Origin of the sequence: Fictibacillus phosphorivorans (assembly GCF_001619875.1) — a bacterium.
GTDB lineage: Bacteria > Bacillota > Bacilli > Bacillales > Fictibacillaceae > Fictibacillus > Fictibacillus phosphorivorans_B.
The window spans coordinates 346029-402531 of the sequence record NZ_LRFC01000001.1 but is presented as its reverse complement, the minus strand read 5'-3'; the positions used below and the strand labels follow the sequence as shown (position 1 = coordinate 402531).

At 39.8% G+C, this 56503-nt stretch carries 64 protein-coding genes (2 of these 64 only partly in view); 21 read left to right on the top strand and 43 right to left on the bottom strand.

Annotated elements, in window-relative coordinates:
- Positions 1–197, bottom strand: partial view of a ZIP family metal transporter gene (locus AWM68_RS01995; protein ID WP_066236408.1) — the beginning only. 553 nt of this gene lie to the left of the window's left edge; the window shows 197 of its 750 coding nt (coding positions 1–197); the start codon lies at positions 195–197; its stop codon lies off the left edge, out of view.
- A gap of 187 nt (positions 198–384) precedes the next feature.
- Here AWM68_RS01995 and AWM68_RS01990 point away from each other — a divergent pair, with 187 nt between their 5' ends.
- Complete coding sequence (locus tag AWM68_RS01990; RefSeq protein WP_066236407.1) at positions 385–1170, top strand: lipase family protein; 786 nt, start codon at positions 385–387, stop codon at positions 1168–1170.
- 264 nt (positions 1171–1434) lie between these two features.
- On the top strand, positions 1435–2055 hold the full coding sequence (locus AWM68_RS01985) for a cell wall hydrolase (protein ID WP_156488274.1): 621 nt from the start codon (positions 1435–1437) through the stop codon (positions 2053–2055).
- Between the two features lie 285 nt (positions 2056–2340).
- On the opposite strand, the gene AWM68_RS01980 is transcribed toward AWM68_RS01985, so the two are convergent.
- Complete coding sequence (locus AWM68_RS01980; protein WP_066236406.1) at positions 2341–3252, bottom strand: hypothetical protein; 912 nt, start codon at positions 3250–3252, stop codon at positions 2341–2343.
- A gap of 209 nt (positions 3253–3461) precedes the next feature.
- On the opposite strand from AWM68_RS01980, the gene AWM68_RS01975 reads away from it, so the two are divergent.
- The 4 genes from AWM68_RS01975 to AWM68_RS01960 all read left to right on the top strand — a co-directional run bounded on the left by AWM68_RS01975 (position 3462) and on the right by AWM68_RS01960 (position 6391).
- Positions 3462–3887 (top strand): DMT family transporter, encoded by a 426-nt coding sequence (locus AWM68_RS01975; protein WP_066236405.1) that lies wholly within the window; start codon positions 3462–3464, stop codon positions 3885–3887.
- Between the two features lie 27 nt (positions 3888–3914).
- Entirely contained in the window at positions 3915–4616 is a 702-nt protein-coding gene (locus AWM68_RS01970) for a Crp/Fnr family transcriptional regulator (RefSeq protein WP_066236404.1), read from the top strand.
- 15 nt (positions 4617–4631) lie between these two features.
- Positions 4632–5132, top strand: coding sequence for a DMT family transporter (locus tag AWM68_RS01965; protein WP_066236403.1), 501 nt, complete (start codon positions 4632–4634; stop codon positions 5130–5132).
- 200 nt (positions 5133–5332) lie between these two features.
- Positions 5333–6391 carry a M14 family zinc carboxypeptidase gene (locus tag AWM68_RS01960; RefSeq protein ID WP_066237427.1) on the top strand — a complete coding sequence of 353 codons (1059 nt, stop codon included), beginning with the start codon at positions 5333–5335 and terminating at the stop codon, positions 6389–6391.
- Between the two features lie 139 nt (positions 6392–6530).
- Here AWM68_RS01960 and AWM68_RS01955 read toward each other — a convergent pair whose 3' ends face one another.
- Positions 6531–7190: a C40 family peptidase gene (locus AWM68_RS01955; protein WP_066236402.1), complete on the bottom strand. Its 660-nt coding sequence runs from the start codon at positions 7188–7190 to the stop codon at positions 6531–6533.
- A gap of 239 nt (positions 7191–7429) precedes the next feature.
- On the opposite strand from AWM68_RS01955, the gene AWM68_RS01950 reads away from it, so the two are divergent.
- Together AWM68_RS01950 and AWM68_RS01945 are read left to right on the top strand one after the other, a co-directional pair.
- Positions 7430–7723 (top strand): hypothetical protein, encoded by a 294-nt coding sequence (locus AWM68_RS01950; RefSeq protein WP_066236401.1) that lies wholly within the window; start codon positions 7430–7432, stop codon positions 7721–7723.
- 69 nt (positions 7724–7792) lie between these two features.
- Positions 7793–8629, top strand: a complete 837-nt coding sequence (locus tag AWM68_RS01945; RefSeq protein ID WP_066236400.1) for an oxidoreductase — start codon at positions 7793–7795, stop codon at positions 8627–8629.
- A 4-nt stretch (positions 8630–8633) separates the two neighbouring features.
- Here AWM68_RS01945 and AWM68_RS01940 read toward each other — a convergent pair whose 3' ends face one another.
- Positions 8634–9104 (bottom strand): DinB family protein, encoded by a 471-nt coding sequence (locus AWM68_RS01940; protein WP_066236399.1) that lies wholly within the window; start codon positions 9102–9104, stop codon positions 8634–8636.
- Between the two features lie 174 nt (positions 9105–9278).
- Between AWM68_RS01940 and AWM68_RS01935 the strand changes: the two genes are divergently transcribed.
- The 3 genes from AWM68_RS01935 to AWM68_RS01925 are packed head-to-tail and all read left to right on the top strand — an operon-like array spanning position 9279 to position 10913.
- Positions 9279–9674, top strand: a complete 396-nt coding sequence (locus AWM68_RS01935; protein WP_066236398.1) for a hypothetical protein — start codon at positions 9279–9281, stop codon at positions 9672–9674.
- A gap of 1 nt (position 9675) precedes the next feature.
- Positions 9676–10080: a hypothetical protein gene (locus AWM68_RS01930; protein ID WP_066236397.1), complete on the top strand. Its 405-nt coding sequence runs from the start codon at positions 9676–9678 to the stop codon at positions 10078–10080.
- Positions 10081–10121: 41 nt separating this feature from the next.
- Positions 10122–10913, top strand: coding sequence for a TIGR00266 family protein (locus tag AWM68_RS01925; protein ID WP_066236396.1), 792 nt, complete (start codon positions 10122–10124; stop codon positions 10911–10913).
- Positions 10914–11099: 186 nt separating this feature from the next.
- Here the strand turns inward: AWM68_RS01925 and AWM68_RS01920 are convergent, their stop codons facing one another.
- Positions 11100–12119 carry a S66 family peptidase gene (locus AWM68_RS01920; protein ID WP_066236395.1) on the bottom strand — a complete coding sequence of 340 codons (1020 nt, stop codon included), beginning with the start codon at positions 12117–12119 and terminating at the stop codon, positions 11100–11102.
- A gap of 243 nt (positions 12120–12362) precedes the next feature.
- Between AWM68_RS01920 and AWM68_RS21820 the strand changes: the two genes are divergently transcribed.
- From AWM68_RS21820 to AWM68_RS01905, 3 genes are all read left to right on the top strand, one after another.
- On the top strand, positions 12363–12677 hold the full coding sequence (locus AWM68_RS21820; protein WP_231868349.1) for a hypothetical protein: 315 nt from the start codon (positions 12363–12365) through the stop codon (positions 12675–12677).
- Positions 12678–12938: 261 nt separating this feature from the next.
- Positions 12939–13928 carry an ABC transporter permease subunit gene (locus tag AWM68_RS01910; RefSeq protein WP_082820525.1) on the top strand — a complete coding sequence of 330 codons (990 nt, stop codon included), beginning with the start codon at positions 12939–12941 and terminating at the stop codon, positions 13926–13928.
- The gene (locus AWM68_RS01905) at positions 13921–14937 is read left to right on the top strand and encodes an ABC transporter permease subunit (protein ID WP_066236393.1); all 1017 of its coding nucleotides are present in this window, start codon (positions 13921–13923) and stop codon (positions 14935–14937) included. The genes AWM68_RS01910 and AWM68_RS01905 overlap by 8 nt, the downstream gene beginning before the upstream one ends.
- A 115-nt stretch (positions 14938–15052) precedes the next feature.
- Here AWM68_RS01905 and AWM68_RS01900 read toward each other — a convergent pair whose 3' ends face one another.
- The 7 genes from AWM68_RS01900 to AWM68_RS01870 form a co-directional block, all read right to left on the bottom strand.
- Positions 15053–15469, bottom strand: coding sequence for a hypothetical protein (locus AWM68_RS01900; RefSeq protein WP_066236392.1), 417 nt, complete (start codon positions 15467–15469; stop codon positions 15053–15055).
- A gap of 147 nt (positions 15470–15616) precedes the next feature.
- A complete protein-coding gene (locus AWM68_RS01895) occupies positions 15617–15859 on the bottom strand; it encodes a hypothetical protein (protein ID WP_066236391.1) in 243 nt (80 codons plus the stop codon).
- 127 nt (positions 15860–15986) lie between these two features.
- Positions 15987–16439 carry a hypothetical protein gene (locus tag AWM68_RS01890; RefSeq protein ID WP_066236390.1) on the bottom strand — a complete coding sequence of 151 codons (453 nt, stop codon included), beginning with the start codon at positions 16437–16439 and terminating at the stop codon, positions 15987–15989.
- Between the two features lie 200 nt (positions 16440–16639).
- Positions 16640–17167: an AAA family ATPase gene (locus AWM68_RS01885; protein ID WP_066236389.1), complete on the bottom strand. Its 528-nt coding sequence runs from the start codon at positions 17165–17167 to the stop codon at positions 16640–16642.
- A gap of 454 nt (positions 17168–17621) precedes the next feature.
- On the bottom strand, positions 17622–18020 hold the full coding sequence (locus AWM68_RS01880) for a VOC family protein (RefSeq protein WP_066236388.1): 399 nt from the start codon (positions 18018–18020) through the stop codon (positions 17622–17624).
- Positions 18021–18115: 95 nt separating this feature from the next.
- Positions 18116–19435: an amino acid permease gene (locus AWM68_RS01875; RefSeq protein ID WP_066237422.1), complete on the bottom strand. Its 1320-nt coding sequence runs from the start codon at positions 19433–19435 to the stop codon at positions 18116–18118.
- Between the two features lie 330 nt (positions 19436–19765).
- On the bottom strand, positions 19766–20395 hold the full coding sequence (locus AWM68_RS01870) for a LysE family transporter (RefSeq protein WP_066236387.1): 630 nt from the start codon (positions 20393–20395) through the stop codon (positions 19766–19768).
- A 107-nt stretch (positions 20396–20502) separates the two neighbouring features.
- Between AWM68_RS01870 and AWM68_RS01865 the strand changes: the two genes are divergently transcribed.
- Positions 20503–20766 carry a hypothetical protein gene (locus AWM68_RS01865; protein WP_066236386.1) on the top strand — a complete coding sequence of 88 codons (264 nt, stop codon included), beginning with the start codon at positions 20503–20505 and terminating at the stop codon, positions 20764–20766.
- A gap of 46 nt (positions 20767–20812) precedes the next feature.
- Here the strand turns inward: AWM68_RS01865 and AWM68_RS01860 are convergent, their stop codons facing one another.
- Positions 20813–21040 carry a hypothetical protein gene (locus AWM68_RS01860; protein WP_066236385.1) on the bottom strand — a complete coding sequence of 76 codons (228 nt, stop codon included), beginning with the start codon at positions 21038–21040 and terminating at the stop codon, positions 20813–20815.
- Positions 21041–21321: 281 nt separating this feature from the next.
- Between AWM68_RS01860 and AWM68_RS21200 the strand changes: the two genes are divergently transcribed.
- A complete protein-coding gene (locus AWM68_RS21200; protein WP_156488273.1) occupies positions 21322–21495 on the top strand; it encodes a hypothetical protein in 174 nt (57 codons plus the stop codon).
- A 60-nt stretch (positions 21496–21555) separates the two neighbouring features.
- On the opposite strand, the gene AWM68_RS01855 is transcribed toward AWM68_RS21200, so the two are convergent.
- The 10 genes from AWM68_RS01855 to AWM68_RS01815 form a co-directional block, all read right to left on the bottom strand.
- Positions 21556–22011, bottom strand: a complete 456-nt coding sequence (locus tag AWM68_RS01855; RefSeq protein ID WP_066236384.1) for an SRPBCC family protein — start codon at positions 22009–22011, stop codon at positions 21556–21558.
- A 15-nt stretch (positions 22012–22026) separates the two neighbouring features.
- Positions 22027–22512, bottom strand: a complete 486-nt coding sequence (locus tag AWM68_RS01850; protein ID WP_066236383.1) for a DinB family protein — start codon at positions 22510–22512, stop codon at positions 22027–22029.
- Between the two features lie 74 nt (positions 22513–22586).
- The gene (locus AWM68_RS01845) at positions 22587–23600 is read right to left on the bottom strand and encodes a Gfo/Idh/MocA family oxidoreductase (protein WP_331710019.1); all 1014 of its coding nucleotides are present in this window, start codon (positions 23598–23600) and stop codon (positions 22587–22589) included.
- A gap of 356 nt (positions 23601–23956) precedes the next feature.
- Positions 23957–24796, bottom strand: coding sequence for a KPN_02809 family neutral zinc metallopeptidase (gene ypfJ, locus AWM68_RS01840; RefSeq protein WP_066236382.1), 840 nt, complete (start codon positions 24794–24796; stop codon positions 23957–23959).
- A gap of 111 nt (positions 24797–24907) precedes the next feature.
- The gene (locus AWM68_RS21195) at positions 24908–25063 is read right to left on the bottom strand and encodes a hypothetical protein (RefSeq protein ID WP_156488272.1); all 156 of its coding nucleotides are present in this window, start codon (positions 25061–25063) and stop codon (positions 24908–24910) included.
- A complete protein-coding gene (locus AWM68_RS01835) occupies positions 25064–26302 on the bottom strand; it encodes a Ger(x)C family spore germination protein (RefSeq protein WP_066236381.1) in 1239 nt (412 codons plus the stop codon).
- On the bottom strand, positions 26299–27387 hold the full coding sequence (locus AWM68_RS01830; protein WP_066236380.1) for a GerAB/ArcD/ProY family transporter: 1089 nt from the start codon (positions 27385–27387) through the stop codon (positions 26299–26301). Before AWM68_RS01830 ends, AWM68_RS01835 begins: the two co-directional genes overlap by 4 nt.
- Positions 27356–28933, bottom strand: coding sequence for a spore germination protein (locus AWM68_RS01825; RefSeq protein WP_066236379.1), 1578 nt, complete (start codon positions 28931–28933; stop codon positions 27356–27358). Before AWM68_RS01825 ends, AWM68_RS01830 begins: the two co-directional genes overlap by 32 nt.
- A 112-nt stretch (positions 28934–29045) precedes the next feature.
- Positions 29046–30290, bottom strand: coding sequence for an erythromycin esterase family protein (locus tag AWM68_RS01820; protein ID WP_066236378.1), 1245 nt, complete (start codon positions 30288–30290; stop codon positions 29046–29048).
- A gap of 147 nt (positions 30291–30437) precedes the next feature.
- Positions 30438–30932 carry a GNAT family N-acetyltransferase gene (locus AWM68_RS01815; RefSeq protein ID WP_066236377.1) on the bottom strand — a complete coding sequence of 165 codons (495 nt, stop codon included), beginning with the start codon at positions 30930–30932 and terminating at the stop codon, positions 30438–30440.
- 188 nt (positions 30933–31120) lie between these two features.
- Between AWM68_RS01815 and AWM68_RS01810 the strand changes: the two genes are divergently transcribed.
- Positions 31121–31666, top strand: a complete 546-nt coding sequence (locus AWM68_RS01810; RefSeq protein WP_066236376.1) for a hypothetical protein — start codon at positions 31121–31123, stop codon at positions 31664–31666.
- Positions 31667–31765: 99 nt separating this feature from the next.
- Here AWM68_RS01810 and AWM68_RS01805 read toward each other — a convergent pair whose 3' ends face one another.
- The 7 genes from AWM68_RS01805 to AWM68_RS01770 form a co-directional block, all read right to left on the bottom strand.
- On the bottom strand, positions 31766–32350 hold the full coding sequence (locus AWM68_RS01805) for a TetR family transcriptional regulator (protein WP_066236375.1): 585 nt from the start codon (positions 32348–32350) through the stop codon (positions 31766–31768).
- Positions 32351–32353: 3 nt separating this feature from the next.
- Positions 32354–33343, bottom strand: coding sequence for an aldo/keto reductase (locus AWM68_RS01800; protein WP_066236374.1), 990 nt, complete (start codon positions 33341–33343; stop codon positions 32354–32356).
- A gap of 132 nt (positions 33344–33475) precedes the next feature.
- Positions 33476–34744, bottom strand: coding sequence for an aminopeptidase P family protein (locus AWM68_RS01795; protein ID WP_066236373.1), 1269 nt, complete (start codon positions 34742–34744; stop codon positions 33476–33478).
- Positions 34745–34849: 105 nt separating this feature from the next.
- Positions 34850–35329, bottom strand: coding sequence for an NUDIX domain-containing protein (locus tag AWM68_RS01790; protein ID WP_066236372.1), 480 nt, complete (start codon positions 35327–35329; stop codon positions 34850–34852).
- 272 nt (positions 35330–35601) lie between these two features.
- Complete coding sequence (gene pepT / locus AWM68_RS01780) at positions 35602–36834, bottom strand: peptidase T (RefSeq protein ID WP_066236370.1); 1233 nt, start codon at positions 36832–36834, stop codon at positions 35602–35604.
- A gap of 350 nt (positions 36835–37184) precedes the next feature.
- Positions 37185–37607: a DUF1801 domain-containing protein gene (locus AWM68_RS01775; protein WP_066236369.1), complete on the bottom strand. Its 423-nt coding sequence runs from the start codon at positions 37605–37607 to the stop codon at positions 37185–37187.
- Between the two features lie 137 nt (positions 37608–37744).
- Positions 37745–38287, bottom strand: coding sequence for a hypothetical protein (locus AWM68_RS01770; RefSeq protein WP_066236368.1), 543 nt, complete (start codon positions 38285–38287; stop codon positions 37745–37747).
- A 189-nt stretch (positions 38288–38476) separates the two neighbouring features.
- Between AWM68_RS01770 and AWM68_RS01765 the strand changes: the two genes are divergently transcribed.
- Entirely contained in the window at positions 38477–39601 is a 1125-nt protein-coding gene (locus AWM68_RS01765) for a glycosyltransferase family 4 protein (RefSeq protein ID WP_066236367.1), read from the top strand.
- On the top strand, positions 39598–40773 hold the full coding sequence (locus AWM68_RS01760) for a glycosyltransferase family 4 protein (RefSeq protein ID WP_066236366.1): 1176 nt from the start codon (positions 39598–39600) through the stop codon (positions 40771–40773). The genes AWM68_RS01765 and AWM68_RS01760 overlap by 4 nt, the downstream gene beginning before the upstream one ends.
- On the opposite strand, the gene AWM68_RS01755 is transcribed toward AWM68_RS01760, so the two are convergent.
- Genes AWM68_RS01755 through AWM68_RS01745 form a run of 3 tightly spaced genes read right to left on the bottom strand, consistent with a single transcriptional unit; the run spans position 40770 to position 44002 of the window.
- Complete coding sequence (locus tag AWM68_RS01755; RefSeq protein ID WP_066236365.1) at positions 40770–41915, bottom strand: glycosyltransferase; 1146 nt, start codon at positions 41913–41915, stop codon at positions 40770–40772. The genes AWM68_RS01760 and AWM68_RS01755 overlap by 4 nt on opposite strands.
- A 34-nt stretch (positions 41916–41949) precedes the next feature.
- Positions 41950–42636, bottom strand: coding sequence for a glycosyltransferase (locus AWM68_RS01750; RefSeq protein WP_066236364.1), 687 nt, complete (start codon positions 42634–42636; stop codon positions 41950–41952).
- 13 nt (positions 42637–42649) lie between these two features.
- Positions 42650–44002, bottom strand: coding sequence for a sugar phosphate nucleotidyltransferase (locus AWM68_RS01745; protein WP_066236363.1), 1353 nt, complete (start codon positions 44000–44002; stop codon positions 42650–42652).
- 184 nt (positions 44003–44186) lie between these two features.
- Here AWM68_RS01745 and AWM68_RS01740 point away from each other — a divergent pair, with 184 nt between their 5' ends.
- On the top strand, positions 44187–45167 hold the full coding sequence (locus tag AWM68_RS01740) for a D-2-hydroxyacid dehydrogenase family protein (RefSeq protein WP_066236362.1): 981 nt from the start codon (positions 44187–44189) through the stop codon (positions 45165–45167).
- A gap of 21 nt (positions 45168–45188) precedes the next feature.
- Here the strand turns inward: AWM68_RS01740 and AWM68_RS01735 are convergent, their stop codons facing one another.
- Positions 45189–45758: a nitroreductase family protein gene (locus AWM68_RS01735; RefSeq protein WP_066236361.1), complete on the bottom strand. Its 570-nt coding sequence runs from the start codon at positions 45756–45758 to the stop codon at positions 45189–45191.
- 174 nt (positions 45759–45932) lie between these two features.
- Here AWM68_RS01735 and AWM68_RS01730 point away from each other — a divergent pair, with 174 nt between their 5' ends.
- Complete coding sequence (locus AWM68_RS01730) at positions 45933–46247, top strand: MerR family transcriptional regulator (protein WP_066236360.1); 315 nt, start codon at positions 45933–45935, stop codon at positions 46245–46247.
- A gap of 38 nt (positions 46248–46285) precedes the next feature.
- On the opposite strand, the gene AWM68_RS01725 is transcribed toward AWM68_RS01730, so the two are convergent.
- The 9 genes from AWM68_RS01725 to AWM68_RS01685 all read right to left on the bottom strand — a co-directional run.
- Complete coding sequence (locus tag AWM68_RS01725; protein WP_331710017.1) at positions 46286–46954, bottom strand: exonuclease domain-containing protein; 669 nt, start codon at positions 46952–46954, stop codon at positions 46286–46288.
- A gap of 56 nt (positions 46955–47010) precedes the next feature.
- Positions 47011–47976 carry a DUF294 nucleotidyltransferase-like domain-containing protein gene (locus AWM68_RS01720; protein WP_066236358.1) on the bottom strand — a complete coding sequence of 322 codons (966 nt, stop codon included), beginning with the start codon at positions 47974–47976 and terminating at the stop codon, positions 47011–47013.
- A 61-nt stretch (positions 47977–48037) separates the two neighbouring features.
- Positions 48038–49312: an ammonium transporter gene (locus tag AWM68_RS01715; RefSeq protein WP_066236357.1), complete on the bottom strand. Its 1275-nt coding sequence runs from the start codon at positions 49310–49312 to the stop codon at positions 48038–48040.
- A 192-nt stretch (positions 49313–49504) separates the two neighbouring features.
- On the bottom strand, positions 49505–50488 hold the full coding sequence (locus AWM68_RS01710; protein ID WP_066236356.1) for a phosphotransferase enzyme family protein: 984 nt from the start codon (positions 50486–50488) through the stop codon (positions 49505–49507).
- Between the two features lie 425 nt (positions 50489–50913).
- Entirely contained in the window at positions 50914–51897 is a 984-nt protein-coding gene (locus AWM68_RS01705; protein ID WP_066236355.1) for a bile acid:sodium symporter family protein, read from the bottom strand.
- A gap of 167 nt (positions 51898–52064) precedes the next feature.
- Positions 52065–52937: a hypothetical protein gene (locus AWM68_RS01700; RefSeq protein WP_066236354.1), complete on the bottom strand. Its 873-nt coding sequence runs from the start codon at positions 52935–52937 to the stop codon at positions 52065–52067.
- A 191-nt stretch (positions 52938–53128) separates the two neighbouring features.
- The gene (abc-f, locus tag AWM68_RS01695) at positions 53129–54871 is read right to left on the bottom strand and encodes a ribosomal protection-like ABC-F family protein (protein WP_066236353.1); all 1743 of its coding nucleotides are present in this window, start codon (positions 54869–54871) and stop codon (positions 53129–53131) included.
- A gap of 335 nt (positions 54872–55206) precedes the next feature.
- Positions 55207–55482: a hypothetical protein gene (locus tag AWM68_RS01690; protein ID WP_156488271.1), complete on the bottom strand. Its 276-nt coding sequence runs from the start codon at positions 55480–55482 to the stop codon at positions 55207–55209.
- A 76-nt stretch (positions 55483–55558) separates the two neighbouring features.
- Positions 55559–56503, bottom strand: the end of a protein-coding gene (locus AWM68_RS01685; protein ID WP_066236351.1) for a M14 family metallopeptidase. The gene runs 1449 nt beyond the window's last position; 945 of the gene's 2394 nt are visible here — the last part of the coding sequence; the start codon falls outside the window, past its right edge; its stop codon occupies positions 55559–55561.

Sequence of the window (56503 nt, the reverse complement as noted above, 5' to 3'; positions counted from 1 at the left end):
GATGGTTCAACTTTTTCCTGGTAATGAGTGAGATCTGGGATCAGATGCAGAAATACATAAGAAACCGCAACACCTCCAGCAAACGAGAGGAACTTGCTGCGCAGAGAATCACTCATAAAGCTGATGTACTTCGAGCTTAAATGTACGAGTGCAAACCCTATTACAAAAATTAAACTAAGCATTGTTTTCGTTAGCATGGAAAAACGTCCTCTCTTTAATCATGACAAACGTACATACTTCTATTATGTAACCATTTCCCCTGCTTGCTAAACAGCTATCCTCTCATCACCTGCAAAATGGGTCCATCCCAATAGTATACTTGTCTATACTTGTCCACATGGTCCCTCATATACTATTAAATCGGTGAATCAAGGAGTGATCTGTGTGAAAACAAATAAAGAAGTATTTCCTTTTGACGAGAAACTCGCTCTCTTTCTCGCTGTGATGACTTTTCAGGCGTATATGGTTTACGATTCGAGCGCTTTTATGCTGCCTCCCCATTTTCAATTACAGCATGTGATTACTTCTCGTTCAGGTGAGACGTTCGGTTTTATTGCAAATTCAAAGGATTCAGTGGTGGTAGCCTTTCGGGGAACGAAAACCATGGATAATGTGAGTTCTTATTTGGATGTTATCTTAACACCTTACCTCTATGTTAAAAGTAGTGGGAAGACCCACCGCGGAATTACCCGTATCTATGAATCTTTTAGAGATTCTCTTTTACAGGAAATCAAAAAACTTTATACAAAAGAAAAGAAACTGATTGTTACCGGCCATAGCCTTGGCGGCGGCATTGCTGCACTTTTCACGCTTGATGCTGCAGTGAACACGCCTTTTAAGAATCCGATTCTCTATAGTTTTGCAAGCTTACCAATTGCTGATGAAGCATTCACTAAAAAGTTCTATGAAGAAGTTAAAAACAGCATTCGCATTGTCAATGTTCATGATGCCATCTCCAACTGTATGACTCCTCTCTTTTTTAAGAAAAAGCCCCTTTTGAACCTTCCGATTGGACAAGAATTTCAATTGAACTTTAAAAATAATCGTTTTATCCAAAACCACAGAATTCTCTGTTATATTGATTTTCTAAGCAAACAATACCCAACAGCCTACAAAGAACTATGCTCGAAATATCCAGGGTTCTGCCCGGACACTTCGGTATGTGAATAACAAAATCTGTTTAACCGATGTGGTTGGGTAGGTTTGTTTTTTTTACTTGCTGACTTCGATTCGTATAGAAACAAACTTGTTATTTCCCCCGTTCTATTTCAATGAAACCCTATTTCAAAATAGTTGGTAGTTTTGTATCGTAAATTGTCAAAACTTCATACTTTCGATGTAAAACTTGATTCTATAAAGATAGAGCATGCGCTTCATGTCTAAATCACCCTTTATTGATAATATATAGAAATCATGATGTGAGAGGAGTTAGTGATGAGAGATATAATGAACAGATGTTTACTCTATTTTGTTGTTGTCGGTACTTTATTACTTCCAACAAACGTTCATGCACACGGCCTTTTAACGACTGGAAATCAGGGATCTGAGGTTTCCGCCCTGCAACAAAAGCTAAAGAAAATGGGTTTTTTCTACGGACCCGTTACAGGGTATTATGGCCCCATTACAAAACGAGCGGTTGCCGATTTTCAGTACAAAACGAACCTTGCCTCTGATGGTGTAGCGGGGCCTGCCACTTTTTTGATGCTAAACGACATCGAACAGATGGCCCGTGTTGTACATGGTGAAGCAAGAGGGGAATCCTACATAGGCAAAGTCGCGGTAGCTGCTGTTATCTTAAATCGTTTGGATGATCCAGCCTTTCCGAACCAAATAAGAAATGTCATTCATCAAACAAATGCCTTTACTGCCGTTCATGACGGTCAGTATGACTTACAGCCGAACAGCTATGCCTATCGTGCTGTGATGGATGCCATAAAAGGATGGGATCCAACATACGGGTCGGTTTATTACTATAATCCCCAACTGGCAACAAACACCTGGATTTTCTCAAGAACGTCTGTTAAGAAGATCGGAAATCATCTGTTTGCAAAATAAAGTGGGATATTTAAGACTCGTGAAGCTAATTGGACTTTCATGAGTCTTTTTTTGCGGGTAATCTAACGCACTATGTCGAAAAACGGATAAAAATTTTTATATACGTAATTATGAAAGTTATACACGGATTTATTGAGCATTACCTCTTATAAAAATGGAATTACCTCGTCATTATTTAGTGGTGTTCGTTCCATACGAACACTTCATTTTTTGTACACTTCAAATGGACATGCACATCAAAAAAAGGTGTGCCTCTATCTTCAGGCACACCCTTTTCTCATTATTTTATTGAAAAGTTTTACTTACATGCATGAATTCACGATAACCAGAACGCGTCAGATGATATTGATTATCTAAATAACCGTCTTTCACTAACGAGTCGAGTGTTTCTTCCGGTATGATGTCGATCACTTGGTCCATACGTTGGTTCAGGTCTTCGAGTGATGCGTTTTTGAGCGTGATCGGGTTCATCATACGGACGATTCCTTCAATTCTGGAATCGCGCTTTTGGAACAACTGCGGCGTTTTTTTGAACACATTTTGTATGCGATCTTTGAATTGGTTCAATTCTTGTTTCGTATTGAAACTTTCCGTTTCTTTTTCTCTAATTCTTTCGTTAAAATACTTCATCTCTTCGTTGCTTAATTGTGCTCGTGTGAAAAGCTCGTTGTAGATCTGCGTTTTATCCATCTCGATCTTCGCCAGCTCTTCTTCTTTTATGCGCTGTGTTTCCCAGATTTCTTCTGAGACCACTTCTTCTTCCGGTTCTTCTGCTTCCTCTACCACATCTTCTGCCTCGTCCACAATAGCTGCAGGCTTCTCCACTTTTTCTTCTTCAAAAAGCTCAAGTTGTTCAACAGGTTCAACGGCTTTTGTTTCCTCTACAGATACGGGTTGCGGCGGCTCTGCAGTGACAACCGTTTTAGACATATGCAACTCAATCATCTTCTCCAGCTTGTTGATCTTGCTAAAATAGATGAGTGAAAGGGCGATCGCGAACAGTGAGCAAAATACGGATATAAAATCGGAAAAGCGGAAAACAAATGGTGCAGTTGCGATTTTATAAAAAAGTAATAATGCAAATGCTCCAATAATGATAATCTTTAACCAGCTTTCACGGTTTTTAATTTCGTCGATACTTTGAGGATCTTGATTTTGGTTTTTATTTTTGTTTGAAAATGATTGTAGGCGTTTCATGGCATTTACCTCTTTCATAGAGATTTTCGTGCAGTTTTTTATTTTAACGCAAAATATGGAATGTGGGAAGAAAAAGCACGCATTCATCATGAAACTATCATCCTTCTAACATTTATATAAATAATTTTCCATCTGGGACATATGTCCTTCCCAACCTCTCTTCACTTATTCTTTAATAAATATAGAATTTGACGTTGGGAAGTGATGACATGAAAGGAATTCTGTTCGCGTTTTTGGCAGGAACGTTTATTACCTTACAAGGTGTTGCGAACGCACGGATCAGTCAAGACATTGGTTCCTGGCAAGCGGCTACCATTACGCAATTGACTGGTTTCATCGCAGCTCTTTTGATCGTGTTGATCGTAAAAGATAAAAAGTGGAAACAATTTAAACAAGTGCGTCCGATCTATTTGACGGGCGGATCATTTGCGGCTGTTGTCATTTACGGTAATATTTATGGCATCCATTCTATTGGTGTCACGTTAACGATTGCTGTCATATTGATCTCGCAGCTTTCGATCACCTTTTTGATCGATGGCAAAGGCTGGTTCGGTGTGATGAAGAAAGAAATGAAGCTTCCTCAATTTATCGGAATCGCAATGATGATTGCTGGTGTTGTCATATTAAAATTTTAGGTAGTAAGAATTGAGGTGAAGTGATAAATGAAAGAGCTGCATGATCCAGATCTGCTTGAGCATTATATCCAGACATACGAAATTGAGCCTATGTTAAATAAGGAACTTTTGCCTTATTTGACACTTTATCGCTATGATCATGGTGAGCTGATCTGTTCCCAGGGCGATCCTTATGAAAATTTGTTTCTGCTAGTGAAAGGCAAGCTGAAAATTTTCAACACCTCACCAGAAGGCAAGACGCTTATTCTATCGTTTAAAACACCGCTTGATGTTGTTGGCGATATTGAATATGTAAAGGTTACGGATTTTATCAACACGGTTGAAGCGGTCTCCGAGGTTCATATGATCGCGATACACCACCGCTGGTTAAAGAAATTCGCAAGCGACCACACACCGTTTTTGAAATTTTTATTAAAAATGATCACAGAAAAGTTTTACGTGAAATCCAGTTCATTGAGCTTTAACTTGCTTTACCCCGTTGAAGTGCGTTTTGCGAGCTATCTGTTATCTGTTTGCTTTGATGAGTCAGATGCTCTTTATAGCGGGAAGCTGAGCACGAGTCATTTAATGGATGCGGCAAACTTGATCGGAACGAGCTACCGGCATTTGAACCGCGTCATTCAGCACCTTTCATCAGAGGGATTGGTAGAACGGCACAAAGGTTTTATCGTTGTAAAGAATCGGGACGGCTTAAGCAAGCTTGCCAACCATAGAAATATTTACGAATAGAGAGGGATGTTAGTCATGCTTTTAGGGTTATTCTTTGCGGTTATTGCCGGCTTACTCGTTGGTCTGCAAAACATTTTCAATACACGGGTTAACGATCATGCAGGAACATGGTCAACCACTGCATTGGTGTTGGGCCTAGGGTTTCTTGCATCTATGACGCTTGGGCTTGTTTTTGAAGGAACAGAGCTTTTTGCTCTTCACAACATGAAAACATGGTTTTGGTTCAGCGGGTTGATTGGTGTAGGAGTTGTTGTCTGCTTGGTGCAAGGAACAAAGTTGCTCGGTCCGACGTTTGCTATTTCCATCGTTTTGACTTCACAGCTCGGATCGGCATTATTATGGGATTCAGCAGGCTGGTTCGGTTTAGAAAAAATCCCCTTTACCGCACAGCAGCTAGCTGGTGTGCTCGTGATCATCGGCGGTGTCATTGTGTTTAAGTTTGGCGGGGTTTCTAAGGAAAAACGAGAAGTTCGGAAAGTGAAAACACATATGAAACAACAAACAGCGGGGAGATAAGGAGTCTCCTCTTTTTATGGACAAAAAAGAACACTTCCTACTAATTACCTTCTTTCTTCGTCAAATTTCCATAACTTTCTCCCCATTCACCTTCTTAAAAATGGGTAGTCCCCTCTATTAAAAAGCTGTCAGGCGTACGGTACACTTTAATAGTAGAAATCTTTTGAAATATTCAAAATACGGGAGGCGTACCTTTGAAAATGAAAAAGAAAGTTCTGACTGTTACCTTGTCTGGTCTAATGGCTTTTGGCGCTTTAACTTCGGTATCTTTACCTGCACATGCTGTCGGTAATGGTCCTGGCGCAGGAAATGGATCCATTCAAACTTCCATCCTACATACGTATGAAGAGCTTGTTGATACTTTAAAAACATTAGATGCCAAGCAAGATGCTATGAAACTTGAAGTGATTGGTCAAACCGTAAAAGGTCGAGACATTTACATGGCAAAGTACATATCAAATCCGAGTAACCCTACCATTTTATTTTTGACTCAGCAGCATGGAAACGAACAACTGACAACGGAAGGTGCTTTGGAATTTATGAAGCATCTTGGCACAAATAAAACCAAAGGTCTGTTGGAAAACGTAAACGTGCTTGTTATTCCGATGCTGAACGCTGATGGAGCAATGGGAGATGTTAATTTCTCACTTGAAGATTACTTAGCTGACGGTGACCGCCACCTTACTCGCTATAATGCGAATGAGATCGACTTAAATCGTGAACATGATAAACCAACGAGTGAAATGGAACCAGAAGCTCGTGTCCTTCATGAAAATGTGCTTGCGAAGTATAACATTGATTACATGATTGATCTTCACCACCAGGGAACGTTAAGTGAGACGGACGGAAAGCTTGTTTCTGGTTCTATGCTGTATCCAACAAATGCAAACGTGAAGCCGGAAGTAGTTGAAAAGTCAAAACGCCTTGGCGCAGTAGTGTTCAATGCAATTCATAACACAGGCTGGGGACACATTGGTAAATATGATGGCGGATCTGGCGCAAACATTGGACGTAATGGTGCTGCTATCCGTTACGACATCTCCACTCTCCTTTTTGAAATGCGCGGAATGTCTGATCACTACCGTGAAGACTATGCGCTTGGGCAAAAGAGCAACGGCTATTTGATCAAGCAAACGATCGTCACGCTGGATGCAGCTGTACGTGCGATTGCGGATGACTCAATCGACACAGTCGATGCAAGTTTTTGGGATACACTGCCACAACAAACGAACCGTTCTGGAGAAGTTGACGACGAATAAACATGAAAAAACAGTTCTCTCGGGAACTGTTTTTTTGGTGGTTTCACCTATTATTCTCATATACGGTACGTGAAATTTTTTACATTAAAAAACACCTCAAAAATCGAGGTGTTTCGTAAAATCTATGGCATACCATCATTTATTCGTAGCTTTTCGCTCCAATATAATACTCTGACCAGTACGAACTGCTGAGTTCATCTGATGTCACGCCTTTTGATGAAGACGCATGCATGAACTGATCGTTTCCAATGTAAACTCCGGCATGGCTCGGTCCGTCGCCTTCTAGATCAAAGAAAACGATGTCGCCAACTGCTGGCTTATCCACTTTTGTTCCTTCTGCATAAATGCCATCCACTGTTCGAGGCAAGTCAATGTTTTCTGCTTCATCAAAGATATAATTTAAATATCCGCTGCAATCAAAGCCGTCAGGTGATTCCCCACCCCACTTATAAGGTGTGCCTTCGTATTTTTTTGCTACTTCTACAATGGACGAGTCACTTTGTTCGCCGCTTTGATCAACGCCGAGCGCTTTAAAGGTCTCATCCCCAGCGATGCCATCTACTGTAATCCCTTTATCTGCTTGCAAATTTTTTACTGCATCTGTTGTATAGTCACCATAATAATCGGTTGTTTTGCTATAAGAAAAGTATCCTTTTTCATCTAATGTTTGTTGGAGGTCTTGTACATCTGAATGCTGCATCCCAGGTTTGAGCGTCTGATCTCCGAGCGCGGCTTCACCCACTACTGGATTGAACGCCATAACCCCTGCAATTGCAAATCCTGCTACTGCCTTTTTCAAAATAACATCCCCTTTTCTGTACCTTAATTAATCTGACCTGTCCCATACTAACAGGTGGAGATGACAGAGAGATTGTAAGGCGGTTACAGCGCAATAACAATTTTTGGCGAAATGTATGATGAATTACATATTGTAATATTAGATAATTTTTTCCAGCACGTTGTGGACAAATAGAAGGAAAGATTGCCGGTTATTTGTATAGAGTATATAAAGGGCTAAAATGGTAAGGAGGCGTCTATTTGGAGTTCCCGTTCATCCATACTAACTTTTGGGATGCATTAATCGCTGTGCCTGCCATCATTGTTATGATAGAAATTTTGAAAATCTTCTTCCCCTCTCTCTCTGCTTGGATTCCAACGATCGCCAGCCTGCTCGGACTGATTATTTCTGTTTTTATCGCTCATCCTCATAGTCTTTGGACTGGGATCGTTATGGGGATCGGCTATGGCATTGCTGCAGTTGGTTCGTATGCTGGCTTTGCAGCGGTTTTCCACCACTATCGAGATCGAAGTCCGCACAACCCTTATAAATAGTTGAATGCTAGGTGACTTTTGTTTAAGTTTAATAGTATACGGACTTTTTGAAGAGATTAGGAGATTATCATGAAAAGAAAAACAGCAATTGTAACCGGCACTTCCAGCGGGTTTGGCATGCACTGTGCTGTGGAACTTGCGAGAGCCGGTTTTGATGTGGTCAGCACGATGCGGAATTTGGATCGTGCTGAGATTCTATTAAAACTAGCAGATGGTCATCATGTGGCAGACCGCATCCACCTTCACCCTCTTGATGTCACGTCAGCTGAATCGGTCTCCACATTTACAACTTACATAAAAAAGTTTCCTAGTATTGATGTTCTCGTGAACAACGCGGGGTTCGCACTTGGCGGTTTTTCAGAAGAACTGACCATTGACGAATACCGTTTGCAGTTTGAGACGAATGTGTTTGGTGTGATTGCAGTCACACAAGCTGTTCTTCCAATCATGCGTAAAAATCGTCGCGGCCGAATCATTAACATGAGCAGCATATCAGGCAAGTTCGGCTTCCCAGGGCTTTCATCCTATACCGCTTCAAAGCACGCATTGGAAGGATACAGTGAGAGCCTTCGTCTGGAACTGAAGCCGTTTGGTATTGACGTTGTTCTAGTCGAACCGGGTTCTTATCAAACGAATATCTGGTCGTCTATCGACAAATTGACGATCGACTCTGAATCTCCTTATCATTTTTATATGAAAGCACTATTAAGAGATATTGAATCAGGGAAAGGCAGTCATGGTGATCCGCTTGATGTGGCGAAACTTGTGACAAGGATTGCAACGTCCACAAAAACACCTAAACTACGCTATCCGATCGGTAGAGGTGTGAAGTTAAGTCTGTTTCTGAAAATGATTTTGCCGTGGAAGTGGCTTGAGAACGTCGTAATAAAAAAGCTGCTTAAATAAATGCTCAATCCCAGATTCGGACTCTTGACACACCTGCAGTTCTCAAATAATCCAATAACTGACCGGTGTGTACGGATTCATGATAAGCGACCCGTAGAAGCATGTCTCCAAGATTTCGTATGTATCCTGATTCAGAGCGGTCTATTTTTACCTGTAATAAGTCTTCTTCGGTAAATGACTGAACAGTATGTATAAAATCATTTCGATAAGGCTCTGCAAATGATAGTTCATCCATCACGGTAGTGTATGGTCTATTTTCAAATGGAGATTCGTAAACATTTAAGCTCCCTTTATTTTTAATGGCTAAGTGATAATAATGCTCACTATCTAATACATGCCTAATCATTTCTATACAATTCATAGCTTCAGCATCAGGCTTCCAAAGGAGTTTCTCTTGTGGAATTGAGTTCCAAAGCTTTATGCTTCTTCGTCTCACTTCATTAAAATTAAGAATAAGTAAATCTATTGATTTCATAATTGTTCCTCCTATATGAATGATATATTAATTATACACTTGCGTTCGTTTCAAAGATTGAATAAGTGCTTCAAATCTTCATAACGGTGAAAAAAGTTTAAAACCGCTGAAACCTATATTATCCATAACGCGTAATTCAATATGAATCATTCATTATGTTTGAAGGAGGCTGTTTTGAAAAATAAAATCCTCATCGTTTTTTCAGTGCTGTTATTATCGAGCTGCAGTTTTGGTGCAATGCACAACAAAAATTTAGAACAGTCTATTCATTCTGTGATGAAAGATGAGGGTAAACTGAATTTGAACAAGATTGCTGAATTTGAGTGGGACGAAGCGCACTTATTCCCTCCTTACACTTCTCAGTCAGAGATCAATAAGCAATTAGGCTTTACGTTTAAAGATCCGAGCGGCATGAAAAGCCGTGATGATATTTTTCTGCTGCTGTTTTTAGACAATCATAAGGTTGTTCAGTATGTTGAGGTGTCCAGGGAATACGGGGAACTTATTCCTAAGAATCACCAGCCGGTTACCCCTTCTTCCTCATCATTTAAAGTGAAACGGGTAAATTAAGATGAAAAGGTTATTAACAGGGATAGGATTCTTCGCATTATTATCAGGCTGTACCTCAGTTCAAACCACTTCTGAACTCACCATACAACAACTTGATGTTAAGGCTGCCGAAAAATCACTACAGCAATTTGTTAGATCAGCACAACAAGAAAACGGCATCTACCTGTACCAAGATGAAGAGAACAGCTTTTATTATGTGTTCCTAAACGGAGTAAATATGAAGGAAGTTGTTTCTGCTTTAACCTTTTCTGATGTTGAGGTTACAAGTGAAGACGACACATTGAACATCGCTTATAGTGAGGATTTTATCGAGGATATTAAAGATAAGAAATTAGCAAACCAGCTTTTGTATAAAATAAAGCTAAACCAGGACTATGAAACCCCTCAAACTTTTAAAAAATGGTGAGGAGTCTCATTTTCATAATATTACTATTGGGGGAAATGAACATGAATAATCATGAGATCGATTATAAAATTTATGGTGACGACATGCAGTTTGTTGAGGTGGAGCTTGATCCAAAAGAAACGGTGATCGCTGAAGCTGGTGCACTTATGATGATGGAGGACGGCATCGAGATGGAAACCATCTTCGGTGATGGCTCATCTGGAGGCGGCAACGGGTTGATGGGTAAACTGTTTAATGCTGGTAAACGTGTGCTGACGGGTGAAAGTCTATTTATGACCACATTCACGAACGAAGATCACGGGAAAAAGCACGTTTCTTTCGCTTCTCCTTATCCTGGTAAAATCATACCGATGGACTTGAGCGAGCTTGGCGGTAAAGTGATTTGTCAGAAGGATGCGTTTTTAGCTGCTGCTAAAGGTGTATCGGTTGGGATCGAATTTCAGCGTAAGATCGGTGCAGGTTTCTTCGGTGGTGAAGGCTTTATCATGCAAAAGCTTGAAGGCGATGGCATGGCATTCGTTCATGCAGGCGGAACGATTCATAAGAAAGAACTTGCTCCTGGAGAAGTGTTGCGTGTTGACACAGGCTGTTTAGTTGCTATGACAAGCGGTGTAAATTACAACATCGAGATGGTAAAGGGAGTAAAAACAGCATTATTTGGCGGTGAAGGATTATTCTTTGCTACATTACGAGGACCTGGAACAGTATGGATTCAGTCCCTTCCGTTCAGCCGTCTGGCAAGCCGCGTGTTCGCAGCCGCACCACATCGCGGGGGATCCAGTGATGAAGGCAGCATCGCTAAAGGCGTGTTCAACATGTTGAATGGTGATTGATTCTTTTTGAATAAAGTGAAATAAGCTGGCTCGAAATTGAGTCAGCTTATTTATATGCTTGCACATCGGCTTATAAAAGCAAGCTGACGTGTGATTGAAGAGTTTACTGTCCACTTTTTAAGATTTACTGTCCACTTTTCAGGATTTACTGTCCACTTTCTGCGAAATACTGTCCACTTCATCTATCTAAGCTTTAAAATGCTGCAACACAGTCCCTCGTCCATTCTCAACTTCTACCTTTGCATACGCTCCGTTGACAAACGTGATCTGCGGAGGCTGATGACCGCAATCTATATCATAAATGATCGGAACTCCAAGATCTTCTGTCATATCTTGATACACGTCTTCCACCGTATAGTCTCCAACAGGTTCGTTTGCTGCGCTTCTGCCGAACAAAATACCTGAACAATTTTCAAACCAGCCCGCTAGCTTCATGTGCACGAGCGTTCTTCTTAAGTCGGTCGTGTTCATCTCACAATTTTCGAGGAACCACAGAATGGGTTCATCACTATTCAAAAACTGTTTTCTAAACTGAGCCACATCACCAAAAGGCGTACCGATCAGATGCCGAATCACATCGATACAGCCTCCCAGTAAACGTCCTTCAACTTTCTCTTTTGCACCAGATACCGTCTTCCAGTTTGTTTTCTCTGTCAGATGAAACACACACGGTGTTGGTGCATCGTGCTGCCATTTCTTCTGATACTTTTCTGAGGAATGCTGAAGCACTGATTCACCCACTTTTGTTCTTAACACTTTCTCCCACATAGCCGTTGTCTCATCAGAATACTCGCCTCTTACATCCACAAAGTTCGTGCCGTTTGCTGTTGCGAGTCCTGTTTTTAATGTGAGAGCGAGCATTAAAACACTCGTGTCGGAATAGCCAAGAATCCACTTGTCTTGAATAGTAGTAAAATCGACATGCTCCATGATCTCGATTAGCAGTTCACCGCCCCATGGTGGGATGATGATGTCGATCTCATTATTACTTAACATTTTGTTTAGTTCGGCTGCGCGCACTTTTGCCGGTGCTGATTTTGCCTTTGACTGTGTCCAAACCGTATCTCCACAGGTCACTTCAAACCCTCTTTGCTCCATACGCTCACATGCTTGCTTGAACATGTTATGCAAAACGGGTGGCACACCTGAAGACGGAGCTGTTACGCCAATCTTTGCACTTTCTTTTAACATAGGGTATCTAATCATTTTGAGCCATCCTACTTTTAATTTTATCGTTCATTAAGATTCGACAAAGTAGGAAGAAACCCTTCACTCCATAATAAACAGCCTATTTCTTAACGATTTTACTATTTTGTACACCGAACAAGCTACTCATAAGGTACGTCCATCATATGCATATATCGAACAAACTGTTTTTAGAAAGGAGGAAATCAAATTATGAATAAATATCCTTATAACCACCAGCATTTTATTGAGGAGTCCCAGTATGTGGAGCGGCAGATGGAAGAAGATGAAGCAGGTCCTTTTGCTCCACCGCCGCAACAATTTGCGCAAAGTCAGATCCCTCAGCCGTTCTTCACTCAAACCTTTCAGCCGCCGCAGATTCGGGCACGATTATGCAGCTGTTTAGGAAGTTGGGGTCTTCTTGGCCTAAGACGTCAAGGCCAATTTGGGCGTGACTTCTGGTTTTTCCCTGTTGCGATTCGTCAAAACAGTGTAACAGGCTACATTTGGGTTTATGGCCGACGCCAGCGTGTACGTTATGCGTTTTCTCAAATCCGTAATTTCGTCTGTTTTGGTTGATAAGAAAAAACCGCTCTCCTTGGAGTTAACGGGTTCTCTTTTGGAGGAGAAAATTGTAATTCGCAAGCCTTTTAGCAGGTGAAATAGCACTATAATTGGATATGTAATTGACATTGAAAAAGACCAGATTTTTGTCTGGTCTTTTTCATATAGCATTATTCAATTAAAGCACCCGATAGTTGAATAAAGAATATGTGTTTGAATAGATTTATCCTAATCTCAACTTTGAACAGCCAAACATTAAGAGGACTTACATGAATTTTGGAGAATATTGTAAAAAACTCTTATTTATCTGAAATGGGGACTTATATGTTTATAAGATTTGGCTTTCAACTCGTGTTAACTTTTATAGGCATTTTATTAATTGTTTCGCTACCTTATTTATTTTTTAATATAGACAGACAACTAGCCGTATTATTATCAATTGATAAAGGGCTGATAAAGAATACTTGGTTTTTATATGATTCGATTGAAGTAAATTGGCTACGATATTTTGATCATATAAATGTTTTAATTCATCAGTTCTTTACATTTAGTAACCCACAATATTATGACCATGGAGAATATGTTCCGCTTTTCCCTGAACTTTGGAATTTATATGGAAGATCGTTGTTTATGTTAATTACAGCCTTATTTCTTGGACTAGGTATATCAATTGTTTGTACCTTTTTAATAATGAAACTCGGATCATTAGGAAGAAGATTATCACAAATGGGATTGTTCATTTTTGAAAGTCTCCCTGATATTTTTATCATATTGCTGCTTCAATACGGTGTTATTTTCATCTTTAAGAAAACGGGTATTTTGCTTTTTAATATTGCTGATTTTTATAATAATTCTGCTGCGGTGTTACCCGTTTTATGTTTAAGTGTTTTGCCCACAGTTTTTCTTACAAAGTATCTTTTACTATTTTTTCAGAATGAGGAGAAGGAATTATACGTGGATTTGGCTCTAGGAAAAGGGCTGTCTCGAAATTACGTTCTCCTTGTTCATATACTAAGAAATGCACTGATTTCGTTGTTTAATCACTTTAAAACTATTTTTTGGCTCACTTTGTCCAATTTGTTCGTATTGGAGATTTTATTTAACATTAAAGGTGTTATGAAATTCATTACAACATTCAGTCCTATGACACCTGATATAACCGTTTATGTACTACTATTCTTTTTTATTCCTTATGTGTTGTTTTTTATTGTTTTTGAATTTTCTTTAAAACAACTGGGACTTAGGGGAGGAAGTGATCGTGTTTAAACGAGTATTTTTAAATCCTTTTTTTCTTTCGGGATTCCTTTTTTTAACACTGGTTTTCATCGGAAGTTTTGTTTACACCTACTGGTTCGCAGAATCAATTCAATACAGCAGATATTTATATAATAGTGAAGGACTTATCATTGATATGGCACCATTTCCCCCTTCTTTGGACTTCCCAATTGGTACAGATAAAGATGGAAAACAGATGATTTTTATTCTATTAGAAGGTGCGAAATTTACTATTGGAATTGCACTTGGTCTTGCGTTTATACGAATTTTAGCAGGGACAATTATGGGCGTTATCTTTTATCTACTCCCTAATAAGCTATTAATGGGTATAAAGAGTTTAGTTGACAGCTACCATTATGCACCTGTTGTCATTTTTGCTTTCTTACTTTTGTCTCCAGCATACATTGCTTTCAACTGGGCATATGACTTTGATGAGTTGTTTTATTACACGTTATTTGTACTCGCTTTTTTGGGTGTACCTATATTGGCACTTTATGTAGCAGAAGAAATCAGGGGTGTATACAATTTAGAATTTATTAAAAATGCTTCCCTATTGGGTGGTAGTAAGTGTCATATCCTATGGAAACACGTAAAACCCTATCTTATTCCTAAGCTGTGCCTATTATTTGTTCAACAAATTTCTCAACTTTTAAATCTACTGGCACACTTAGCAATGCTACAAATATTCTTTGGTGGTACGAAATTCATATTAATGGAACAAGAAAATACCAAGGGACCTGAAGGTTCAAAAGTGATTGAAGCGTTCTCTAACAACAATGAATGGGCGGGGCTTTTAGGAAAAAGCTGGGCTTCATTTATTACATTTCCTTGGATTGTTTTTGGTTCTGTAATAGCTATTGCATTAACAGTTTTAGCAACTAACTTAATGGCAGAAGGTATAAGAAGAGTTACAGGTTTAGAGCCTGTTAAGATAAAGAAAAACAAACAGATCCCTAGTGAACAAATGAGTAATAAAATTTCATTTGAAAAGTTAAGTTAATACTCATCATATTAAAAAGAACATCATCAAAACGATCAGATTTATTTCTGGTCGTTTTTTAATCCTCTGTTAAAGCACCCGATTGTTGAACAACCATACCCAGGTAAATCTTGTACTAGCTTTTTTCTGTTAATATTTCATATAGATCTTTTGATTCTTGTTCATTTAACTCAACGTATTTTCCGCTGTCTGTAACAATCTCGATTTTCTTTCCATTAGAGTTTACCCAAAGTGAATATGAAGCAGTTTTATCTTCACTACCTTCACTTTTCTTAAAAGGAAATTGAAACTTATAGTTAGGGTAACGAGACATTTTTACTTTAACATTATTCCAATCCGCATTTTTCACTATTTTAATTGCTTTTTGAACCTTGTTTTTATTAGTGATTTCATTAAACTCTTCATAATTATCACTATTAGCAATTTGTTTTTGTACAGTTATCTTTTGCTCTGTTGATTTAACCAAATTAAAGCAACCTGTCATTAAAAAACAAAAAGCTATAATAGCTGTAAATAAGGTTTTAAATCTCAATGGTATGCCCCTTTTCTAACAAGACGTTAAAATTTCCATCGGATTTTTATTCTACTTATTCAACAACAATCCAGCACGTTTGTTCAATAAGTTCGATAATAAAGGCGTTAACCCTTCTTGGATCAACGCACCCGATTGTGGAATAACTTAGTTATCTGGATTATTATATTTTTGCAATCTAGTTAGTCTTCGTTCTAAATAACCTAAATCATATTTATATCTGTTCAATGTATCTTCAATAGCATCCATTACTATACTTGGATATTTGCCACTCAACTCCCTTTCCAATTCTTCAATATCAAGTTTTATCAAGCGAATTGCTTCATTGATCTCACTTTTATTAATCATCCGATAAACTGGTCTAATTCTAAGTGATGGTTTAATTTCCACCTAATTCACATCCCGAATGAAATTTTACTTTAGTTTAACCTAAAGGGTATGACACTTTTCTTATTTCAAATTTCTACCTCGTAGTTCAAAAAGGGTGGAAATCACATTGTTGAAGAAGACTTTATTCTTAATCAAACTCTAGATTATTATTAAGAACCCAAGGAATATTAGCATCAAAATCCAACTGAACAACAGGAGAAGGAAAATTTTTTGGGACAAACTCTAAATCTTCTGAAAATCCAAACTTAAAGTTCTCAATTTCAATCGTATTTGATTTTTTGAATTTAGAAAAAGTACACAACTCTCCTTTAACCACTCTTCCGACCAAATGATATTGTCCTATGTATTTTCGATTTCCATCTTCATTAATAGGGAATTCAGAAAGATGGGCTGGTTTAGCTGGATTAATCCCCAATTTTCTAAATAAATCTAATACTGATGCATTAAAATGTTTACACGCTGCGACAAAATTGTTGCAGTATAGACAATTACATACATCCAAATCTTTGTTATAAAATTCCTGTGTCTTTTCAACATTAACTTCTATTAACCAATTTGCTATTTTTATCATCTGAATCATTTCTACAACTCCCTGGAATCATGCAAAAAAGTGCCTTCTCCTTCTTGAGAAATGCACCCGATTGTGGAATAACTAAGTACCTGCTATTAACTAGGTTTAGCTTTAATAAAATAGGCTTCACTCTTTATTGAAGTATAGCAATCGTTTGTTGAAGTAGAATGTAGTTTGAAGTAAGTCTTAGTGGTTTTTATTTGATAGGTCTAATTTTTAATTACAATTTCTCCTTCACCTTTTGGAATTTCAAAACCATTAAGGTAAGAAGTTAAAAGTTCTTCTGAAATAGGGAACGAATTTGCATCAAAACGTTTGTTACGTAACTTAAGTCGTTCACGTAAATCATTTGGATGAACTTTTAGATAGATAAGTTTCCATTTACCGCCAGAATCCTCAATAAGTTCTTTATATTGATTCCTTCTCACACGATCCCAAAAACTGAAGTCAATTACTACCTGTTGTTTATCGTTAATTAGCTTTATTAAACGGTTGCGTAATTTTCTTTCTGCATCTTTCCTGTATTCCTCAAATTTATCCATTGGAAAGTCAATCCCCCAACGACCATTGGTAGCCCATATTTCTTCATCAATAGAAAGACGTACAAAACCTTCCTTTTCTAATAGTTGTGAAAAAGTTGTTTTCCCAGAACCAGCCACACCACACATCATCACCACTAAAGGAGTTACATCATTTTGTTCACTATGAATTAGGTCAAAATTAAATTTTTCAAACATATGCATATTCCCTCACATTTTGAAATGAATTCCTAATTTACCTTTAGTTAATTATCAAACTTAGACATTAATCCCTTATTCAACAATCCTGCACGTTTGTGGAATAAGGACAGTACGTTTTTAACCTTATTATATATTCGGTTTGAACGCCGTTTAATCCTTTTTCGCTAAAAATGGCAGGTCAATTGACAAGTGAATTCGCATACCAATTCACAGCGTGACAATAGTTATTGTCATCTTGCTAAAACGTGTGCGAATCAGGGTGCTAATTAAGGCGAGAAAAGTGGTGTTTTATAATCAAAACCCTTATATACCAAGAAAAAATCGCAACGAATTTCGTTGCGATTCATAGTGCTAATTGCTATGCGATTTGGCTTGTTTTTTCTTGTTTTCTCCCTCAAAAGAGAACCCGTTACCTTGGAGGACGGCTTTCTTTCTTTTGATACTTTTATAGTTAGTCAATCGATGGAAGGCTCAACTGCCACGAAACACCAAACGAATCTTGCACCCAGCCGAATTTCTCCATTCCAGGCAGTTCTCCTAGAGGCATAAGAACATCTCCACTTTCAGATAAGGATTGAAATAGATGCTGTATCTCATCAATAGAGTCACACTCGACAAATAAGGAAATGGCAGGAGTAAATGTGAACTCGTGTTTTATCGCACTGTCTATACACATTATGTTTTGTCCTTTAATTGAAAAGGTCGCGTGCAGCACTGATCCATCTTCTTGATACAGAATATTTTTAATCTCAGAATCCATAAACAATGACGTGTATAGGTTCATCGCTTCCTCGGCTTGTTGTCCTTGAAACAAAAGAAATGGCGTTACTTTTTGATTTGAACCTGACATTTTATATCGTCTCCTTTCGATCCCTAGCGTACACTTCGTCTTTAGATCCGAAATTCCTTCACAAAAAAAAGACTATCTTTACGATAGCCTAAACGTTATGCTTGTTGATTGCTGTGTCTTTTTTGAATGATGATGGAAAGTATCCCGATAAGGATGGCGATTCCGACACTTACATAAAGTCCCGGTCGAATCGTATGTTCGAACCATGTACCGGTAACAGCTAACAAAATTAAGACAATTGCAACAATCGAGAACAGTTTCGCCCATAATGACTGCTTAAGTATTTTTAAAGAAGAGATGATAATAAAGAGCCAGTTGAATAAAAGCAGGATGCCTGCCGCTGTTGTAATGTATTCGTAGATTTTTCCTGGCAATAAGAGTGCAGTGATAATACTTGCTAATAGTCCTGCTGCCCCAAGAGTCATCGCAGGTAAAGGCAGGTCTTTAAATTTTATGGTTTTCGCAAATAATTTCGGTGCATCCCCATCTTCTGCTAACGTCATCAAAAGGTTCGTTACCCCGAATAGTGCTGCTGCCATTGCGGAGAATCCCGCGACGATAATCGCACCGTTGAATACATGCGGAAAAAAACTGAGGTGATAACGTTCCATTGCCGTTACAAAAGGACTTTCCTTATGATCAAAGACATCCATCGCAACAGTTGTTACAGCAAGTCCCATCGATAAAACATAGATAATCGTCAAGGTCAAAAGCATGATCATCCCTGCTTTTGTGGCATCTTCCGTTCTTTTGAGCTGCATGGCCATCATGCCAATGACTTCAATTCCGCCAAACGCGTAAAAAGCATAGATGAGTGAAGACCAAAAGCCCTTTAAGCCTCCTGTAAAATAACCGTCAAACGTATTCGGAATGCTAAGGTCATAATTTTTGCCGTCCACTAGTCCAATAAGACCCGCAATTGCTAAAATAATAAACATGACGATAGCCGCTACTTTTATCACGGCAAGCAGGTTTTCTACTTGGTCAAACTTTTTCGTTCCGGCCAACACGACAACAATGGCGAGAACAGCGTAAAAAGCAGCAAAGACCCAGAGTGGTATATGCGGGAACCAGAATTGAGAAAGGATGGATAGAGCGGTTAATTGGCTTCCCATGATTAATATATTGGATACCCAATAGTTCCAGCCACAGCTAAAACCTGCCCATCTTCCGTAAGATTGGGAAGCATAATAGCAAAATGACCCTTTTTGAGGATCTGCCGCTGTCATCTTTGCAAGCAATTGAAACACGATATATGTACCGATTGCAGCTAATAAAAATGAGAAAACGATTGAAGGTCCAGTGAGCTGAATTCCGATCGTTGACCCAAGAAAGTAACCTGTTCCGATCGTGCAGCCGACACCAACTAGCGAAAGCTGCCACCACGCCATGTTTTTTGCTTCTGATTTATCCATTTTAGGCTGAACAGGTCCATTACAATTGGATTTTTTCACAATAATACCCTCCTGCTATACAGGTATTATTGTTTGAATTTACTTGATGAATATTCATGTGAAAAAGAAAAGACTCTTGTTAAATCTTATTTTCCGCTCGTAAATCTCATTTTCCGCTCGTAAATCTCATTTTCTGCTCATAAATCTCATTTTCCGCTCGTAAATCTTATTCTCCGCTCGTAAATCTTATTTCCGCTCGTAAATCTCATATTCCCGCTCGTAAATTTCATTTTCCGCTCGTAAATCTTATTTTGCGCTCGTTAAGCGAGCATGAATGCCGCTGAACGAGCACTACGACAACAAAAACGCAATTCCTTTATACCCAAAATAAATGCCAAACCCAATAAGCGATAAAGCAGAGACCTTCGAGATTCCATCTAAAATACGGTCAGCAAGCAATTTACGGAAACCACTCGATACGATGGCCATCGTAAGATCCCACAATAAAATTCCACAAAAAATGGCTCCGCTATATAACAGCAAACTTTCCATACTATATTTCGCTGCCGTTTCTGCAAGTATAGAACCGTAAATTCCTAACCAAAATAAGATAGTAAGAGGATTGGTGAGCGACATAAGAAAACCGGCCATAAAACTCCTGCTGTTATGTACGGTGTAATCTTTATCACTGCTGACTTTTTCTGATGCTGCTTTTTTGAAGGTCTCAATTCCTGTATAAAGAAGGACGAAACTGCCGAAGAGCCATAGAAATGTTTTGATGAATGGCGTGTTGATGTAGCTGACGAGTCCCATATAGACCAAAAGCATATATAGAGCATCTGCCACTGTAGCTCCGAGCCCTACCATCCAGGCTTGCCAAAAACCATATTTGATGCCCCGGTCCATCTGTGCAGCGTTAACTGGACCGATTGGAGCAGCGAGTGATAATCCTAACAGCACGTATTTCATAAAAAGAAACATAGACGACCTCCGCAAATATGATGGACAACTCATGCTTGTCTTCATCTTATTCGGAAACACGTCCAAAGAGACCATAAAATTATTATAAAGGAAGGAGTGAATGACGAATGGATCACCAGTTCAGCCCGAAAATCCAAGAAGCTCTTGATCATGTAAAACGTGCGGATGAAGCGATGATAGAAGCGCAAGCAAACCAAACTCCATCCTGTTTTCAAACCGCGAAGGTATGGCTCGAAACGGCTCAACAATCTGTTCATGATGCTGGAGAAGGAACGTCAGAAGAAGAAAAGAAGCAGCTGCATCATGCAAAAGAATACTTAAGGCATTTGCATGAAACACAAGCAGCCATCCAGGAAACAAGATACGATTGACACTGAAATCCCTCGTGATGGAATTCACGAGGGATTATTTTTCATGCTATGAGAATAAATTTCGGATAAACCCGGCTTGGTTAACGGTTTCAGTTTTCACATCTACATTTAGTTTGCGAATGTTATCACAATAAATATGAAGTCGTTTTGCTTTATCTGCGTTTAGATAAGAGGCGTAGTTGTCCAGCTTATCTACTTCGCGAAGTACGTCTTCCTTCGTGTCTGCTTTCTCAATCCTGCTGCAGCAAGAGTTGATCTGATCATAAACAGACATGCTAGCCACCTCCTTTTAGGTTTGTAATTCTATTCCCTTGAACCCTTTTTTTAAAACTGAACCTATTATTTTTAGGAGTAATGTTTTTACGCTGAAAGATGCCAAAAAAGAGCTGAGGTGTGTGAACTGCAGCTCTTTTTACATTTATATTTTTACTTTTTTTTCACTGTATCTCTTAAGTGCTATATATGAAAAGAAGCGTTTCTATTTACCAATCTGTTGCATATTCTATAATAAGTTCTGCAAAATTGAACCCAAGTGCATGGTAGGTGAAAACCCATATGAAACCTAAAGAAAGCATCAGTGACAAGCATTGGCAGCTGCTTAAAGAAATTGAACAGAATGGCTTAGACGCACTTAAGTTTCAACATATCTTGGATGACCTTGAAAGAAACGACAGTCCCTTAATGTTAGAACAATTAGTAGAAATTTTATATTTTTGTGTAAAAAAATAAAGAGAAAATGAAAACGCATAGGCTCCTTACACCTATGCGTTTTCTCATTCGAAAATTGGTTTAAGCAATCACTTGCGGCAAGGTCTTGCCTGTTTCAAGCAATGTTTTTAAATTGCTAAGGATCATCGGCCAGCCGTTGTTGAATCCTACAAACGTGTCTTCTTCTTCCACGATATCAGCTTCCATCAAATTTTCATGACGAAGCGTTAATTTCACGATTCCGTTCATCTCTTTAAGCGTAAACGTAGCAACGGTCGGAGTTTTACGCTCTTCCTCGTCCCATTTGTTATTCCATGAAAAAGAAAGTTTTTCATGGGGATTAAATGTGATAATTTCTCCCCAATCGGTTACTTTGCCGCCTCTGGAGTAAGTGATGCGTGAGCCTTCCTTCCAATCTGACTCTACCCTGCTTCCAAAAAAATATTGCTCGGATAGATCTCCATTTGTCAGAGCTTCCCACACTTTTTCAGCTTCAGCCTCTATGTAAGTCACATACACAAACTTTAATTCTGTCATGTTTAGTTCCTCCTTTTAATGAACCCCTTTTTCCGAATCCCAATTTCCTTGCGACTTTCTGATTTCTACAATTTGCCCAATATGATAAGCATTATGGATGTTGATGTTCGCGAGCACAGAGTACCAAGGGTCATGACGATCTTTATGAGCGGAGCGCTCAAAAATCTCCTCATCCGCTTCTTTTACTGCAGTCGTCCAATTTGCTAACACTGAGAATAGTTGATTTTTTGCATCATCCCAATTCTCTTCGTTTTCATGGTGAAAGGTCTCATCATTGCTTTCAATTTTTTGTGTTTGTGGGTTTCCCCTAAAACGCTGCAAATAACGTTCATTCCAAAAGATTAAGTGGTTGACGATCTCCCAGATGGAATTACTGTCCCCTGATTTTTCTTTTGCCTGTTGATTCGTTAGTCCGCCAAGCGCACGTTCAATCGGTACAAACCAGTTCGGTTCATTGTGATTGGCAGCCATCTGGCTTAATAGAATGGTTTTTTGGTCCACGAAAAAAACCTCCTGCAGAAAATGTGTACGAACAAACATTCTCCACCAAGAGGTCAAATTCCTCTTACAACCTGTTAAATTTCTTGTTTTATGCCGAGTTCTGATAGCTGCACTCTTCGGCCTTCAGCACTGGAGATAGCGGCTGCTTCATTAATTGCGGTCAAGTTCACGATGTCTTCGGTTGTAATGGCAGGTTTCTTACCCGTTTTTATTGCCTGTACCCACTGTTCCATACCAGATGAAATGGGCTGTGGAAGTGTAGGTGTCACCCACTCATCTGTGCCAAGATGTTTACTCTTGACCCGAACGTCTTGTGCCTCCACCATTAATGTTCCTTCTGTGCCGTAAATTTCGAGTTGCTGCGGACTGCCGAATGATAAAAAGCCCGTTTCAATCATTCCCATCGCGCCTGATTCGTACTCGACCATCACGACAGCATTGTCATCCACCCCAAGTTGATACAATTCGTTCAGCTTTCCACTTACCGCTTTTACTTTTCCACCCAAACGATTTGTTAAGTAGATCGGGTGTGCACCAAGGTCGATCAAAGCCCCACCGCCACACTCTTCTTTGTTATAAAAATGCTGAGGCAGCCATCCTCTTGGATTTTCTTCAGATGGCACTGATCCGTTGTGCGCCACACGGCATCTGATGTATGTAAGATCTCCGAGCAAGCCTTTGTCTACAGCTTCTTGCGCGTATAGGTAAAAGCTTTCAGTCAGTCTTGGCAGATTCACCATAAGCTGTACGTTGTTTTTGTGGACAGCCTCTAAAATCTCTTCGCACTCCTGAACAGTAAAAGCCAATACTTTTTCAGTAAAAATATGTTTGCCGTGGTTCGCTGCAGCGATGATGATGTCTTTGTGGCGGTTCGTTGCTGTTGTTACGATTACGCCATCAATGTTCGGATCATCAAGCACCTTATTTAGATCAGACTCGTAAGTAACTCCTAACTCTTTTGCCCACTGTATTCCGCGCTCTTCGTTTTCATCCCAAACGGTTTGGATCGAAATGTCTTCGTTTTCCGTCGCCTCGCGTGCATAATCCACCGCATGCACGTGCCACTTACTAAGTAGAGCCACATTCATTATTATCATCACTCCTCACGCTAGAATTATCTTCATTATACATAACAAAAAGACAGGTGGTTTGTCTTTTTGAATCATTAGGGCATTCTGAAGCAGTGCAACTTTTTAATTTAGACTCAATAAAATGGATGGAGACTCAATAATCTCGATTTAGACTCAATAATTTTGCCGGAGACTCAATAATCTGATTTTAGACTCAATAAATTTGCAGGAGACTCAATAATCTCAATTCAGACTCAATCCTTCTGCAGCACACTTCATCCATATTGGTGAAATATAACTCCCCACTAAAAGTCAAACAAAAAAGCCAGCCTCAAAGGACAGATTCATCCTCTAAAGCCAGCCAAAAACTGATTTTAAAGCTCCTTCGCCTTAAATGTGTCTCCACCTTTTATCGTTCCATTCTGAAATCCCTTATAAAACCAGCGTTTTCGCTGTTCGGAGGTTCCATGCGTGAAGCTCTCAGGCACAACATAGCCTTGTGATTTCTTCTGAAGCGTGTCATCGCCTACCCCACTTGCGGCATTCAGGGCTTCCTCCAGATCACCTTTCTCCAATACGTTCATATCCTGTGCATGATTGGCCCAAACTCCTGCATAATAATCGGCTTGAAGTTCGAATCGCACTTGATATTTGTTGTATTCGGTCTCACTTAACTTGGAGCGCAACGAGTGGATCTCTTCAGTTTTTCCTAAAAGCGTCTGTACATGGTGCCCCACTTCATGCGCAATCACATAGGCCATCGCAAAATCGCCAGGTGCATCAAACTTGTCTTGAAGTTCCTGATAAAAGCTTAGATCTATGTACAGCTTCTGATCACCCGGACAATAGAACGGACCAACAGACGAACCTGCTGTCCCACAAGCCGATTGGACACTTCCTGAATATAAAACAAGCTTTGGTTCTTTGTACGTCAAGCCTTGCTCCTCGAAGATTTCCGTCCACACGTCTTCTGTATCTGCTAAAACAACCGAAACAAATTCAGCGTCTTCTTTTTCTTTTTGGGTTTCCTCGTACGGTGCTTGCTGATCGGATTCCCCCATACCGCCGATCAGATCTCCAGGATTCCCGCCTAACAGCGTAACAATCAATACGATGATTAAACCGCCAAGCCCGCCACCCACTGCAAGCCCTTTACCACCCATACCTCTACGATCTTCTACGTTTGCACTGCCGCGCCTGCCTCTCCACTTCATGCTGTGTCCTCCTTACATAAGCAATAGTTTTCATGTACTAGTTTGTATACCCTAAGTCATGAAAAAGTAGACGAAATAACGGTCTTCTCATAGAACAATGGCTAACAACAGTTAAAAGACAGAAAAGAAAGGGATGATCACAACGGAAACAGCCAGGATCATAACAGCTACAGAGCCTAACTTTTCATTTTGCTTCCAAAGTTTATATGAAAAACCGGTTGTATATAGGAAGACACTAATGATGAAAATCCATGTAACAAAAAGCATCTAATCCCTCACTCGCTCTAATTTAGGCAGCTCACTTTGTCTGCCGAATTCACCGAATCGGATATCAACGGAAATATCTATATTCATGTTAGGATACGTCTTCATCCAGTCAAACTTTTCATATTCATCAATCGTTAAAAAGTTTTTCCTCGCTTGCAGTGACCACCCAAACGGTTCGCCTTTAAATTCTTTTTGCGTCTTTGTGACCAATCGATTGATTTTATCCGTGATCCTTGTGGTTAAGTATGCCTTTAACCTGTCTCTCTTCACTTTGTTCTTACCGTAATTGGTCATGCTATGATCTGTTAAGACTTCAATTGTAAGGGGAACGTTTACCTTTAATGTAGGTGTCCCGTTTTCGTACAACATGTCGATCTTGTTCTTCCCTTTTTTAACAATCTTTGTTGTGACACGAAATTTTTTATTAAATGGATCAGGAAAGGTTGTCAAGTAGTCTGGCAGATCTGCCGTATCATTCAACAAAAGGGAGATGCGCGTTTCCTCCCCGGTTAGTTTTCCAATCATTCTTCCTTCTTTAAAGACAGCCGAGCCTAATAGATTTGTTTTGTTTGTTTTGCCTTTCGTCTGGAATTCTCCAGCGATAAGATACCCATCCCCTTTTTTGCCACCACCTCTATGCTTGTTCGTTCCAAACACGGCTAAAAACAGGTCCGCATCAGCTTCTGTAATCCTGAAGTATTTAATAAGATCGGATTTAGGAATTAGACCCGTCTCCGTGCCATGTTCGAACATCAGTTCGAAATATTTATGTGGCCGTGTTTCCAGCTTAGGATCATTCTCTTCTATAAACTTACTCGCCTCTTCTTCTGTAATGAGGAGCGGTGTGTTCCGCTTGATCTCCCTATCCTTCGTTGTATCATACATCCACCGTATAAAATTTTTATCTGAAGCGAGTTCTTTGGAAACGATAAGCACACTTAAGAGATCATAAGAAATTTCTTTTGCGATTACGGTGTTAGCTAAGTTTCTTGAAGCGATTAAATCATTCGCCTCAAATGTAATGGTTTCGGTTGCGGGTTCGTTCGTGCTTCCCCCGCCTTGTTGTGATCCATACTCCGGATTGGCAATAAGATACGTTACGTTGATCTTTTCATTCTTTCCTTTATCAAGACCGATTCCGACTACAAATGCCTTCATATCGATTTCCGTTTGATCCCAGCATCCGCTTAATGACACTAACAAGAACAAGGAGAGGATACTCTTTACAAGAGGTCTCATGTTTTCATGTCCCCTTTGGCTTTTGACATAACCCATAGCAAGCAGGGAAACAGAAAGAATATAGGAGTGATCATTTTGAGAAATGGCTCTCGAAAATCAAAGATTGAAAAGGTTGGTGTTTCGGGAATCATACCCAAGAATACGAACAGTGTGGCCAAGGTAGGAATCAAGTACTCGAAATCTTTTACTCGGAATAGACCTCCAAATAAAAGGGCGTTTAAATACAGATAAAATGAAAAGCGAATAAACAGCGCCACGAGCCAAAAAGGGAAAAATAAGGTTTCAATGTTAGGCAGAAATTCTAAGTTAATATAACGAATCGTTTCATGAAAGGGATAATTCAGCATCTTAACTGGTTCATAATCAAACAAAACAACGAAAGACAAAAGTGAAATGGATAACTCAATCGTTACAATGACTAATGAAATCCAAATTCCCTTTTTAAAAACGGCAGGACTCGCCGTAAACCCTGCAATCAGACTCAAAAATAAAAAATCAGCAAAGATTGAAAGATTTGAAGCACTCGACTTAAGCACTTCCCACTTTCCTGGACCAAAAAAGGGATAGATAAAATCCATATTTCCTTGTCTAAACGTTAAAAAAAGTGCTAGGAACAGGGACACCTTAATCCAAAAGAGTACGGACCAAGCAAAAGAACCAACTTGTTCAAGTCCTTTTTTTGCTCCATATGCACAGATTCCCATTAAGATGGCATACAGCACGAGCGTTGGGGTTTTATTAAAATACATCGTTCCAATGATGTCTGTATAAATAGAAGAATCGATGGTAATCGCGATTCCACCTATTACCCAAAGGAAGAAAAGCACACAATACCCTACTGGTTTCCCCAGCAAGTAAAGAGTTACCTCAAATAAGTTTTTTCCTTTGTATTTCGTAAACACGTTCGTTAAGAAATAAAGAGGAATAATGGAAAGAGCTCCTATAAGGAGAGGACCCATCCATGCAGCGTTCTCCATCTGTTCAAAAAGAATTGCTGGTGTGTCATCTGCCATTTTTGTGCCAATTGTGAGGATGACAACAGCAACAAACTCTCTAATTCCGATTTTGCCCCTGCTTTTCTCCATTGCTAACATCCCCTGTCTTTTTCATATCTTGAGGCTTTAAATAACCTGGTCTGAATATTTCATTCCATACGAGGCTTCTAAAAACAGTATCGTTTCCAGATGTGTATTTTGGTGTCATAGGAGCAAAATACGGAACTCCGAATGAGCGCAACGAGAGCAAATAAAACAAGCCAATTGAAAACATAGCCGTTAGTCCGTAAAGTCCAAAAACAGATGCACATAAAATTAAAAAGAACCTGGATAGCCGAACAGCAAAGTTCATGCCAATGTCTCCGATCGCAAAAGAGGATAACCCGCCAAGTGCAACTATGATAACAACCATTGGACTTACTACGTTAGCTTGCACGGCAGCTTGTCCTAAAATCAGAGCACCCACAATTCCGATCGTCGGACCGATTGGACTTGGTACACGGAGACCTGCCTCTCTGATCAGTTCAAAGGCGATTTCCATTAAAAAAATCTCAATTGTGGCTGGAAACGCTACGATTTCCCTTGTAGAAGAAATCGCAAGTAGCAAATCGGGTGGCAGCATCTCAGCGTGAAAGTTGGTAACAGAGAGATAAAGAGCAGAGCTGAATAAAGTAATAAAAAGGGCCAATAAACGAAGTGCTCTCGTAAAGTTTCCGAAAATAAACCGTAGATAGTGGTCTTCAGACGTATGAAAGAAGGACCAGAACGTAGCAGGCATAATAAGAGATCCTGGACTATTTTCCATTAATAGAATGATATAGCCATCTTCTAAAAAGGATGAAGCCCTGTCAGGTCTCTCTGTGTAAAGGATCGTAGGAAAGAGTGACTTGGTCCGTTCTTCAATATGCTGCTCAAGCATCGAAAGGTTTTGAATGGAATCCACATTGATCTTGGTTACTCTCTCTTTGACTTTATTTAACAACTCATGGTCAACGAGATCATGGATATAGAGAACATAGACTTCGTTCTTTGATCTTTTGGAAATCGTCATCGATTCAACTATCAGGCTTTCAGTCTTAATCTTTTTGCGTAACAAAGAAATGTTTGTATTCGCCTTTTCGTTGAATGCTTCTTTCGGACCTTTAATGACTACTTCATTCTCAGCTTTATCAATACCACGACCCTGAAAGTTGCTCACACTCGTAATATAGACTTGCTGATCTCCCTCTATAAAAAGAGCGGCGTTTCCGCGGTTGATTTCGATGAGTACATCCTCAACGACTTGTACTCTTTTAATGCCTGGTGCAGTAACAATATCTTCAACACTTTGAAAGGTTCCTTCGTTTTTTGAAAGAGGCTTTAAGACCTGCTCTTCTAACAAGTTCGTATCCGAAATCGTATTAATAAAAAGCAGGGCAGCTTCTTTGTGCCAGCCTTGAACGAGAAAACGCCGGATGTTTACATCATTATTTTGAGGAATGAGATAAAGCTTTGAAAAGATTTCAAGGTTTTCATTCAAGTTTGTAGAGATCGTTTGCTTTTTTACAGCAATCTCTTCAGATGAATCTTTTTCGCTAAATTGCTGGTTTTTGTATTTTTCGTTGTGAAATAGCTTTTGAAAGATGGATTGTCTCATAACTTACAACTCCGGGCTTTTTGTCTCATTCTTCCACTAGAACCGTTTATTATGTATGCAAAAAAGCTTCCTAACATCTAAGTGTTGGAAGCTTGCTTGTTTTAATTCCATATTAGAGTGGATGCAGGGCATGTGAGTGGTTAATAAATATGAAAGCATCATATCTGTGAGAGAGACGGGTAGGCACATAGTTCCCTAAATGTTCATAACGGGGATCATAAACAACCCCAATGGCACGGTTGCCTTTAACATCTTCAAACTTTTCACGATGTTCTTTAAGCAGGATGAACTGATCATAAGCGCCTGCAGCATGAAACATTGCTTCCCAACTCTCATCTGAAGCAGGCGGTACAGAAATCTTTCTATAAGGATCTCCCCATGCATTCCCTGCGATCACCGTTCCGCGATGTGTGCCAAATCCTAGAGCATACACCTCTTCCGATTCATGTGCCTCGCGAATGAGCTGACCTACATTGATCATTCCCTCTTCTGCCATGTCAGTCGCGCGTGCATCACCGATGTGTGTATTATGCTCCCAGATGATCACTTTCGCTTCCGGCCCATGAAAGGCCATTAGCTTCTCAACGGCTTCAGCCATATGTCGGTCCCGAATGTTCCATGTGAGTGTGTCACCTTTTACCATCGATCTGTAATACTGTTCTGCATGTGCTGCCACTAGTGCATTGAGTTCAAGGCTAAGTCCGCCTTCTGGATCATCTTCATGAGTTTCTCTTTTAGACTGAATTTCTAACAAAAGCTTAATGACTTCATCTTCACAGCTTTCTGATAGATAACCGGCAGAAATAGCATATTCTTGTTCATCTTTCTCAAAAGGCTGAAAACAGGAGAAAGCTTTTTTTGCCTGCTGCAACCGATCTGGGTCATTCTCTTCCAAATAACGAATGATCTCTTCCATCGATTCAAACAAACTGTACAGATCGATTCCAAAGAAACCTACTTTGTTTCTTGTTGACTGTTCATCATTGTATCTTTTTAACCACGAAATCAATTCGAGCATTTCTTTATTTGCCCACATCCATGAAGGCCACCGTGTAAAGCTTTGTTTTAAAAGGACTTCAAGCTCCGGAGGGTTCGAATTGTAGCTTTTTATATAGCGATTTACTCGATAGCAAGACGGCCAGTCCCCTTCCACTGCTATGAATGAGAAACCCTTTTCTTGAATGAGTCTTTTTGAAAGTTCAGCCCGAATGGTATAAAACTCTGATGTTCCGTGTGAGGCTTCACCTAACATGACATACCGTGCATTTCCGATTGAATTCACAATCTCATCCATTGCATGTGTGTCTTCAAGCTTTATAGCGTGTTTTCTTATGTACTCAGCCATTGATTCTGACATTGTCCCACCTGCTTTCTACCTGTACTATAACCAGCAGTTGCTGTTCTTAAACGAATGAACATGAAGGTCAGCGGTTTGTGGGCTAATGGCCTTAGGCGGTGGTGAGGTGAATGCCGGTGGCTATTAAGTCCAACCAGGTCACTTTTTTTAAATCATTTTATAGTACAAAACCGTCGTATCGATTCCACCTTCCGCATTTTTTGCAAACTTCGGGATGCGCCCCGCTTCTTGATAACCGATCGATTGATAAAGAAGATTAGAAGGGTCTCCTTCTCTCGTATCCAATATAAGGAGTGAACGATTTTCTTGTTTTGCTCGTTCCTCTGCGTGATTCATTAGCTTTCTGGCAATACCTTTTTGTCTGAACGATGGATGTGTCATAAGCTTAGCAATTTCCGCCCGGTGTGTTCCGTTTGGTTTCGTACATAAGTGAAGTTGGATCGTTGCCGCAATCTTACCCTCTGCCTTTGCGACCCAGAACGAGATGTCAGGTTTGACGCAGCTTTTCCAGAAGGCATTTGCTTCTGTTTTTGCAAGTGGCGGCAGAAAACCAATGGACGCGCCATCCTCCACCACTTTTATTAAAAGATCGGAAAGCTCATTGATATCCTCGTCCACACTATGCAATTCGATTATTTCCATCCCCATTAGCTCCTTCTTTTCCAACTGTTTTCATATTCATTTTAATCGTACTAATGAGACAAAGTAAATTGTAGGGGGTCTGTCCCCGGGACAGACCCCCTACAATAACATTACGACGGGTTGGTTGGCCAACTCTTTAAAATATCGATATGATAGACACACCACTATTTATTCAGGAGTGTTTTGTTTTGACTAAATTATTATTAATTGGAACTGAAGACGTGCATCTGTCTGTTCTCCGCCTTTTACAAAGAAAGAGAATTAACAATGTAGAAATTATATTGATTGGCGAAAAGAAGAATAATACGGATTTTAGCACGGTATGTAAGAATGCGAATGTCACTTTTATTGAAGATACAATTATCTCATTCGACCCCTTACAGAAAATGCTGTTAAGCTTCTCAGGTGAAATTTACCGTTTTGATGTGATCTCATTTAATGTGGATATGAAAGTTTCACTATTTAAGCAAGCTTTAGTCCCTGTTGATGCACAGGGATTGATGATGGTTGAGGATACGCTGCAGAATACTGAATTCCCTTTTTTGTTTGGTGCTGGTCATTGTGTTACGATTGCTGGCCAACCGAATTCCGCTGGAGATATTGAAATTCAAGCTGAAGTTTTATGGCAAAACATCAAGCTCTATCTTGCTGGCCGTCCACTAAAGCGGCTAGAATCACAGAATAATAAATCATCTTTTATTAACAAATGGATTAAACATTTATATAAAAAGTAAGTAAGCTGTTCTGCCAAAATGACCTAGTATATATCCAGCTACTTTCTACAAAAAAAAGACTGCATCAAAAGGGGACACCCCCTTTGATACAGCCTCTCCTTATGATTTTTTAACAAGACCTGACGTGATCAAACTCCATACTTGTTTAAACTCTTCCTGGATATGAGAAGATGCCCACTCTTTTGCAAGAGCAGGGTGGTGAAACCGGGCTGTGGCATAAAAAATAGCCGCAGCCTGTTCATGTGCATTCCCCTTTTGGAACTCGCCGCTTTTCATACCCTCTTCAACAATCTTGGTTAATTGTGCGATCAGTTCGTGAATATGCGCCGTGATAACCTCAACGGATTCTTCAGCAAGCGCGTTATACATCGCAAACAGTTCAGGATCTTCTTTTGCCTTCGATTGTTTGATATGAACCAGTCTTTCGATCCAGCTTCTCACTTTATCAAACGCTGATCCTTCTTCACCAGCAATTTTTCCAAGCGGTGTCGAAACTTCATGTAACCAGCGTTCCGCAACCGCTTCTTTTAACGCGGCCTTGCTTGCGAAATGACGATACAATGTCCCATGACTCACGCCGAGCGCACGAGCGACATCGACAACTGACGTTTTATCCAACCCAAAGCGGCGAAGCACTTGTTCCGTTGTGTCTAAAATTTGTTCCCTCGTTAAAGGTTCTGCCATTCCTTATTCTACTCCTAACATTGCCATCTGCTCTTTAGCATAACGCGTTCCCGCCACTTTGTCAGCAGGTACGGCTCTTTCGATTTTCTCAAGATCTGCTGAAGACAGCTCTAACGCTAACGCACCAAATGCATCTGCTAAATGCGTGCGTTTGCGTGCTCCGATCAACGGGATGACGTCTTCGCCTTGAGTCAATACCCAGCTAATTGCAATTTCAGCTACTGTTGCTTGTTTTTCTTCAGCAATCTCACGCAACGCTTCAACAAGTGCTAAGTTTTGATCCAAGTTTTCACCCATAAAACGAGGTGCGAACGAGCGGAAGTCGATTTGACCCTGACGCTCTTTCGTCCACTTGCCACTTAATAATCCTCTTGAAAGCACGCCATAGGCAGAAAGCGAGATGCCTAACTCGCGGAGCGTCGGAAGAATTTCTGCTTCAATCCCGCGGCTGAACAGGGAATACTCGATCTGAAGCCAGCTGATCGGATGAACACCGTGTGCTTTACGAACGGTTTCTGCATTCGCTTCAGAAAGGCCAATGTGTTTAACATAACCTGCTTTCACCAAATCACTCATCGCGCCAATCGTTTCTTCAATTAGCACGTTCGGATCGACACGTGCTGGCTGATAAAGGTCGATATAATCTGTTCCTAAACGTTGAAGTGTATAAGCCAAAGCATTCTTAATCGCTTGCGGACGGTTATCCATTCCGATCCAGCCGCCATCTGGAGATCTGAGCACTCCTGTTTTAACCGCAATAAAAGCATTTTCGCGTTTTGTTCCTTGCAATGCCTCACGCAACAAGAGTTCGTTATGACCGACGCCATAAAAATCACCCGTATCAAAAAGTGTGACACCTTTTTCAAGTGCTTCGTGAATGGTTGCAATACTTTCCGCTCTTTCTGCATTCCCATAAAGATCAGACATTCCCATACATCCTAATCCGATTGCTGAAACCTCAGGACCGTTTGTTCCGATTTTTCTTGTTTTCATCATTTTCCCCTCCGATTGTTTTTATGGATTTATCTTAACACGTAAAATAACAAATGACAAATATTAATTTTTGTCATTTGTTATTTAAGTGTAAAAAAAGAAGAGGCGAAATACACCTCTTCTCATCCACTATTAAGCTTGAACCGCCTGAACACCTTTTGTCGCCATAAACTCTTCAATCTCTTCTACTTCACGGAAGATATCTTTTGATAGGTTCTCATACCCGTCTTCCGTCACTAAGATGTCATCCTCGATACGGATTCCGGTCGATTCTTCTTCAATATATAATCCCGGCTCGATCGTGATCACCATTCCTGGTTCGAGGATGCGATCTTTATACGAACCAACGTCATGCGTGTCGAGTCCTAAGAAATGGCCTACACCATGATAATAGTATTTTGAAATCTCGTCGTCTTCTTGAATCAAGCCAATCTTCTTGCACTCATCGGCTAAAATTTTCTTCGCATGATTATTAAGTTCTGCAAACTCTAGACCTGGTTTAATGATCGCTGGTGTTTCTTTTAGAGCTTTTAGGACGATATTGTACAGTACTTTTTGGCGATCAGAAAACTTTCCATCCACTGGGAAGGTGTAGCTGATGTCCGCGTTGTAATAATCTTTTTGTGCACCAAGATCGAGCAACACAAGCTCTCCTTCATTCGTACGTGCGTTGTTGTGCTCATAGTGAAGAACCGTTGCATTTTTCCCGCTTGCCGTAATGGTTTTGAACGCATAATCTCGAATCCCGTTTGACTTTAGCGTAAAATCAAAATGCGCTTCGAGCTGATATTCCATCATGCCTGCTTTTGCATGCTTCAGCACGTTATAGATGCCTTCTTTCGTGATTGCAATCGCTTCTTTAATCTTCTGAATCTCTTCTGTAGTTTTAAATACGCGCAGTTCAGAGATGTCGGGATATACGTTGTGGATCACAATGTGCGGGTAGTGCTCACGAATGTGTTTGGCAAAAAGTGAGGTGCTTGTTGGCTCACCGTTCCAAGCTCGGCGCTCTAAATCTAAACAAACGTGCTTTGCTTGATTTGTGAAGAAGTTCCCCGCAACTGTTGACTCAAAGCTATCCACATATTTAATGTCTTTGATTCCTGAGAGATTTTCTGCTTCTTCTTTTGAAACCGTCTTCCCAACCCACTTCTCCATAACAGGATCCGCTTTTTCAATAAAAAGCGTTTCTTCAAATTGTTTGCCGCTCTTCTTTAAAAGCAGCATTACATTTTGATCGGTAATCCCAGTTAAGTAGTAAAAGTTGCGGTTTGGCACGAATGGATAATGTTCATCCGCTGATTTTTGTGGCGCTTTACCAGCAAATAAAATCGTTAATGATTCATCAGGCAGCAATTCTTTTAATCTGCTTCTGTTACGTTCAAAAAAATAAGACTCCATATGAATCCTCCTTAAGAAATTATTAAAAAACGACTGATGAGTTTATTTATGTATCTATAGTATAAGGATTATTTCATGCTAATGACAGTTATTTTTCTGAATTTTTTAAATCAAATGATACTCTTCCAAATCTTGTTCTTCAATGTATGAACCTTGCTTTTTACTTTCGACATAGGCCAATATATGTTTTTGTACTTTTGGATACAAAACGATGGAATCCAGCTCACTTAAGGAAACCCATTTTACTCCCGTTTGGTTGGAGTCTGGCCGATCTGGCAAAGAAGGTTCTGTGTTCTTATCCCGCGTGCATTCAAACATAAGCCCTAATGAGTGTTTCTCTCCATATCGGTAGTCCGCCAAGTGTGGCGCATATTCATAAACAAATGCGAGCGGACCGACCTTTACATCAATGGAAGCCTCTTCTTTCGCTTCTCGTTTTGCCGCTTCCTTAACAGATTCATGTGGTTCTACACCGCCTGCCGGCAGGTTGTAGTGAAGTCCATTCTCATCATCAAACTCAATTAACAGGATCGCGTCATTTTCGATAATTAACGCACCCGCTCTTACTCGGATTGGGTAGCTCATCTATAGCTCCTCCTTAGTTCTAATTTATATACCAGCCGGGGTATTCCATCCAGTAATTCAATAAATTTCAAGGATAATCCCTGAAATTTAGGAGTTAATCCAGCGAGTTTTGGTAATAATCCGGCGAGTTTTGATGATATATCAGCGAGTAGACAAACATCGACACACCTGAAGTGCCCGAATACCCCTAACATCTCACACTTACCTGCTAAACCCACACTCAGAAGACACAGGAAAAGCCAACCAAAATAGTTGGCTAAACCCTCTATCTTTTATGCTTCCTCTTCAAAAAGCTGCACAAGCTCGATAATTACTTGTGTTGCTTTGATCATATTGTCGACTGAGATGTATTCGTGACGGCCGTGATAGTTTTCCCCGCCCGTGAAGATATTCGGTGTCGGCAGTCCCATAAATGATAATTGAGATCCGTCTGTACCACCGCGAATCGGTTTGATGTTTGGCTCAATATCAAGCTTTTTCATTGCTTTTGAAGCAAGGTCCACAATTTCTTTTACGGGCTCAATCTTCTCTTTCATGTTGTAATACGTATCTTTCATCTCTAACTGAATCTTATCTTGGCCATACTTTTCGCGCAGCTCATCCACGATCGCTTGTATTGTGTTCTTTCTTTTTTCGAAAAGTTCTTTATCGTGATCACGAATGATGTAGTACATGTCTGTTTGTTCTACGCCACCTTTTAATCCGATTAGGTGATAAAACCCTCCATATCCCTCTGTATGTTCGGGAGCTTCTTCAGTTGGAAGTTTGCTTTGCAGTTCGATTGCAATTTTCGCAGAATTCACCATCTTATTCTTGGCAGAGCCCGGGTGAATATTTTTACCCAAGATACGAATTCTCGCATCAGCCGCGTTAAAGCTTTCATATTCAAGTTCACCTAATGGTCCGCCGTCCATCGTATAGGCATACTTCGCGCCAAATGCTTTTACATCAAACTTGTGAGGGCCACGGCCGATCTCTTCGTCCGGTGTGAACGCCACTCTCAGTTTTCCGTGCTTGATTTCTGGGTGGTCAATCAAATATTTCATCGCCGTCATAATCTCAGCGATACCCGCTTTATTATCTGCACCGAGCAATGTTGTACCGTCTGTTGTAATCAGGGTATGTCCTTTGTAATCTTTTAAACTAGGAAAATCGCTTGGAGATAATTCAATATGTAAGTCTTTGTTTAACGTGATCGTTTCCCCATCATAGTTTTCAACGATCTGGGGTTTTACGTCTTTTCCTGTAAAATCAGTCGCGGTGTCGACATGTGCAAGGAAACCAATGACCGGCACGTCTTTTTCCGTATTGGAAGGAAGAGTCGCCATCACATAGCCGTTTTCATCAACCGTTACTTCTTGCATGCCGATTTCTTTCAGTTCTTCCACCAGCATGTTTGCGAGCGTCCACTGTCCTTTTGTTGAAGGAGTCGTCTCGCTGCTTCCATCAGATTGCGTATCTACTTTTACATAGGTGATAAAACGGTCCATAATCTCTTGTTTCAATATTCACTCAACTCCTATTGTTTTGTTTAATGATAGCATGTTTTTCAAATGATTACCTATTGCTCAATTCTAAAAAACCAAACTGACTTGTTCATATGTCTAAACAACTTGTCCTCTTCGTGCATATGATGTAGTACCAGCACAAGTTCATTGTGTTGTGAAAATAAACGGGGTGATTTTAATGGGTTGTTGGAATCGACACAGATGTGAATCTTCTTCTTCAAGCTTCATCATTTTAAAATGTAAGAAGTGCAGAAAAAAGAAAAAAAGAAGCTGCGGCTGTCACAAGAAACACTAATCACTTAAAAAAGGAGTCCTAATTTAGGGCTCCTTTCCTGCACTCATCACCACTACACTTGAGGGTATGTTTTTAACAAAAATTCCATAGATTGCGTAATCAGCTTTTGTAACACATCCACATCAACATCTGCCAACTTATTGATGTACACGCATGCCGCACCTGTTGTATGTTTACCAAACTTACTAAGCAACGCTTCACGATCAGGATCTCCTGGCGCAAAATAGAGGCTGATCTTCGCTTTTCTTGGCGAGAACCCGACAAGTGGAGCGTCCCCTTCATGCCCGGTTTTGTATTTATAATGATACGACCCAAATCCGATGATGCTTGGTCCCCACATTTTTGCCTCAAAGCCTGTTGTTTCTGTAAAAATATCAAGAAGTTTATAAGCATCTTCTTTCTTTTTGGGACTCTCTACATTTTCAATGAACTCTACGACACTATGATTCGTTTCTTTTGTTTTTTGTTCGTACATACATGTAACACTCCCTTTATTGAACGATTGTCTTCTTTATTATTTTCTGCATATCATCCTTATCCCCTTTTATGAAACTACCTTGGCTAATTAAAAAAAGACAACCCCTGATCAGGAGCTGTCTGATTTGTAGATTATTAGTGACTTTTACATACTACAAAATTACTAAAAGGAAAAAACAGCGCTGCATCTGCTTGCTCAAGCCCTGGTTCTTCAAAATTGAAGACACTTCCGCCTATAACAGAAATTTCAGCTAGACCACAAAGCACTGTATCCCCTCGAGAGCAGACTTGGAAATCCCCTTTTGCTGTTATCCGATAAACGGCATTCCGTTCGTCTTTACCTGACCCAAGATCTCTCGGTATATTTCGTTCAATTCTTGTGCAAGAATGCGGCTTTAAAGTAAACCACCCTAAACTTACTTCTTTTTCTTCAATGTCTTTATATACATTTAATAAACCACTCGCACTTTTTCTTGGTTCTAAACAAATACCAAGTTTGACTTTTACTTTTAAGTGTTTATCTGTTGGGTTCTTAAGGATAATAATGATTCTGTCATTATCTCTGCCTCCTTGAAGTTCTGAATCAACTTCTTCCGGTACAAGAAAAGGCCCTGTTGTAATTTTAACTTTCCTGCTTTTTTCTTTTTCATGGCTTTTGTCTTTATGTTTATCACTCATCCTTATTCACTCCTTTATTTATTCTGCACCGACAGTCTTAACCTTCAACCCTAATACATGCAAGTGCTAATTAGAATGAATGGGCGCAGTATTTTACATCCTTTACAATGTATGCGTACGTCACCGTTTTCTTGAACATATAAATAGTTTGAAAATTGATTAGGCAAATGTGGGATGAGGAGGATACAAATGAGAATAGGAGTAAACTTATTATCACTTTCGAGCGACAGATTTGGCGGGGTTGAACAATATGTAACACATCTTATCTCGCAATTAGTAACGACGGACAAGAATATTAAGTTATTCTTGTTTCTCACAAAACCATACAGAAACCTGTTTCCTGATTATCAGGATCGAATAAAAAAAATAATGATAAAAGAATACAAAGTTTATGACTCGATTCATTCATTCATTACTCAGTGTCAACTCGATCTTTGGTTTTCACCTATACACAAATCATATATTCCAAATATTACGGTTCCTTTAATAGCAACGATTCATGATGTTCTGCATACTGCCTATCCACAATTTGTTGATGGTGATCTAAAAGAAAATAATGCTTATTATGAGCGATTTGCACATTCCTTTGATGCCGTGTTAACGGTTTCCGAGTTTTCAAGAAATGCGATTGCAAAGAACCTTCACATTCCAAAGGAAAAGGTTCATGCTGTTTATCTAGATGCTCCACCTGTATTCCGCTTCTTATCAACTGATGTTTCCAAAGAGAAAATAAAGAAAAAATACTCACTGGACGAAGAATACGCGATCTACCCTTCCAGCTATAATCCACATAAAAATCACATTAACTTGCTTAAAGCTCTTGTTAGACTAAGGGATCGCTATGAAAAACGTATTCCTCTCGTTCTTACAGGATATACATTTCATCGAAACCGTAATTATCAAGCTGTACTAAAATTTATACAAGAACACGAACTGGAAGAGCAAGTAAAGATACTAGGATACGTTCCACCTGAGGATATGCCCTCTCTTTATTCCAACGCATCGTTCATGATTTTCCCATCTCTATATGAAGGTTTCGGTATTCCTTTAGTGGAAGCGATGAAAGCACATTGTCCTATCGTTTGTTCAGATAGAGCTAGTATTCCAGAAATAGTAGGTAACGCAGCCATCCACTTTAACCCAGAAGACCCCGAAGACATCGCTTTAAAAGTCCTAAATATGTCAGACTCACAAATCAGAAAAAGGTTAATTAAACAAGGAATAGAGCGATCAAGGATGTTTTCATGGGAAAACTGTGCAAAAGAGACACTAAATGTTTTTCAGCATGTTGTTAAAAGGGATGTAAAACGATGAAAAAGATTTTAGTTTTAAATCATTTCCCAACCGTAATACCTCCTACGAGTGGCGGCACACTAAGGTATTTTCACATCTATGAAGAACTTAGCAAATTTTATGATGTTACACTTCTTTCACAAACATATGGCCACAAACAGGGAGTATTTCAGTATTCTCAAACATTTAGAGAATATAAAGTACCTAAAGACCCTTACTACTACAATAAGGTTGTCCAAAAGCTTCAGCATAATGAATTAACCTATGAATTTGCAATGATTATACAGACTGAGCTTGCAAACTATCCAACTTTGTACAAGAAGCTTTATGATTCCCTTTATCCTCTCTGTCATTTAATTGTTCATGAATCACCCTTTTTAGTGGAAGTTGATTCGTATATTAGAAAAGATCATAAACCAAGGGTATATAACAGTCACAATCACGAATACATGCTAGCTGATCAAATTTGGAGAAATGAGAAGGCAAGAAACTATCTACCTGCTCTGTTTAAGCTTGAAAAAAAATTGGTGAAATGTGCTGATCTTGTTTTCTCAACTTCTGAAACCGAGAAAGACCATTTCATTAAAATGTATAAAGCCAACCCAGCAAAAGTTAAAATCGCTCCAAATGGGATAGATCCTTATGGATGGCTTCTGCGAAAAGAAAAATACAATCAAAAACCTCTTGCATTCTTTATTGGAGCTGATTATCCACCAAACATTGAATCGGTAGATTTTATCCTGCATCATCTTGCTGACAAGTGTACGGAAATTAACTTCGTAATCGCTGGAGGATGTTGTGTCCCGTTTTCACATTTCACTACCAAACCTAACGTAAAACTTTTAGGCAGAGTCCGGAACAAACAAAAAATAAAACTCTTTTCAGAGTCTGATCTAGCGATTAATCCTATGTTTACAGGTGCTGGCGTAAATCTGAAGACACTAGAGTACTTATCTGCAGGAGTACCTTTATTCTCTACTCTTTGCGGTGTGCGAGGTTTAGATCTCACTAACATGAAGCACTATATTCATACAGAAAGAGAAGACTTTGCTTATAAACTGAACCGTTATTCAAATGATCCAAACTTATTACAAAAAGTAGCTACGGACGGACAACACTATATTAACAAGAACTATTCTTGGAACAGCATTGTCGAAAAGATGAAGATTGAAATTGATGCGCTCTTAAGTTAGGAACCTATTATCTTCTCAACCATTTGTTTAAGTGAGATACCTGCTCGATCCCATGTCATTTGTTGCATATCTTTCCTGCCTTGTCTTCCTTTTAGTCTGCAAAGAGCGGGATTTTCATAGGCGTATCTCATTTGCTTTTTCATATGATCGAGATCTGCTTCAGCCCAAAGCTGCCCGTTCTTTTCAAATTCTCTGTAGATGGTGGAGATGGCGTGATCGCTATTCATGCTGATTGAAGGATTCATCAGCTCATAGTCAATTAGAAACGAGTTATGTGTACTTAAGAAATCCATCTGTCCGCCCCATCCGGTTGCAATAACAGGTATGCCGCTTGATAACGCTTCAATAAAAGGTAACCCTACACCTTCCCCTCTTGTTGGGAGAACAAACGCATTTGCTGCTGTATACATTCCTTTTAGTTCAGCCTCGCTGCATATTCCCGTCATTAAATAAATGGGCGCAGTATCACTAAACCCCAATTTCCTTTTATAGTCCATAATTGCTTTTCTTATTTTTTTTCGTGAACTGCCATATGTTTTGATTAGAAGCAGTACACGGTCGTGCACTGTGAACTCTTCCCAATAAGCACGCAGTAAACTTTCCGGATTTTTCCGATGCTGAAAATCAAAGATGGAAACAAAGACAAACTTGGTTTTTTCATTCAGCATAATTCTATGATTGTCTGGGTTAAACATCTTGGTGTCTGCTCCATGCGGCACCAAGAATATCGGAATACGAACACCGCTGATCTTCAGCGCATCTACATTATGCGTACAAGGAACAGAAACGGCATCGTATGTGGAGAGGATGGGCAGCCACGTATCAGGGATCCGATTTGTTTCCCATACGGTATTAAGAATGCAGAAGTCAAAGTCCGCTTTCTCTTTTTTACTAATCACTGCTGGAGGGGAATGATAGATTAATATTTTTTGTTTTTGGTTTGTAATTGGTTTTTCAATGAGTTGCTGCAACCTTTTCTTTTTCTTTTCATCTTGCATGTGATAAGGAAAATTCCAAGTATAGGTTTCAATCTTCACATCTATTCCCTGCCTGTCTAAAGCGAGGGCGTACTCTCTGCTTGCTGTTCCATAACCTGTGGCATCCAGCACTGGTCCTCTCCACACCACTTGATAGTTTTTCATCGCAATCTCCTTTTTTTCGTAGATCCGTTTCTTGTTATTTGTTAATAAACGACTTGTAATCTGCTGTAGAGCAAACAATTGATGATTTTCTTTTGAGTGCGGTATTGCTGACATTCCAGGTATGATGATTTGTATTTGAAGAACGTAGACAAACATAATGTCTCTTGTCCCCAGAATACAGTTTGAGTTTATTACTCACACACTGATTTAAGAAGACAGTATCTTCACCAAGGTTTAATTTTGGAAACTGGATACTTTCGCATATCTTTTTATGAAAAAAGAGAGTTGCTCCTTTCAACCCTTGTCTAACGTACATGTTCTCGCGGTTCGGATTGTTTACAACGAGCAGCTTCTCACTTTCGAAATACATATAAACTGTTCTTTTTCCAACAACATCAGCTTTTGTCTTATGCAATGTTTCCATGGCATGATTGAGGTAAAGCGGAGCATAATAATCATCGTCATCAAATTTTGCCACGTAATCATACTTTGCTTTTTGAATAGCTGCATTTAAACATTCACCCAGTGTGTGAGTTTCAGGCAGCTGATAGATTGAGACATGCTTGTACGATTCGGCTTCTTTTTTCCATTGCTTTATATTTAAGTGATCTTTGTTCAAAATAATGATAAGTTCTTTTTCACTCCACTTTTGATTGCTATAGTTTTGAAACACATTGTCCATAAATTGTGCTCTCATCGTGCAGCATATCACTGAAATCATAAAAAACCCCGCCTTACTTACAGAGTTGGACTGCCTCTTCCCATGAATACGTAATTCGTGTAATGTCCTCTTCAGATAGCAGAGAACCAAGTTGAACTTCTATAATCTGTAGAGGTGTAACAGCCTTAACAGCATGTCTGGAACCTTTAGCAATTTGAAGAACATCACCCGTTTTGATGCTCGTTAATTGATCATTTAATATAAACTCTCCTGTACCAGAAACGATCGTCCAAATCTCTTGTCTTTCTTTATGCCATTGATAACTTATGTTGCAGCCAGGAAGGACGTTTATTATTTTTGTTAATGACTGTTTGCCTTCATTTGTCATCGACTTTTCTAATATTTTATAATTTCCCCACCATTTCTCTACATACCGTGGAGGTTCATCGGTTATGAAACTCTTAACAACAGAACTTTGCTCTTTATTTGCAACGAGAATTCCATCAGGACCTGCTACGATCATACTATCCGTTATACCGATTACATAGATGGGTTGTTGCAGCTCGTTAATAATGTGTGTATTTATTGAGTCTTGTGATAGCTTGCCAGGTCCCATTACTTGTGATCTCATATGTTTACTAAATGCGCCCCATGTCCCAATATCCTCCCATTGTCCCTGATAAGGGATAACGATTGAATGATTGCTTTTCTGCGCCACCATTTGATCAAAACTTATATCAGGGAGTTCACCATAAATCTTTTGCATTTGATCGTAGTCTGTAGGAAGACTTAGATCCTTTAGAAATTGAAGCATATACTTAATTGAAAAAACATAGACCCCGCAATTCCACAACGCATTTTTTTTGATAAGCTGCAACGCTATATGGGTACTCGGCTTTTCAATAAAATGACTGATTGAATAATAGTCACCCGTCTTATTAGCAGGAACAATGTAACCAAATTGATCAGAAGGAAATTGTGGCTCTACACCTAAATGTGCAAGGTCAGCCTTTGAATTCTGGAGAATATGAGGTATTTGTGTTAATAAATGATAAAAAGAAAGGTCTGCAAACGTATCAACAGGTAATACACAAACCCATTCTTCAACATTAGATTTCGGCTGTGAGTTAAAAGAAGTGACTGCTAATGAGATCGCAGAAAACGTTCCTTTTGCGACAGGTTCTATAATTAAAGGAACTGGATAATCAAGCTGATTATTCATAAGATCCTCTTGATCTTGGCATGTAATAATGTGAGTAGACGTAAGAAGGCCAACAGAATCCAAGTGTCTGCATACTCTTTGGAGCATGGATTCATATTTGTTTTTTTCAGTGCTTAAGAGTTTCAGAAACTGCTTGGATCTAATCTGATTCGATAATGGCCAAAGTCTTTTTCCAGAACCGCCCGATAACAGAAGAATTTTCATATGTTTCCTCCGCACACAATAATAAATAGGCCTTTGACATTCTATGAAGGTTTGATTGGTGATATGCCGTAACCAATTGTCCTCTAACTGATGCCTTCCTAGAATTTCTGCTGTAAAATTGAATAAAAAGAAAGGCTTATTTATTATAAGATGGGAACACCATACAAAAGAGGGGTTAAAAACCATGAACGTTGTCATTTTGGATGATTGGGAACAATGCTTTGCTGCAAATCCTGAGATTGAACGCTTAAAGCAGCACTTTTCTGTGGAAGTGTACCATGACAAGCCGACGCAGGATGAACTTTTGAATCGTATTGAATATGCTTACATCATCATACCCATTAGAGAGCGTACTTTATTTTCTAAAGAGGTGTTGATGCACTTAAAGAACATTAAACTTATCGCTCAAACTGGTGCCGGCCTTGCCCATATCGATATGGACACAGCGAATCAACTCAACATCCCTGTTGCTACAACCCCTGGAGGTTCAGCCGCTGTTGTTGAATTGATCTTCGGCATGATGCTTGCACATGCTCGTAACCTATTACTCTTAGATCAAGAGATGAAACAAGGGAAATGGATGGAGTCAGTTGGCTCAGGATTAGAAAACAAAACGGTGGGCATCATCGGCCTTGGTAAGATCGGTTCAGGAGTAGCGAAAATCGCTAAAGCTTTCAACATGAACGTTGTTGCTTGGGGACCTCGGCTAACGAAAGAACGCGCCCATGCCCAAGAAGTTGAATACTTAGAGTTGAATCAATTGTTGCAGATCTCCCATTTTGTCATTCTTGCTGTGAGGCTCGTACCTGCAACAAAACATCTGCTTAAGGAAGAACATTTTAAAGAAATGCGTAACGATGCGTTCCTGATTAACACGTCTAGAGGCGAAGTTGTTGATGAAGAAGCCCTTGTAAAAGCATTAAGTGAAAAGTGGATTGGCGGGGCAGGACTAGACGTATTTTCTGTAGAGCCGCTCGGACCAAACCATCCTCTCCTGCAACTTCAAAACGTTGTTCTCACTCCACATATCGGATGGAAAACAGACAATATGTTTCACAAGTTCTTATCAACGAGTGTGGAAAACATTCTCTCTTTTATGATCGTTGGAAATCCACAGCGAATTGTAAATATAGAGGTACTAAAAAGCAAAAAGCCCACCGTTTAATACACGTGGGCTTTCTCTCTTCTAATCCATCCAAACGGTATAAGTCTCAAACCCCGTTTTCTTCACTGGTTTCATCGTCATATCCGGATAGCCAACATAGATAAATCCGGCAAGTGCTCCGTTCTCACTCAAACCAAAGAATTCTTTTACCTTAGTATGATAGGTTACAGCACCTGTTCTCCAGATTGCACCTAAACCTAATTCATGTGCAGTAAGCAGCATATTCTGAATCGCGCTATGAACAGCAGCGTACTCTTCGATCTCAATCACGTTCTTCTTAACACTCGGCTCTACCCCAACCGCGATAATGACAGGTGCACGCAGCGGATTGTTCCTTGACTTTTCCGCTTTCTTCTCCAGTTCATCGGGCTCTAAACCTGTGTTATCTGCTCTTGTTATCCCCTCTAAAACTTCCCCTAATTTTTTTCTGCTTTCTCCAGTTAATACAAAAAAGCGCCACGGCTCTGTTCGGTAATGATTAGGTGCATAGGTCGCGGCAGTTAGCATTTTTTCAATGAGCGATTTTGAGACGGGATCGTTTTTTACTTTCCCGATACTTCTTCTGTTCATGATGTTTTCAAAGGTTTCCATCTCACGCCCTCCCTTTCTTAACAGATATTCTGGGACAGAGAGGAATAGACTAAAGTTGTGCTCACCATCATTTTAAAAAAGAATAGTATATATGTAAGAAAATCTAACATATTTATGATACAATAAATAACAATATTTAATCGTTCGGTTAATCTCACGTTTAGGAGGATTGGAATGTCTGTTGATAAATCATCTTATAAGGATAAAAAAGTTATGTCGATTGGCATCATTAGTGAATTAACCGGTTTATCTGAGCGTAAGATCCGGTACTACGAAGAACGAAAGCTTATCTTTCCCGAAAGGACAGGCAAAGGAACACGAAAGTACTCGTTTTCAGACGTCGAACGGCTTATGGAGATTGCCGATCAAATTGAAGATGGTGTACAGACCTATGAGATCAAAAAGGAATTAACGAAGAAACAAAAACGTGACGAGCGCAACAAGATGATTCGCGGCCAGATTAATGCACAGTTTAATATGAGAAACTAAAACAGCTGGCTGCCTTCTGATTAAAGGTGCCAGCTGTTTTATCGTGATAGCTTTTCATAAACATCTCTTAAATTTTTCATACCTAATGCTTGTATTCTCTCAACATACATACTCCAAAGTTCCGCCGTCATCTTCGCATCCCCTAATGCATGATGCCGATCAACAACCGGAATACCACAATGATCACAGCAATCTTCTAAACGGACGAGACTTACATTCGGTTCAGCGATTCTTAATAAGAAAGACGTGTCTACAATTCGATGCTTGAACTGACTGCGGAAAAGCTTCCAGTTGTAATGCTGCAGAAACTTCTTTTCATGACTGGCGTGGTGAGCCACCAGCACGGCTCCTTTTACAAAATCATAAAAATCAACGAGTACCTTTGACAGCTCTGGCGCTGTCTCAACATCGCATTCTTCAATACCCGTAAGCACCTTTATTTCAGGAGTAAGTTCGCGATTACACCGAGCGAGTGAATAAAAGGTTTCCTCTTGCTGGACCACACCGCCTCTCACCTTTACGGCTCCAATTGAAAGGATTTCATCACCTTGCTCAGGAAAAAAGCCAGTCGTTTCAAGATCGAACACGACGACGTTCAATTCTTTGAGCGGAACGACTAAGCTCTCTTCTACTTTTAACTCTTTTTCGAGCTGTCTCAAGAAAGCAACATGCTGAGGACTTGATTGTCCTTGTAACGATGCATACACACTAGAGTTTATTTTCCCCTGTACTTGTTTCATAAATTGTATGAGCGGATTCATCCTCATCTGTGTATCGTTCCCTTAATGACAGACTGTGTATAGTCTTGTAGTTTTTGACCGTTTAACAAAATCTGTTTCATATCTTTTCGTTCATCTTTGCTGAGTTCTTTTATATTGAGATAGTGAATGTCATCATAGTTTTCCGTCATTTTCTTATGGTACTGAAGTCGGTAGTGAAGCAGCTTTTCAAATTCTGCGGCGCACCAGTTAAGTTCTTGCTGATAGTTAAGGAGCCTTGTTAGTTCTTCGATTCTTGAGAGCGTCGAAGTGGCATCAATACTTTCTTTCATCGCTAAAAGCCGAATATTGTTTACATACGGAAAAAAGCCTGATTGTTTCAAATCAATGCTGCCCGCGTGTGAGCCGTGTGTTTCTGTTAAAAATTGATGAAAGAATCCTACAGCCTTCTTTACGTGCTGGGTGTTTTCTAACAGTCTCTCCAGGAAGTGCGGATTTTTTTTGATATAATCGTGTACAGTCTGTTTAAGTTCAGCGATATATTCTTTTTCTCCTTTGAGCACACGCGCATCATAGAAAATCAATAGAAATCGAATGCTCTCAAAGCTTTCTTCTTTCAACCAATGTGTCAGCTGCTCGTTCCACTTTGACTTTGATTTGCACCACACTGAATTCGAACTCATCACATTGCCATCACAATACGGATAGCCGACTTCGTTCAAGCCATCAGCAAGTTCTTTTCCGAACTTCATAAAATATTGACGAGCTTCTTCAGAATCTGTTTCATAGATTAAGCCATGATCTTGGTCGCTGATGATTGCCTGCTCAAATCTGCCCGCACTCCCCATTACAAACCAGGAGTAGCGACAAGGCGGAGCTCCACATGTTTCGAATGCTGTGTCAAAAACCTTCTTCATGATCTCATCGTGAAACGCATTTAAGGCATGGGATGATTGATCATGACGATTCCACTCACTGTCACGCCACTCTTTTATTGATGTATAAGACATTTTTCTCACTTCCTATGTGACAAAAGCATTGAGGAATGATCCCCAATGCTGATAATCACGACTAATTTGCAATTCTGTTCTTCTCTTCATTCGTAATGAACGCTTCTGGATAACCGTAGTTTCCGTGCTCACTAACATCAAGACCAATAATCTCTTCTTCCTCAGATACACGAAGTCCTTTCATCACCTTTTTCATCGCATATAAAAGCGCGAAAGAAACGACGAACGCGTAAAGCGCTGATACGGAAACACCCATCGCTTGAACACCAAGCTGTGAGAAGCCTCCTCCATAAAACAATCCAGGCTTACCAACCGTTGCAAGTTCTGGTGTAGCAAAAAGTCCCGTTGATAACGTGCCCCAAACACCTGCAGCTCCATGAACGCTTAACGCATAAATCGGATCATCTACTTTTAATCTATCGAAAAATTTCACAGAGTAGAATACAAGAATACCTGCAACGAATCCGATGAGGACCGCGGCCCACGTTTCAACAAACGCACATGACGCCGTAATGGCAACAAGTCCAGCTAAAGCACCGTTTAGAATCGTCGGAATATCAGATTTACCTAGAACCATCCAAGAAATAATAAGTGCAGCAACCGCACCTGCTCCAGCAGCAAGATTCGTGTTTAACGCAACAAATCCGAAGAAACCATCATCAACAACAAACGTACTTCCTCCATTAAAACCAAACCAGCCTACCCAAAGAACGATAACGCCAAGTGCTGTGTACACTTGATTGTGACCAAAGATATTGTTCGATGTCCCATTTTTATTAAACTTTCCAATACGCGGCTTCAGTAAGATCGTTGCCGCAAAAGCAGCCATCGCACCTGTTAAGTGTACAACTGTTGAACCAGCAAAATCTTGCTTACCGTGCTCTGCTAACCATCCGCCGCCCCAGATCCAATGCGCAACGACCGGATAGACGATTACTGAAAATAGAATCGCAAACACCAGGTATGCCGATAATTTCGCACGTTCCGCAAATCCGCCGAACGCGATCGTTAACGAGATGCCCGCAAACGCGAGCTGAAATAAGAAAAATGCAGCTGTTGAATACGGCATTCCATCCGCTTGCTCACCTGAATAGAAAAAGTCAGACAAACCGATAAAGAAATTAGAATTCCCTCCAAAAATAAAACCATAGCCGACAGCCCAGAATACGATAGATGCCAATCCGAACGTAAAGACCGTCTTCCCTGCAATATGTCCGGCATTCTTCATTCGTGTCGAACCTGCTTCAAGTAAGATAAACCCACCTTGCATCAAAATGACGAGAAGTGCACCTAGAACAAGCCAGACACTGTTTAACGAAAACATAATTTCTTCCATAAAGAACGCCCCCTGCTTAACTGTTTCTTTTCATTCTATACAGTTTCAGCAGAGATTCTACTCCCATGTTAGATTTTCTGACATGGTTTTTAAGTGAGGGTTCTTGAAAGAGAGAAAGCTAACCCCTTTTTGGGTTAGCTTTTCGAGATTGCTATTGTAGTGAAATCTGTTAAATCCAGGTTGCATCCCTATTTAAATTTCTATACCGAAACATGAAGATTTGTTCTTCATGGCCTTTATCAATTTCTCTCTCAAACTCTCTAACCATTCAGGTTCATTTTCCAAGTGCTCATCTGCAGATCTCAAAATACGTACATAACCGTATAAATTGGCAAACCGTTTACACGCAGGCAATAAAGATAGCATATCATCTGATATGTTATATTCAGTGCGATATCCATCTAAAAAGATCTGTTTTTTCAACTGAAACATTTCAGTTGGGATAAAATCTTGTAAACTTTCAAGTGTTTGCTCAATATCCATCACATACCAGTGATACATGGCATCGTCGAAATCAATTACGTTACAAGATTGGGACACTTCATCATAGAAAACATTGTCACATTCAAAATCATAATGAATCAGTCCAAAATTACTATTATTAATAGGAATAGACTCAAAATAATCTCGGAGTACTTTTGTTTCCATTAAAGCTGATTTTTCATGTGGAAAATCAACTAGAGTATCATGAATCCAATCTAGCACGTCACGATAAGACCATCTCTTGTTTTTAGCAGGATTATATACACTAGATAACTTATGAAGTTTTCCTAATGCCTTCCCATGACTGAAAATAACTTTATCACTGAATTCAGTCTTGCTAATTTGTACACCAGATACACACTTAAATACAGAAGCATAGTATTCTCCCCATGGGGTTTCCACCTCGATCAGTTCCTCTCCACTTTTTGATACAACTGTTTCCAAAGCTCCATATTGCTCCGAGCGAAGAAAGGATATAAATTCAAGTTCTGCTAGAACATTTTCTTTGTATTTCTCTGATTTGGGGGAGAATCTTAAAAACTGCGTCTTACCTCGTACTTGAAAAGGATAAATAGCATTTGAAGATATTCTATAATATTTAAACATATCAATGGATTTCTCATCGTATTCCCAATTCCCTAACAACATTTCCGCTAAATTCACATTGTTAATAAGATATTTCAATTTCAGCATTAACAGACAACTCCTCATCCTCTTTTACTTGTAAATCCATTTGCACGCCTCCAGTAATGTTCAAGAAAATAATCATTGGAATTCAGATTTTTTGTTATAAAATCAAAAAAACCACAGAGTTATCTTAAATAACCCTGTGGCTCAAAAATTCTGATTAACAACAAAGAAGCCTCTGCTTTAAATTGCCAAAGTTCTAACCATAGATAAAATTAACTAATTTAATCCGTAGGAGTGAGTGGCTATAGATTTAATTTCCAAGGTTATTATTTTCATGAAATTTGTCATTGCGTAAACTCACTCCCTTCCAAAGTATTATGAAAATTATACCAATTATATTTTTTTAATGCAACATATTAAATGTTATGCTTTTAACACGCTTCCGTATTTCGAATTACTTGAGTTGAATTGAAGATAAAATAAAAAATTTAAAGCGTATTTACACTTGTTTTGTCGGATTCTTGTTTCAAATATTGTGCAGCATCCCCATCTGCCCTCTTCCCCCACCACGTAGCAAGCAGAGGTCCTGAGATGTTGTGCCATACGCTGAAAATGGCACTTGGCACAGCAGACAGCGGTGAAAAGTGAGCGATTGCAAGCGCTGCTCCTAATCCTGAGTTCTGCATTCCAACTTCAATAGAAATTGCTTTTTGATCAGCAAAATCAAGCTTCACAGTTTTCGCAATCAGGAAACCAATTAATAGACCTAAGACATTGTGAAGAACAACAATTGAAAAGATTAATAGTCCTGTTTCGGCAATTTGTTGTGCGTTCGCTGCAACTACCGCAGATGCTACAGCGACAATTCCAACAACAGAGACGAGCGGAAGAGCTGCAACGCTTTTTTCCACTTGTTTACGGAATAACAGTTTTACAACAAGACCTAATACAATGGGTACGAGTACAATCTGGACGATCGATAACAGCAAGCTGCCCGCTGATACGGGGAGCCATTTGCTCGCAAACAGCAGCGTTAGAGCTGGTGTCAAGATCGGCGCGAGCAGTGTTGCCACAGATGTCACCGCAACGGATAGGGCTGTGTTTCCTTTAGCTAAGTACGTCATTACGTTCGATGCCGTGCCGCCTGGGCAGCATCCTACTAAGATAACGCCAACTGCTACTTCTGGCTGTAACTGAAAGGCTGTAGCCAGTCCAAATGCAAGGAGCGGCATGATCGTATATTGTGCTGCCACGCCGACCAATACACTTTTCGGAGCTTGAAACACCGCTTTAAAATCATTCAAAGAAAGGGTGAGCCCCATCCCGAACATGATAACTCCTAATAAAAGCGGTATGTGGGGAGCGATCCATGTGAAGCCTCCCGGAATAAAAAATGCTAAAATGGCAAAAAGAATCACCCAAACCGCAAAGGTGTTGCCTGCTACTTTACTTACTTTCTCTAGAAATCTCATGGGTTGTCACTCTCCTTTTTAAGAGAGTATAAACGAATGAAATGAAATTTCAATGTTTATTGCTGAAAATTTAGAATTATGTGATTATAGTCCCTTTTTATGTGATGTGGTGGTTTTTTATGTGATCGTCGCACTTTTTTATGTGATACATCGAAAAAATTATGTGATTAGCTCATTTCAGGCTCATCCAGCCAGTTGTAGCGCGGCACTCTTGCCATATGTTCGCGTCTTTTCTCAACAGAGAACATCCCTTTTAGGGTTCCATAGAAATATTGCATAAATGTCGCCTTAATTTTTCTATTTTTGTAGTGAAAAACGGTTGTTTTGAAGGCGTCGATCACTACGGAGACCATATATTCCAGCGGACGGTCAAAACAGAACTGATTGTATGCGAGTTTCGCTTTTTCCCAAAAGGTATAGATTTCAATAGCCATATTATAAAAAGGTTTTACGGTATGTACGAAGTCTCTTGGAACAGAATCTGGCGTGAATGTTTCGTCGAGGTCTTCTAAAGACGGCTGACATGGTGAGTTGTCAGATGAGGCGATCTCCTTACGTATCTTTAAATCTTTATCTTTTTGATTTTTATAGAGATTTATAGTTTCCTTTCCCATTTCCAAACGCTCGTCCTTACTCTCACAAGCGACTTCACTTTCTGTACGCTGGATCACTTTCGTTACACACGCCAGATCAAATCGTTGAAAAACAAATACATTATGAGCAAATCCTCCGCTTGCACGGTACGTCTTATGAACAACTAAAATTCCCGTTTTCTTCGCTTTACGCAGCATCCTGATAAAAGAAGCTCGCGAAATGCCGCCAGCTTTTTCTGCACTCTTTTCTACGAGCGTATCAATCTTAGCGTTCGCCACTCCTGGCACTACCACACTATATTGACTGAGTATCTCAAATGCCAGAAACTCTGACTTCGTAAATAAACCGGCATGATGCTCTATAAAATATCGCTTATGTGCATTAAATTCTTTTACATTTTGAAACTTACTAAGTGAAGCAAACTGACGAATGTTCCCTGCTCTCAACTTTCTTCCCCCTATACGATTGATTCATCCTATAAGTGTTTTAAAAAAGTAAAAAAGAGCCATGGAGTTAAAAAATTTTTTATTTATTTGTAAGAACGAAGGAAGCTCATAAATCTCCCGAACCGCTCAAAAACTTCTCGATATCAGTAAACACAATTTAAAGCCAGGCGCACATTTCCGCCTGGCTTCTTCTATGCTTGGTTTTTTTGTAGGATTTGCCGCTTTTTAACCATTAATCGCTGCAAGTCCTGATCAACCTCTGCGTATTCATCCGTCCCCGTCTTACAGAAACTAATCTTTCCTAGCAGTTCAGTAATTTTGTTCTCTACTAATGCTAGTTCCTCGGCGAGCTCCTGACCTTGATCACCATTACTTAAACATCTCTTTCTCTGTTCTTCGTACTCCCCAAGCCCCATCTCAATCCTCTTGATCTGCTGATTCTCAATAACCAGCAGCTTATTACATAGCTTTTCAACGAAAAAGCGGTCATGAGAAACGATGATAAGCGTGCCGGAAAACTTTGATAAGGTTTCCTCCAGCTGCTCGCGGCTCGGCAGATCCAGATGGTTTGTTGGTTCATCCAAAATGAGCACATCGTATTCCTGTAAGATCATCAGCACCAGTTTCACGCGCGTCCGCTCACCTAAGCTTAAATGCCGAATCGGTTTTGAGAGTTTTCGATCCTCAATTCCCATGTTGGCAAAAATCGTCCTCGCTTGCGTTACTTGATGCTTCTCGTCTAAATCGAAGTATTCATACACCGTTTTTTCTTCGGGCAGGTCACTTACATCTTGAGAAAGATAAGCAATTTTCATCGATTCGCTTTTCCAAATGGAACCGCGCGTTATCGTTTCTATACCGAGCAGCATTTTGATAAAAGTTGTCTTACCCGCTCCGTTTGCACCTTGCAACGCTATTCTTTCACCATGCTTGATGTAGAAATGACTTTTTTCAAACAACGTACGATCACCAAATTGCTTCGCTAATCCACGTGCTTCAATCAGACGTTTACCTCTCTTACCAGCAGCATCAAACTGGAAAAACACATCTGTCTCTTCTTTTGGTTTATCAATGCCACTCTTTGATAATTCCAGATTTAATCGCTTCAGCTTCGACTTCACTTGGTTATCCTTTTTCTTTGCCTTCATTCGTTCATATTCTTTAAGACCTATCTGTCTGTTCTCAGCAGCACTCCCTCCCTTACCAGCTTCACGGTGTGCTTTATCAGACCAAGCTTTCAACGTATTCACTTGCTGCTCAATCATTTCAATCTTTCTTTGCTGTTTCTCATAGTCTCGTTTTTGCTGTTCATAACGACGCTGTTTTTCTGCTCGATATGCCGAATAGTTACCTTCATAAATCGTCAGTTCGCCATCTTCAAGCTCAAAGATTTTGTTCACCGTCTGATCAAGAAAATGACGGTCATGCGAGATGATGATGCTCGCGCCACTGTAACGCTGCACTTCTTCTGTCAGCCAGCTGATCCCTTGAAGGTCCAGATGATTGGTTGGTTCATCTAAAATTAAGAATTCTGGGTGGTTCGCCCAGATCTTCGCAATCGATACTTTCAGTCGTTCGCCGCCACTTAAGCGCCCAAACTCTCCCGATTCCAAAAGGTGCTTCTGAAGCCCAAGCTGTTTACTCGTTTTCAACAGATCTTCAGCAGATTCACGCATTTCGGCATCTACATTTAGCCTATAATCCGTTGATTGCGGCAGGTATCCCATGTGCAGATGTGCTGGCCATGTTGTAATGGATCCTTTATCTATTTCAACATTTCCCATCAGTATATTGACGAGTGTTGTTTTACCGCTGCCGTTCCAGCCGACAAGGCCGATCTTCTCACCTTGCCGTATTTCAAATGAAATTTCTTTCAATAGTTCTCGTTCACCATATTTTTTCTGCAATTTTTTGACTTGTAATACAATCGTCATGCAGCTCACCTCTTTTATCTGTATGGATTTAAGGAGGTAAACAAAAAACCTCCCTGGAGCCCAGAGAGGTTGGTTTGCACAAATATGCTTTACACGTATCCAAATAAACACAAAAACAGACATACGTTCTTTGTGTGAAATCATATCGGATTGACGGTACGTGTGTACGCAAAAATGGGCAGATTTATCCTATTCTCCAGGTCTCATTTATTGAGTTAGCCTAAGAAAATAAGAGTTTTCCACATCAGCGTAGTACCGTTCCTTTCCCAAATGACTTCTACTTACAGTTATTAGTATATTTTTGCCAATGAAAAATGTCAATCCGCTTTCAAAAATTAGTTCATCTCATTTGCCTTCTTTTCCGCCATTCGATAAACCTTCATATACAGCATAACAAGAGCTATGGAAATCATAGCAGAACCTGCGACAAAGGATAGCAGTGTCCAATCTACAATCCATGAACGATACCAAAGATAGAGTGAAACGATGACATAACAACCTAGAATAATGAGATACAATTTTATGCGTGGAAAAAGATATTGCAGCACACCGCATACTAAAAAGGCAATAAGACAAAGTGGTAATAAATAAAGCATTAACACAAATTCCATGCTGCTCATCACCTAACCCCCAAACAGCTAGAATGTAAGAGGAAGACACATGAAGATGCACCTTCCTCTTTCTAAGTTATTTAATGACAAATGTCTTACTGTTGTACTTCTTATTCTTTCCAGGTTCATAACTATTCTCAACGTTCCCGCTTGGATCAACAGAGAACCAATTTAGGGTCGTTGTCTTATTAAACGCCAATGACTCTGCTCCTTCACGCGTTCCGCTGAGCTTCAGCTTCTGAGAATCATACGTAGGTCGGCTGCCATCGAGCGTGTAGTAGATCGTTGCAGGTTCACTCGTATGGAAGCTCACTTCAACTTCATCATCATACTTGCCGCCATTTGGCGTAATGCTTGATTTTGGCGCCTTATTGTCTCGTGAATAATCGTAAGCCACATCAATCAATCCTAATAAACCGTTCGAGAATTCCATCGCCTCTTCATGTCCTTCTTCAAAAGGCGGCTGGAAACCAACTAGCTCCCATCGCTGTGTTTCTTTGTTCCAGAGGTCTGCACCTACTTCAAAGTTCCAAGCGTAGATCCCTTTTTCATACCAAAGGAAGTCTGCGGAATTTCCGGCAGCTGAATAAAGTACATCTGGAATTGGACCGGTACGACTCGGCAGGATGACTGTCCCTCTGTGCTTTTTGATTTCTTTTAAAATATGATCGGATGCCTGCCAATAGTACGCTTCTTCACCTGCAGAAGGACGCGGCAGTGTTTCACGTTCAGGCGTATATGCTCCTGGTGACCACATAAAATAACCGCCATAGCTGTGGATGTTCATCGCGAACTTGATGTTAGGATTTTGATTTGCCAACCAGACAAGGTTACGGCTTTCTGGTTCAGAGTGTTCGCTCGGTCCTGCATACGTACTGCTCGTACAATTTGTTGTTGACGCCCCAACATAGCCATCAAACGCAGAACCAACATTGTGGTTTCGGTTCAAGTCAACGCCCCACGAATTTCGATATCCGTTATCAGATTGGGCTGACGAACAATGATTTGTCATGTTTTTACG

Excerpts from the sequence above, each read along its gene's own strand:
- AWM68_RS01815 (WP_066236377.1), bottom strand. The coding sequence starts at position 30,932 with ATGGAAATAATCGAATTGCATAGTGTGGACGAGGATATCAATGAGCTT.
- AWM68_RS01800 (WP_066236374.1), bottom strand. The coding sequence starts at position 33,343 with ATGAAAACAAGAAAAATCGGAACAAACGGTCCTGAGGTTTCAGCAATC.
- AWM68_RS01705 (WP_066236355.1), bottom strand. The coding sequence starts at position 51,897 with ATGAGATTTCTAGAGAAAGTAAGTAAAGTAGCAGGCAACACCTTTGCG.
- AWM68_RS01870 (WP_066236387.1), bottom strand. The coding sequence starts at position 20,395 with ATGTTTCTTTTTATGAAATACGTGCTGTTAGGATTATCACTCGCTGCT.
- AWM68_RS01735 (WP_066236361.1), bottom strand. The coding sequence starts at position 45,758 with ATGGAAACCTTTGAAAACATCATGAACAGAAGAAGTATCGGGAAAGTA.
- AWM68_RS01720 (WP_066236358.1), bottom strand. The coding sequence starts at position 47,976 with ATGTCTTATACATCAATAAAAGAGTGGCGTGACAGTGAGTGGAATCGT.
- AWM68_RS01745 (WP_066236363.1), bottom strand. The coding sequence starts at position 44,002 with ATGAAAATTCTTCTGTTATCGGGCGGTTCTGGAAAAAGACTTTGGCCA.
- AWM68_RS01825 (WP_066236379.1), bottom strand. The coding sequence starts at position 28,933 with ATGAGACAATCCATCTTTCAAAAGCTATTTCACAACGAAAAATACAAA.
- AWM68_RS21200 (WP_156488273.1), top strand. The coding sequence starts at position 21,322 with ATGAAACCTAAAGAAAGCATCAGTGACAAGCATTGGCAGCTGCTTAAA.
- AWM68_RS21195 (WP_156488272.1), bottom strand. The coding sequence starts at position 25,063 with ATGCTTTTTGTTACATGGATTTTCATCATTAGTGTCTTCCTATATACA.
- AWM68_RS01760 (WP_066236366.1), top strand. The coding sequence starts at position 39,598 with ATGAAAAAGATTTTAGTTTTAAATCATTTCCCAACCGTAATACCTCCT.
- AWM68_RS01865 (WP_066236386.1), top strand. The coding sequence starts at position 20,503 with ATGGATCACCAGTTCAGCCCGAAAATCCAAGAAGCTCTTGATCATGTA.
- AWM68_RS01775 (WP_066236369.1), bottom strand. The coding sequence starts at position 37,607 with ATGTACGAACAAAAAACAAAAGAAACGAATCATAGTGTCGTAGAGTTC.
- AWM68_RS01755 (WP_066236365.1), bottom strand. The coding sequence starts at position 41,915 with ATGAAAAACTATCAAGTGGTGTGGAGAGGACCAGTGCTGGATGCCACA.
- abc-f (WP_066236353.1), bottom strand. The coding sequence starts at position 54,871 with ATGACGATTGTATTACAAGTCAAAAAATTGCAGAAAAAATATGGTGAA.
- AWM68_RS01890 (WP_066236390.1), bottom strand. The coding sequence starts at position 16,439 with ATGATTCAGATGATAAAAATAGCAAATTGGTTAATAGAAGTTAATGTT.
- AWM68_RS01845 (WP_331710019.1), bottom strand. The coding sequence starts at position 23,600 with ATGAATGTGGCTCTACTTAGTAAGTGGCACGTGCATGCGGTGGATTAT.
- AWM68_RS01790 (WP_066236372.1), bottom strand. The coding sequence starts at position 35,329 with ATGAGCTACCCAATCCGAGTAAGAGCGGGTGCGTTAATTATCGAAAAT.
- AWM68_RS01875 (WP_066237422.1), bottom strand. The coding sequence starts at position 19,435 with ATGGATAAATCAGAAGCAAAAAACATGGCGTGGTGGCAGCTTTCGCTA.
- AWM68_RS01710 (WP_066236356.1), bottom strand. The coding sequence starts at position 50,488 with ATGCTGAAATTGAAATATCTTATTAACAATGTGAATTTAGCGGAAATG.
- AWM68_RS01690 (WP_156488271.1), bottom strand. The coding sequence starts at position 55,482 with ATGGAATTTGTGTTAATGCTTTATTTATTACCACTTTGTCTTATTGCC.
- AWM68_RS01885 (WP_066236389.1), bottom strand. The coding sequence starts at position 17,167 with ATGTTTGAAAAATTTAATTTTGACCTAATTCATAGTGAACAAAATGAT.
- AWM68_RS01945 (WP_066236400.1), top strand. The coding sequence starts at position 7,793 with ATGAAAAGAAAAACAGCAATTGTAACCGGCACTTCCAGCGGGTTTGGC.
- AWM68_RS01985 (WP_156488274.1), top strand. The coding sequence starts at position 1,435 with ATGAGAGATATAATGAACAGATGTTTACTCTATTTTGTTGTTGTCGGT.
- AWM68_RS01740 (WP_066236362.1), top strand. The coding sequence starts at position 44,187 with ATGAACGTTGTCATTTTGGATGATTGGGAACAATGCTTTGCTGCAAAT.
- AWM68_RS01820 (WP_066236378.1), bottom strand. The coding sequence starts at position 30,290 with ATGTCAGAATCAATGGCTGAGTACATAAGAAAACACGCTATAAAGCTT.
- AWM68_RS01730 (WP_066236360.1), top strand. The coding sequence starts at position 45,933 with ATGTCTGTTGATAAATCATCTTATAAGGATAAAAAAGTTATGTCGATT.
- AWM68_RS01940 (WP_066236399.1), bottom strand. The coding sequence starts at position 9,104 with ATGAAATCAATAGATTTACTTATTCTTAATTTTAATGAAGTGAGACGA.
- AWM68_RS01795 (WP_066236373.1), bottom strand. The coding sequence starts at position 34,744 with ATGGAGTCTTATTTTTTTGAACGTAACAGAAGCAGATTAAAAGAATTG.
- AWM68_RS01855 (WP_066236384.1), bottom strand. The coding sequence starts at position 22,011 with ATGACAGAATTAAAGTTTGTGTATGTGACTTACATAGAGGCTGAAGCT.
- ypfJ (WP_066236382.1), bottom strand. The coding sequence starts at position 24,796 with ATGAAGTGGAGAGGCAGGCGCGGCAGTGCAAACGTAGAAGATCGTAGA.
- AWM68_RS01805 (WP_066236375.1), bottom strand. The coding sequence starts at position 32,350 with ATGGCAGAACCTTTAACGAGGGAACAAATTTTAGACACAACGGAACAA.
- AWM68_RS01965 (WP_066236403.1), top strand. The coding sequence starts at position 4,632 with ATGCTTTTAGGGTTATTCTTTGCGGTTATTGCCGGCTTACTCGTTGGT.
- AWM68_RS01750 (WP_066236364.1), bottom strand. The coding sequence starts at position 42,636 with ATGATTTCAGTGATATGCTGCACGATGAGAGCACAATTTATGGACAAT.
- AWM68_RS01970 (WP_066236404.1), top strand. The coding sequence starts at position 3,915 with ATGAAAGAGCTGCATGATCCAGATCTGCTTGAGCATTATATCCAGACA.
- AWM68_RS01715 (WP_066236357.1), bottom strand. The coding sequence starts at position 49,312 with ATGGAAGAAATTATGTTTTCGTTAAACAGTGTCTGGCTTGTTCTAGGT.
- AWM68_RS01835 (WP_066236381.1), bottom strand. The coding sequence starts at position 26,302 with ATGAGACCTCTTGTAAAGAGTATCCTCTCCTTGTTCTTGTTAGTGTCA.
- AWM68_RS01930 (WP_066236397.1), top strand. The coding sequence starts at position 9,676 with ATGAAAAGGTTATTAACAGGGATAGGATTCTTCGCATTATTATCAGGC.
- AWM68_RS01765 (WP_066236367.1), top strand. The coding sequence starts at position 38,477 with ATGAGAATAGGAGTAAACTTATTATCACTTTCGAGCGACAGATTTGGC.
- AWM68_RS01920 (WP_066236395.1), bottom strand. The coding sequence starts at position 12,119 with ATGATTAGATACCCTATGTTAAAAGAAAGTGCAAAGATTGGCGTAACA.
- AWM68_RS01830 (WP_066236380.1), bottom strand. The coding sequence starts at position 27,387 with ATGGAGAAAAGCAGGGGCAAAATCGGAATTAGAGAGTTTGTTGCTGTT.
- AWM68_RS01860 (WP_066236385.1), bottom strand. The coding sequence starts at position 21,040 with ATGTCTGTTTATGATCAGATCAACTCTTGCTGCAGCAGGATTGAGAAA.
- AWM68_RS01980 (WP_066236406.1), bottom strand. The coding sequence starts at position 3,252 with ATGAAACGCCTACAATCATTTTCAAACAAAAATAAAAACCAAAATCAA.
- AWM68_RS01975 (WP_066236405.1), top strand. The coding sequence starts at position 3,462 with ATGAAAGGAATTCTGTTCGCGTTTTTGGCAGGAACGTTTATTACCTTA.
- AWM68_RS01925 (WP_066236396.1), top strand. The coding sequence starts at position 10,122 with ATGAATAATCATGAGATCGATTATAAAATTTATGGTGACGACATGCAG.
- AWM68_RS01880 (WP_066236388.1), bottom strand. The coding sequence starts at position 18,020 with ATGTCAGGTTCAAATCAAAAAGTAACGCCATTTCTTTTGTTTCAAGGA.
- AWM68_RS01960 (WP_066237427.1), top strand. The coding sequence starts at position 5,333 with ATGAAAAAGAAAGTTCTGACTGTTACCTTGTCTGGTCTAATGGCTTTT.
- AWM68_RS01770 (WP_066236368.1), bottom strand. The coding sequence starts at position 38,287 with ATGAGTGATAAACATAAAGACAAAAGCCATGAAAAAGAAAAAAGCAGG.